Genomic DNA, 56,122 nt, shown 5'->3' with positions numbered 1-56,122 from the left:
ATTAAATGATGTTTCATATAATGAAGTGGTATTGTCCGCCATTTCAAACTTTGTAACAAATTTTAGCGCTTAAGAGCAAAATCCTAGCGTACTGATGCAAATATCTGTGTTTTTTTTGAGCTAAATCGGTATAATTTAGCTCAGTTTTTGCATTTCATCATTATGGCTTCGGTTTGACTTGTTGCGATGATAAACTCTCGCCACAGGTCATGTCTAACGACGACCTGCTCAACACTGACGAGTAAACCCTCAGTCAATTTCGTTCGCCTCATTCGCCTCATTTGTAAGACGCTGGATATATTAGTCATGAACCTGTTTGGATTTTTATCAAATAATATCGCAATCGACCTCGGTACTGCGAACACCCTTATTTTTATTCCTGGTAAAGGCGTGGTGCTCGACGAGCCTACGGTGGTCGCGCTACGAAGTAATCGTACCCAGAACCCTACCGTTGCTGCCGTTGGTATTGATGCCAAGCAAATGCTAGGTCGTACGCCTGCCAATATTACGGCGATTCGCCCGTTAAAAGACGGCGTGATTGCGGATTTTGAAGTGACGCAAAAAATGCTCAAGCATTTTATCACTAAGGTAAGAGCCAAGCGTTTTATGGCACAGCCTAACGTGGTGGTTTGTGTTCCTTGCAAATCAACCCTTGTTGAACGTAAAGCGATTCGCGAAGCGGTCTCATCAGCAGGCGCAAGCAAAGTATTGTTGCTAGAAGAGCCTATGGCGGCAGCAATTGGTGCTGGCATGCCGGTTCATGAAGCCAGTGGTTCGATGGTCGTTGATATCGGTGGTGGTACCACTGAGATTGCTGTTATCGCCTTGTCAGGTTGCGTCTATGCGGAGTCGATTCGTATCGGTGGCGATATGTTTGATGAAGCGATTATCACTCATGTACGCCGTACCCACGGTTGCGTGATTGGTGAAACTACCGCTGAGCGTATCAAACAAGAAGTTGGCTCAGCATTAAATGAAGACAGCCAATTAGAAGTTGAAGTTCGCGGTCGTAGTATGGCAGAAGGCGTACCAAAAACCTTTACGGTCAATTCAGAAGAAGTGCAAAAAGCCCTTAGCGATCCATTAAGCGGTATCGTCAGCGCGGTAAAAACCGCACTTGAGCAAACACCACCTGAGCTGTCATCAGATATCGCAGAACGCGGTATTGTCTTAACGGGCGGCGGTGCGTTATTAAGAGGTTTAGATAAGCTGATTTCAAAAGAAACCGGTCTACCTGTCACTGTTGCTGAAGACCCATTAACTTGCGTCAGCCGTGGCGGTGGTATTTCGCTTGATTTTATTAATAACAAAAGTCTTAATATGATTTTTGTCTAAATCGGTACTGCTTATATAGGTGGTGCTAACTATATAGTTGGTACTGTTTATTTCGTACTGCCTATATAGTTAGTAATCAGGCATGGCTATATTTGCTCTGTTTGATGAACGCTAGCTTGACATTGCGTGGGCGCTTTATCATAAAAACCGTTTTTTCTTATTCGTTTTATTCTATTAAAGGTAGCCAATCAGGTTGCCTTTAATAACATTAATCCATGACAAAACCCATGCCAAAATTCATGCTGAAATTAAATAGCAGCAAGATATTACTTGCTTGGTCATTTTGGTCATTGGTTTTTAGCATTGCTATAGTTAGTTTAAAATAAAAACACTACGTTATAGCTATGTGCGACTGGTATAAATTTTCCTTGCTTGCTGTTATCACAGAGGTTACGAAAAATTCATCCCAGTCGCACGGTATCGATTTTAAAATTGTATCGATTTTAAAGTAGTTCTACTATATCGAGATGCTAAGTACAAAATTTTGATAGGGTCATATTTTATATCTTGATATTTGCTATTGTTATGTCAAGTAGCCGTTATTGCTCACATTAAAACCTCTAGATTAGACCAACTATGATTCCAAGTATTTTTGCTCGCCAACCGCTAGCGCTTCGTAAGACTGCTATTGTATTGATAGTGGCGCTGATATTGATGTGGTTTGATAGCAAAAATCCAGAATGGTTCAATCCCATACGTACGACCACCCATGCCGCCATGCAGCCCATTTATGAGCTGTCGTTATTGCCAAGCTATGCAAAACACTGGTCAAGTGGCAGTCTGCAATCTAAAGAAGCGCTACGCCGCGAAAATATGCAACTAAAGTCGCAACTTATCCATGCTCAAGCTAAGCTGCAGCAGCAAGATTATATCTTGGCGCAAAACGCTCGCCTGCAAGGTATCCTATCGACCACACGTCCCGAACAGTTTGATTTAAATTTGGCCCAAGTGATTGGTACTGATACCAATCTGCTCAGGCAAATCGTGGTGCTCAATAAAGGCGAGCAAGATGGCGTGCAAGTGGGTCAAACGGTCATCGATGAAGACGGTATTTTAGGGCAGATTATTAATGTCTATCCTAATACCAGCCGCTTGTTATTGATTACCGATGAGCAGCAGTCTGTTGCCGTGACCGTCAAGCGTACGGGACAGCGCGCTATTGTCACCGGTGAGGGCATACCAACCTCTTTACGTCTAAACTATGTCTTTAAAACCTCAGATGTGCGCGTCGGTGATGAGCTGGTGTCATCGGGATTGGGCGGGCGTATACCGGCAGGCTATCGGGTTGGGCGCATTGCTCATGTCGAAGATACGCAAGCCGATAACTTTAGAAGTATTGAAGTCACGCCAGCGGCAAACTTTATCGACAATGCTTACGTGCTGGTGCTACAAGATAAGCTGAGCAATAAAGGCAATGCAGGCATCAGTGAAAATTAATAGCTTATTCATAAGAAAGTATAGCTTGTCATAATCCATAGCGTGCATGTATGGATAGATGGATGATATCCAAAGATATTATTAACCATTAACCATTAACCATTAACCATTAACCGTTAACCGCCGTGTTATTCCCCTCAATGCTAGATTAATAGTCAAATAGCAGCCGCTAAACACTCGCTGAAGGTAAGTATTCATGGCATATCCTGATTCTGATAATGCAACTGGGCTGTTGCTTGCTGTGATTGTCCTAAGCTTTATTGTTGCCTCCTCGCTCAGTGTTTATCCGTTAAGCCCGAGCATGGCAACATTGCGCCCGATGGTTATGATGATGGTGCTGATTTTTTGGTTACTGTTTCAACCGCGTTATGTTGGGGTTTTTGCCGCCTTTACCATTGGCATCATCGCTGATTTGTTGATGGACACACACTTAGGTCAGCAAGCCTTTGCTGCCGTGATGGTGGCATTGGTGATAAAAGTCACTAGCATCTATATCAGACAGCTAAATACCATCAGTGCGTGGCTAATTGCTAGCCTAGGGTTGGTTATCTTCCAAGTCACTCTATGGATACTACAGATGTATATCCAAGATACCTTTGTCGCCCAATCTGCCTTATCTTTATTGATGAGTATTACAAGTTGGCCATTGGTGCTATTTATATTACGCAAATTTGCGCGCTGATTTTAGATGCTTATTAGGGCGTGTCCTCATTTTAAAAATGGTGATAAAAATGAGATAAATTGTAGCCAAACAAGGAAAATAGTGCAGTTAATATCGGGATATTACCAAGCTATTTGACGAAGTTTGGCAAGATTTAGCCATTTTTAGACCATTTTTAAAATGAGGACACGCCCTAATCTGCAACAATAAACAGTCATAAATTTATAAATAAGAGAATAGCAATGAAACTCATTTTAGCGTCTGGCTCACCGCGCCGTCATGAGCTGTTAACCAGAGCGCAACTCGACTTCACGGTCATGAGCGTCGATATTGATGAGACGCCTCATATTGATGAAGCGCCCAAAGCGTATATTGAACGTATGGTCGCTACTAAGGCAGAGGCAGCAGTCGAACAATTAAATAGAGCATTGAATAAAGATTTAAACGACAATCAAGCTAATGTAACTGAATCCATTATTATTTTAACCGCTGATACCATTGGTGTCTTAGCAGATGGCAAGACAGTACTGGTTAAACCGGCTCATCGTGAAGACGCTTATCGCATGTGGCAGCAGATGTCTGATAATGTCCATGAAGTCTGGACAGCGGTGCAAGCAACCCATATAGCATTCTCCTCTGAGAATGCGAGCAGCCCAAATCATAAGCCAGTATTGCAAGTCGTGAATCAGCAAAAAATCACTGAGCGTACCGAAGTGACCTTTATACCTTTAACCATAGAGATGATGAGTAATTACTGGGACAGCGGTGAACCTGCTGATAAAGCGGGCGGTTACGGCATTCAAGGTTTGGGTGCAGCATGGGTGAGCCGTATTAATGGCAGCTATACCAATGTGGTTGGTTTGCCGCTGGCACAGACATTGGCACTTATAAACAAGATGCAAGTAAATGACATGCAACTAAAAGAAATGCCAGAGGATAAAGCTAAGGTTGTTAATTCGCTAAAAGTAGATGGCTAACCCTTATGCACATAATGACACGGTAGGGTGATGGGCAAACGCAAGGTGCATTTGGTACACTGTGAGGCTACCAAACTATGAACGCTTCACAAGAAAGCTGAGTGATAAGAGAAAATATTATGTCCGAAGAGCTGCTGATTAATATTAGTCCCATGGAATCTCGGGTCGCCGTGTTGGATAACGGTGTCTTAGGCGAGATTTATATTGAGCGTCATCATAAACTGGGTTTGGTCGGCAATATCTATCTAGGGACGGTGGTACGTGTGCTTCCTGGTATGCAGGCAGCTTTTGTTGATATTGGACAATCGCGCACCGCATTTTTACATGTCAATGATATGCAGCGTGAGCCGCGTCCAGTCGCCGAAAAGAAAAACAAAGCCCAAGACTCGATCAATAACGAACGCACTATTATAGACGCTGCTACTGATGAATTAGCAATCACGCCGCCCGTTCTCAGTGCTCAAAGCACTGAAGTCGTCCCAGTTACAAAAACTCTGATTCAGCATCGTCTACACGAAAGCCAACGTATTTTAGTACAAGTCACCAAAGACCAGCTCGGTAGCAAGGGTGCGCGTCTAACCACCAATATCTCGCTGCCATCACGTTATTTAGTGTACCTGCCATCAAGTGAGCATATCGGTATCTCGCAACGTATCGATGGCGACGAAGAGCGCACACGGCTGAAAACTGAACTTGCTAGCCTGATGCAAACGGTCAACCTAAAAGGCGGTCTCATTGCCCGTACAGCGGCTGAGCGTGTCCCCGTTGATAAGCTTGAAGAAGATATTTACTATCTATTGCAGCTGTGGCGTACTATTTGTGCCCGTCGCCAAGAAATGAAGCCCAATCAAAGCTCCGAGCTTATCTATCAAGAGTTATCGCTACCTTTGCGCTCGATTCGTGACTTGGTACATGCCGATACCGAAAAAGTGGTGATTGATAATGCACAAATTTATGAGCAAGTTAGATACTTTGCCAAAGAATTTGTCCCCTTTGTCTATGACCGCATTGTGCATTATACCGCTGAGCAATCGCTGTTTGATGTGCACCGTGTCGAAGACGACTTACGCGACGCCCTAAAACGGCGGGTCGATTTAAAGTCGGGTGGCTATCTGATTATCGATCAGACTGAAGCCATGACCACGATTGATGTCAATACCGGCTCTTTCGTTGGCGCGCGCTCGTTAGAAGATACCGTTTATAAAACCAATCTTGAAGCCACCCATGCTATTGCACGGCAGCTACGTCTGCGTAATCTAGGCGGCATTATTATTCTAGATTTTATCGACATGCTTGAGCAGCAGCATAAAGACGATATTTTAGAGAGTTTGCAAGCACAGCTGACACAAGATTATGCCAAAACCAAAATCACCCAAGTCAGTGAGCTTGGCTTGGTTGAGATGACGCGCAAACGTACCCGCGAATCGCTCGGTCAGCAGCTTTGTGAGCCGTGCTCAACCTGTCAGGGTCGCGGCTTTGTTAAAACCGCTGAAACCGTCTGCTTTGAGATTTTCCGTGAAATCATGCGCTGTGCTCGCACTTATAACTCACCAAAGAAATTTACCGTGGTCGCCCATGCTGCCGTGATAGATTTATTACTGACCTCAGAATCGGACACCGTGGCAGATTTAGAATACCTATTGGGTCGGGTAATTACCTTTGACGTTGAGAATCTTTATACCCAAGAGCAGTATGATATTGTTCTAGATTAAGCGTTTATTATTAAATACCCAAAGCAAGTAGTTTAGAGATTAGCGACTGCATAAGTTAATCTTTAATGACCAATACTCTTATAAAAAGTGGGGATGTAGTGTACAAATAATGTTTTATATCAATTACTATCTAACATCATTGCAAATAACCTCCTTGCAATGGGTCAAAAATTATGTATAATACACACCACTGAATTATATATGCGCAGCCAATCAAACAGCTGGCGCTATGACAGCTAGAGCATCGTTTCTAGCACTATTTCATTATGCCTTTGCTGACATCCTATAATGGAAGGGTCGGCGGGGCTTTAAACTATTTTGCTTTTAGTACGCTATAAGTTCCGTTAACGAACTCATTCTGGTTTAGAACAGAAGGCCGCTTTAAGTGAATATTTAACCAAACGGCTTTTGCTCATTTACTTGCAAAGCAAGAATGACAAAGGCACATATTAGGAGCTTGCTGGCATGGCTAACCAGAGAATCCGTATCCGTCTTAAGTCTTTTGATCATCGTCTGATTGATCAATCTGCACAAGAGATTGTTGATACTGCAAAGCGCACCGGTGCGCAAGTTTGTGGTCCTGTACCGTTGCCGACTCGCATTGAGCGCTTCAACGTTCTAACTTCACCACACGTAAACAAAGACGCTCGTGATCAGTACGAAATCCGTACTCATAAGCGTATGGTTGACATCGTTCAACCTACCGACAAAACTGTGGATGCGCTAATGAAGCTTGACTTGGCGGCGGGTGTTGACGTTCAAATTGCTTTGGGTTAATGCACATAAACACCCAACCCATTAATATAAGATATAAAGAGGTCTAAAATGGCGATCGGTTTAGTCGGTAAAAAATGCGGCATGACCCGTGTCTTCACTGAAGCAGGCGCATCTATCCCTGTAACAGTGGTTGAGATCAGTGCTAACCGCATTACTCAAGTAAAAAATACTGATGTAGATGGCTATCAAGCCATCCAAGTTACCACAGGTACCCGTCGTGACAGCCGCGTAACAGCAGCTCAAAAAGGTCACTTCGCTAAAGCTGGTGTTGCAGCTGGCCGTGGTGTTTGGGAATTTCGTGCCAATGAAAGCGATCTTGAAGGTCGTGAAATTGGCGGTGAGATCCTAGCTGACCTGTTCGAACAAGGTCAGATGGTTGATGTCACAGGACAGAGTAAAGGTAAAGGCTTTCAAGGCGGCGTGAAGCGTCACAACTTCAGCATGCAAGATGCCACTCATGGTAACTCAGTATCTCACCGTGCCCTTGGTTCAACTGGTCAAAACCAGTCACCAGGTAAAGTCTTCAAAGGCAAAAAAATGCCAGGTCAGATGGGTAACAAACGTGTTACCGTTCAGGGCCTAGAAGTGATATCGGTTGATGTTGAAAAAGGGTTACTTGTCATCAAGGGTGCTATCCCAGGTGCCACCGGTGGCGATGTCATCGTACGTCCGTCAGTCAAAGCCTAAGCAAGGGGATTAACGTGGATTTAAAAACAGTTACAGGGGCGGCAGTTGAGCTTTCTGATACGGCTTTCGGTCGTGAATTCAACGAAGCATTAGTGCATCAAGTCGTCACCGCATATCTTGCTGGTGCTCGTCAAGGTACACGCGCTCAAAAAACCCGTGCCGAAGTTTCTGGCGGTGGCATTAAGCCATGGCGCCAAAAAGGTACTGGTCGCGCTCGTGCAGGTTCTATTCGTAGCCCAATCTGGCGTTCTGGTGGTCGTGCATTCGCTGCAAAACCACAAGATTGGTCACAAAAAGTTAACCGTAAGATGTATCGCGGTGCGATGCAGTGCATCCTAGCCGAATTGATTCGTCAAGATCGTCTAATTTTGGTTGAAGAGCTAAGCGTTTCTGGCCCTAAGACCAAAGAGCTGATTGCAAAGTTAAATGACTTAGGCGCACCTCGTGCACTAATCGTCACCAAAGAAGTTGACGAAAACTTATACTTAGCTGCTCGCAACATTCCACACGTCAATGTACTTGGTACAAACGAAGTGGATCCAGTGAGCTTGATTGCTTTTGATAAAGTAATCATGTCAGTTGAAGCTGCGAAACAATTTGAGGAAGCACTAGCATGAATAACGCAAGACTTTATCAGATCCTAAGAGGACCTGTATTCTCAGAGAAATCTCAAATGCTTGGCGATTCACTTGGTGTGCAGGTATTTAAAATTGACTCTAACGCTACTAAGCTAGAAGTCAAAAAAGCAGTTGAGATGATGTTCGAAGGCGTTGAAGTTTTAAAAGTAAACACTTTGAATGTTAAAGGTAAGACAAAGCGTTTTGGTAAGAATATCGGCCGTCGTAATGACTATAAAAAAGCCTACGTTACCTTAAAAGCTGGTCAAGATGTACAAATGGCTGATGCTGGTGAAGACGTCGCAAAAACGACTGCTTCTACTAGTGAAACAGCGAACAACGAATAAGGATTACACTCATGCCTATCGTAAAAGCAAAGCCAACATCACCAGGCCGTCGTTTTGTTGAAAAAGTGGTGCATCCACACCTTTACAAAGGTCGTCCTTTTGCAGCGCTTCTCGAATCAAAAAGTAAGTCAGGTGGTCGTAACAATAATGGTCGCATCACGACTCGTCACATCGGTGGTGGTCATAAGCAACATTATCGTATTATCGATTTCAAACGTACTAAAGACAATATCCCAGCCACGGTAGAGCGTATTGAATACGATCCTAACCGTACTGCGCACATTGCTTTACTTAAGTACGCTGATGGTGAACGCCGCTATATCATTGCTGCTAAAAAACAAGCAGTTGGTGATACAGTAATGTCAGGAGAGAACTCTCCAATCCGTCCAGGTAACTGTTTACCGCTGAAAAACATCCCATTGGGTACTGTGATTCACAATATCGAACTTAAAATCGGTAAAGGTGCACAGCTAGCTCGTTCTGCGGGTGCCAGCGTTCAATTACTTGGTCGTGACGGTATTTATGCTATTCTACGTCTACGTTCTGGCGAAACACGCCGCGTACATGTGAACTGCCGTGCCGTTATCGGTGAAGTTTCTAACACTGAAAACAACTTGAAATCACTTGGTAAAGCCGGTGCTTCACGTTGGCGTGGTGTTCGTCCTTCTGTTCGTGGTGTTGCTATGAACCCGGTTGATCACCCACATGGTGGTGGTGAAGGTCGTAACAAAGGTCGCCATCCAACCAGCCCTTGGGGTCAGAAGTCTAAAGGACTTAAAACGCGTCATAATAAGCGTACTGACAGTATGATCATCCGCCGCCGCGCCAAGAAGAAATAAAGGAAGAATTTCATGCCTCGTTCATTGAAAAAAGGTCCATTCATAGACGCGCACTTGTTTGCCAAAGTTGAGAATGCATTAGACACCAACTCACGCAAACCAATTAAGACTTGGTCGCGCCGCTCGATGATTTTGCCACAAATGGTTGGCCTAACCTTATCTGTTCACAACGGCCGTACTCATGTACCGGTTATCGTGAGCGAACAGATGGTTGGTCATAAACTAGGTGAATTTGCCCCGACTCGTACGTATCGTGGTCATGGCATTGACAGAAAAGCTAAGAAATAAGGTGCTTACCATGGAAGTAACTGCAAAATTACGCGGTGCCGCCATTTCGGCACAAAAAGTTAGACTCGTTGCTGATGAAGTTCGTGGCAAATCTATCGAGCGTGCTTTGGATATCCTAACGTATAGTAATAAAAAAGGCGCTGTCTTCGTTAAGAAATGTCTTGACTCAGCCATCGCCAATGCCGAACATAACAACGGTTTAGATATTGATACCCTTAAAGTATCAACCATCTACGTTGATGAAGGCATTACGCTAAAACGTATCCTACCACGTGCTAAAGGTCGCGCTGATCGTATCAGTAAGCGTACTTGTCACATCACTATAAAGGTAGGAGAATAAGTTATGGGTCAAAAAGTACATCCAATCGGAATTCGTCTTGGTGTTGTCAAAAAGCATAACGCAAACTGGTATGCTAACCCTAAACAATACTCAGAATACCTGATCAACGACATCCAAGTCCGCGAGTATCTACGCAAAAAACTAGATAATGCTATGATTAGCAATATCATGATTGAGCGTCCTACTGGTGCTGCTAAGATTACCATCGCCACTGCGCGTCCTGGTATTGTTATCGGTAAGAAAGGCGAAGATATCGAAAGACTTCAAAAAGAATTGACCAAAATTATGGGCGTACCTGCTCAGGTCAACATTGAAGAAATCACTTCACCTGATCTTGATGCACGTTTGGTCGCTGATGGTATCGGCAGCCAACTTGAGCGTCGCGTTATGTTCCGTCGTGCGATGAAGCGCGCGGTACAGAACAGCATGCGCTCTGGTGCTAAAGGTATTAAAGTTGAGTTGTCTGGCCGTCTTGGCGGTGCTGAGATCGCTCGTACTGAATGGTACCGTGAAGGTCGTGTGCCATTGCATACACTCCGCGCTGATATTGACTACGCGTCAGTACGTGCAGAGACAACTTACGGCACTATCGGTGTAAAAGTTTGGATTTTCCGTGGCGAAATCCTTGACGGCATGAACAGTGTATACAATCCCGTCAAAGAAGAGCAGACTCGTGCGCCAAAACGCCGTGGTCGTGGAAACGGAAACCGTCGAAACACAGACAGAGGTTAAACTATGTTACAGCCAAAACGTACCAAGTTTCGTAAAATGCACAAAGGTCGTAACACTGGGCTAGCTCATCGTGGAAGCACCGTTGCATTCGGACAAATTGGTCTAAAATCGTTGACTCGTGGTCGTATGACTGCCCGTCAAATTGAAGCAGCACGTCGTACCATCACTCGTAAAATTAAGCGTGGCGGTAAGATTTGGATTCGTGTATTCCCAGACAAACCAATTACTAATAAACCACTAGAAGTACGTATGGGTAAAGGTAAAGGTCCTGTAGAATATTGGGTATGCGAAGTCAAACCTGGTAAAATGCTATATGAAATCGAAGGGGTTTCAGAAGACCTTGCTCGCGAAGCGTTAACGCTTGCTGCAGCAAAACTGCCCTTTAAAACTACCATTGTTAAGCGGACGATAATGTAATGAAGATCAGTGAATTACGTGATAAATCATTAGAAGAACTGACCCAGTTACTTGATGAAAAGCAACTTGATGCTTTCCGTATTCGTATGGCTAAAGCAACTGGTCAGTTGGGGAATACCCATGAAGTGCGTGTCAATCGTCGTGCGATTGCTCAGCTTCAGACTTTGATTAACGAGAAACAACGAGGCGACTCATGAGCGATAACAATCAAACAGCGACCAATGCTAGCGTATTGACAGGACGAGTTGTCAGCGACAAGATGGACAAGTCCATCACAGTTTTGATTGAGCGTCTGGTTCGTCATCCTTTGTATGGCAAACAGCTTCGTCGTTCTACAAAAATCAAGGCTCATGATGAGAATAACGTTTGCCAACAAGGCGACCTTGTCCGCATCAAAGAAACGCGTCCAATCTCAAAAACCAAGTCTTGGACTTTGGTTGAAGTGGTTGAAAAAGTAGAAAAAATCTAAGTAAATTGCATTAAAAGCCAGAAGCTGTTAAAATAGCCGCCTTTTTAAGGATGCTGATTGCGCCGAGCGTATATCACTCACATTAAGAGTAGCAGCGGTTATTATTATTAAAATGCCGACTACTCATACTGTGCTAGCGGCAGCAACTGGTTTTTATTGCTCATACGTGTGGAGTAACGCTATGATTCAGGTTGAATCGATGCTGGAAGTTGCAGATAATAGCGGTGCAAGACGAGTTCAGTGCATTAAAGTACTGGGTGGCTCTCATCGTCGTTATGCATCAGTTGGCGACATTATTAAAGTAACGGTTAAAGAAGCCATTCCGCGTGGTCGTGTTAAAAAAGGCGACGTGATGAATGCTGTAGTTGTACGTACCAAAAAGGGCGTTCGTCGTCCTGATGGTTCTGTTCTGCGTTTTGACGACAATGCTGCGGTATTGTTGAACCAAAACAAAGCACCGATTGCAACTCGTATTTTTGGACCGGTAACTCGTGAACTACGTGGTGATCAGTTTATGAAAATTGTATCACTAGCACCAGAAGTATTGTGAGGTAATCCATGTCAAAATTACGTAAAGGCGATACAGTTATCGTGATTGCTGGGAAAGACAAAGGCAAGCAAGGTACTGTACAAGCTGTAAAAAATGATCGTATTAAAGTTGAAGGCATTAATATTGTCACTAAACATCAGAAGCCAAATCAGGCAACTGGCGTTGAAGGTGGCATTCTTAAGCAAGAAGCTTTTCTGCATATCTCAAATGTCGCAATATTAAATGCGCAAACCCAAAAAGCTGATCGTATTACTTATCAGTTCGGCGAAGACGGCAAGAAACAACGCGTCTATCGTTCGAACGGTGAAGTAGTGGCGACTGCGTAAGACACTAAGGGTGTAATGGTAATGGCAAGATTAAAATCTTTATATAACGAAGAATTAAAGCAGCAAATCAAAGAAGAACTTGGTTTGGCGAACGTGATGCAAGTGCCTAAAATCACTAAAATCACACTAAATATGGGTGTAGGCGGCGCGTCTCAAGACAAGAAATTGCTTGAAGGTGCAGTAGCTGATATGACCGCTATCGCTGGTCAAAAACCTGTAGTCACCAAAGCGCGTAAATCAGTTGCTGGCTTTAAAATTCGTGAAGAATGGCCAATTGGCTGTAAAGTAACGCTACGCGGTGAGCAAATGTACGAATTTTTAGATCGTCTCATTGCCATTGCAATTCCTCGTATTCGTGATTTCCGCGGTTTTTCACCTAAAGCCTTTGACGGACGTGGTAACTACTCATTGGGTATCAAAGAACAAATCGTATTCCCAGAAGTAGACTTTGACAAGATTGATCGTATCCGCGGTATGGATGTGACAATCACCACGTCAGCTGGTACTGATGAAGAAGGTCGAGCGTTGCTTAAAGCATTCGGCTTCCCATTTAAATAAGGTAAAGACGTTATGGCAAAGAAGAGCATGATTAACCGCGAATTAAAGCGCGAAAAAATGGTTGCTAAGTACGCTGACAAGCGTATCAAGCTAAAAGAAACTATCAGTGATATGACTGCAAGTGACGAAACTCGTATGGAAGCGATGTTAGAGCTACAAGCTCTACCACGTAACGCATCACCAGTACGTCTGCGCAATCGTTGTGCTATCACAGGTCGTCCTCACGGTTACTTCCGCAAGTTTGGCTTATCACGCAATATGCTGCGTGAGCGTGTCATGCAAGGCGATGTGCCTGGTGTTCGTAAAGCAAGCTGGTAAGGAGTAACTATATGAGTATGCAAGATACCGTTGGGGATATGCTAACCCGTATTCGTAACGCACAAATGGCCAATAAAGTATCGGTAGCAATGCCGAGCTCTAAACTACGTAAATCAATCGCTGACTTATTGGTTAGTGAAGGTTATGTAGCTAGCGCTGTTGTTACTGAAGAAGACAACAACAAAGCAACTTTATCTATCGAATTGAAATACTTCGAAGGTAAAGCTGTTATCGAAACGATTCAACGTTTTAGCCGTCCTGGTTTACGCCAGCATCGCGGTAAAGACGCTATCCCTACTGTTAAACAAGGTATGGGTGTTGCTATCGTATCAACTAGCCAAGGTATCATGAGCGATCGTGCTGCACGCGCTGCTGGTATCGGTGGTGAAGTCGTTGCATTCGTTGCCTAATTAGCAATTGTTGCTATGGGTAATGAGACGATAAAGTCTACTTGAACCCCTTTGAGCTGATGATAACTCTGTATAGAATTAACGAAGCTCAAAGAACGCTAAGCATTTGATATTGATAAAATTGAATGATGTTTATTGGGAACAATTATGCTAAACTAGCAGGCTTTTTAGCCTGTTAGTTTTTTCGCTAATATAAAGAAGTTAATTTTTTAAGGAATATTCCTATGTCTCGTGTGGCTAAAGCCCCAGTGACGCTGCCAAACGGCGTAAGCGTTACTTTGAACGATCGGCAGGTCGAAGTTAAAGGCAAGAACGGCAATTTGTCTTTACGCCTGCATGATTTGGTCGAGCTGAAACAGGAAGATGATGCAATCATTTTCTCACCTACAGTCGATTCAAAAGAAGCCATGATGCACACTGGCACCATGCGCGCGCTGCTTAACAACTATGTTACAGGCGTTAATGAAGGCTTCGAAAGACGTCTTCAACTAATTGGTGTTGGTTATCGTGCTCAAGCTACTGGTAATAAAGTAACGCTAAACGTTGGTTACTCACATCCAGTAGAATATACGTTACCTGAAGGTGTATCGGCTGAAACACCAACGCAAACTGAAATTGTTTTGAAATCAAACAATAAGCAGCAGCTTGGTCAAGCAGCGGCTAATATCCGCGCTTTCCGCCCACCAGAGCCTTACAAAGGTAAAGGTATTCGTTATAGTGACGAGCATGTGATTCGCAAAGAAGCCAAGAAAAAATAAGGTGAGTTGAAATGTTTGATAAAAAAGCAGCTCGTCTACGTCGAGCTAAGAAAACCCGCGCACATATCCGTTTCTTGGGCGTTCATCGTCTAACGGTTAACCGTACGCCGAAACACATTTATGCCCAGATTATCTCTCCGAACGGTGGTGAAGTGATTGCTCAGGCATCTACCTTAGACAGCAGTTTGCGTTCAGGCGCGACTGGTAACGCTGATGCAGCGACGTCTGTGGGCCAATTGATCGCAGAACGCGCAAAAGCAGCTGGTATCACTAAAGTTGCCTTTGACCGTAGTGGTTTTAAATATCATGGTCGAGTTAAAGCTTTAGCTGAAGCTGCTCGCGAAAACGGATTGGAGTTTTAATCATGGCTAGAAATGATAAAAATGATAAAAATGAACAGACTGACGGTCTAGTAGAACGCTTAGTTACCGTTGATCGCGTTGCAAAAGTTGTTAAAGGTGGTCGTATTTTCTCTTTCACCGCGCTAACTGTAGTTGGTGATGGCAATGGTCGTGTTGGTTTTGGTCGCGGTAAAGCACGTGAAGTGCCAGCTGCTATTCAAAAAGCACTAGAAGCCGCCAAACGTAATATGATTACTGTTGAGCTAAATGATGCAACTTTGTATCATCCAATCAAAGCACGTCATGGTGCTAGTAAAGTTTATATGCAACCTGCATCTGAAGGTACTGGCGTAATCGCTGGTGGCGCAATGCGTGCTGTATTAGAAGTTGCTGGTGTCAAAGATGTTTTGACTAAATGTTATGGTTCTACCAATACCGCTAACGTTGTTCGCGCAACGTTCAATGGTTTACGTGATATGTCAACTCCAGAAAAGATGGCAGCGAAACGTGGTAAATCTGTAGACGAAATCTTGGGTTAACTTAGACTAGGTGAGTTACGATGAAAAAAATGAAAGTCACTCAATTTAAATCGGGTGCCCATCGCCTCAAGAGCCACAAAGCGAGCTTGAAAGGATTGGGTTTACGCCGTATTGGTCATACTGTTGAAGTAGAAGATACTCCTTCAACACGTGGTATGGTCAATCGCGTCAACTACATGGTAAAAGTGGAGGAAGCGTAATGGGACTTAGATTAAATGAATTATCACCAGGTGTTGGCGCAAAGAAAACTGCCCAACGTCGTGGTCGCGGTATCGGTTCAGGTCTTGGTAAGACTGGTGGTCGTGGTGTAAAAGGTCAGAAATCTCGTTCAGGTTCTAGCATTCGCTCAGGATTTGAAGGTGGTCAAATGCCTTTATATCGCCGTCTACCAAAATTTGGTTTTACCAGTAAAATGGCCATGACGACTGCTGAAGTTCGTCTGTCTGAACTGAACAAAATCGAAGGCGATGTGGTTAGCATTGAAACATTAAAAGCTGCTAATCTTATCCGTCATGACATGAAGCGCGCTCGTATTATGTTGTCAGGCGAAGTTACTAAAGCTTATACCTTTAAAGGTATCAAAGTGACTAAAGGCGCCAAGCAAGCAATCGAAGCTGCTGGTGGTAGCATCGAGGAGTAGTAACGTGTCAAAACAATCAATGTCATCGGCTGGTATACCGCTCAATCCATTTGCATTTATACGTAAGTATGATGAATTATGGACGCGTTTATTATTCTTAATCGGCGCATTGATTGTTTATCGTTTAGGGTCACATATTCCAGTGCCGGGTATCAATCCGGTTAACTTGGCTGATCTGTTTTCGCGCAACGAAAATACCATTTTGAGTATGTTTAACATGTTCTCAGGTGGTGCACTAGAGCGTATGTCCATCATGGCGCTTGGCATCATGCCATATATTTCAGCATCGATTATTGTACAGATGATGTCTGCAGTATTGCCATCGCTTGAAGCCCTCAAAAAAGAAGGTGAAGCGGGACGACGTAAGCTAAACAAGTATACCCGTCAGGGCACACTTGCGTTAGCGCTAGTACAGTCATTAGGAATGTGTGCTGGCTTAATCAGTCAAAATCTTACCTTATCTTCTGGTCTGACCTTTTATATTCCAGCGGTTACCTCATTGGTAGCTGGTGCTATGTTCTTAATGTGGCTTGGTGAGCAGATTACAGAGCGCGGCGTAGGTAATGGTATCTCAATGCTCATTTTTGCGAGTATTGTGGCTGGTACGCCAGGTATGATTTCGCAGTCTATCGAACAGGTCAATCAAGGGCAGATGAACTTGATTGTACTCTTTATCTTTGTATTGCTAGGCATCGCGGTGACTGCCGGTATCGTTTATATTGAACGTGCTCAGCGCCGTGTACCAGTGAACTATGCACAGAAGCAACAACAAGGCCGCAAGATATATGCTCAGCAGCAGTCACACTTGCCGTTGAAGCTGAACATGGCAGGGGTTATCCCGGCCATTTTTGCCAGCTCGTTATTGTTGTTTCCTGCAAGTTTAGGGCAGTGGGTTGGTCAATCGGCTGATCCTACCTTGACGCAAAAGATATTACAGAATATGGCATTGGTGTTGTCTCCAGGGCAACCGCTATATTTGGTTCTGTTTGGCGCAATGATTATTTTCTTCTGTTACTTCTATACGGCATTGGTATTTAGTCCGCGTGAAGTTGCTGAGAACCTTAAACGTAGTGGTGCGTATATCCCAGGTATTCGCCCCGGACAACAAACTCAGCGTTACCTCGATCATGTATTAAACCGACTGACCTTTATTGGCGCGATGTATATGACGGTTATTTGTTTAATGCCAATGGTCGTCCAGTCATCGTTTGGTGTACCGTTCCAACTTGGTGGTACGTCGTTACTGATTATGGTGGTTGTGGTGATGGACTTCATCTCGCAAATCCAAGCGCATTTGATGACCCATCAATATCATGATCAGACGTTAATTCAATCGCCCACTCAACCTTAAATGAGCGGTACGATATCTCAAAGGAGTATGCTATGAAAGTTCAAGCATCAGTTAAGAAGATTTGTGGTAGCTGTAAAGTTGTGCGCCGTAAAGGCCGTGTACATATTATTTGTACCGCAGAACCTCGCCACAAGCAACGTCAAGGTTAATATTTAGTACTCTAAAGTGTTAAGCTTTAGTTACTAATTAAATTAATACTTGAAAAATAACGGCGGATGCGATATCATCCGCCACTTGCCGTAGTTTATGCAAAATCTTTTATAACATGGTCAATGAATGGGCTTGGTTACCAAGTCAAAACAGCGATAATAATTATAAAAGCTTTAGTATTGACAGCAACAAATCTGAAAAATAACGCCTTATCTATAGATAAAGCTTATTTTTCTTTAATGGAGAGAAATCAATGGCTCGTATTGCCGGCGTAAACATTCCGGATAATAAGCATGCTGTTATTTCACTAACTTACATATTTGGTGTAGGTCGTACCACTGCTCAGAAAATCTTAGAAGCAGTTGGCATTGCCCCTACTACTAAAGTTAGTCAGTTAGATGATACACAGTTAGATGCTATCCGTGCACAAGTTGCAAATTACATGACTGAAGGTGATCTTCGTCGTGAAGTGTCAATGAATATCAAGCGTTTGGTTGATCTTGGTTGTTACCGTGGCATCCGCCATCGCCGTAACCTACCAGTTAGAGGTCAGAACACCAAGAACAACGCTCGTACTCGTAAGGGTCCGACACGCCCTCTCAAAAGATAATTAACTTAGGAAGCTAAAAGATGGCAAAAGACACTCGCAGTCGCAAAAAGGTGGCTCGTCGTTCAGTATCGGAGGGCATTGCCCATATCCATGCGTCTTTTAATAACACCATTGTTACGATTACCGATCGTCAGGGTAATGCATTGGCTTGGGCCACTTCAGGTGGACAAGGCTTCCGTGGTTCACGTAAATCTACACCATTTGCAGCTCAGGTTGCAGCTGAAGTCGCTGGTAAAGCGGCTCAAGAATATGGTGTTAAGAATATCGACGTTTTGGTCAAAGGACCAGGACCGGGTCGTGAGTCTGCGGTAAGAGCACTAGGTGCATTGGGTTATAAAGTCAACAGCATCTCTGATGTAACCCCAATCCCACACAATGGTTGCCGTGCGCCGAAAAAGCGCCGCGTCTAATATTAAAGACGAAGCTTTTTATCATAAGAGCTTATAGGAGACATAACAATGGCCCGTTATATTGGACCAAAACTCAAATTATCACGTCGTGAAGGTACAGACTTAGGCCTTAAGTCTGGTGTTAAACCATACGACGTAAAAACGAAAAAATCGGCTCGTCCACCTGGTCAACATGGTGTTAGCCGTAATAAAAGTTCAGAATACTCTCTACAGTTACGTGAAAAACAAAAAGTTAAGCGTATCTATGGTGTATTAGAGCGTCAGTTTGCAAACTACTACAAAGAAGCTGCTCGTAAGCGTGGTGCTACTGGTGAAAACTTGTTAGCAATGCTTGAGAGCCGTCTTGATAACGTAGTATATCGCATGGGCTTCGGCTCAACTCGCGCTGAAGCACGTCAGCTAGTTAGCCATCGCACTGTGATGGTAAAAAAAGCTGGCCGTGATGAGTTTGTTCGTGTGAACATTCCATCAATTCAGTTGCAAGATGGTGATGTCATCGCTATCCAAGAGAAGTCTCGCGAACAACTACGTATTAAAAACGCTATCGAACTAGCGACACAACGTGGTATTCCAGAATGGCTAGATGTTGACCACAGCAAACTACAAGGCACGTTTAAGAAAGCGCCTGATCGTATTGATCTACCTGCTGAAATCAACGAAAGCTTGATCGTTGAGCTATACTCTAAGTAAGTAACGTGATGCTCGATGTTATGAAAATAGCATTGAGCAATTGACGTTAATTAAACCAGTTTAATAAATCGAGGTGACATCATGATGCTAAGTGCAACTGAGTTTCTAACGCCGAATGCCATTAACGTGGATACGGTTAATGAAACGATTGCGAAAGTCACGCTCGAACCGTTAGAACGCGGCTTTGGGCATACCTTAGGTAATGCCTTACGTCGCATCTTGTTATCTTCATTACCTGGTGCTGCAGTCATTGAAGCTGAGATTGATGGTGTTGACCATGAATACTCAACGCTTGAAGGACTACAAGAAGACGTGCTTGACTTGCTTTTGAACTTAAAAGGCTTGGCAATTACCCTTCATGACCAAAATGAAGTATTTTTGACCTTGGATAAACAAGGTCCAGGCACTATTACTGCTGCAGACATCACCTTGCCGCATAATGTTGACATTATCAATCCAGAATTGGTATTAGGCACATTAAGCGATCGTGGTCATCTTAAGATGCGTTTGCGCGTAGTAATGGGTCGTGGATATGAGCCAGCAAACCAGCGCCGTGAAGATGGTGACACTAAAGCGATTGGACGCTTAAAGCTTGATGCAAGTTTTAGTCCAGTACTTCGTGTTGCTTATCAGGTTGAGAACGCACGTGTAGAACAACGTACCGATCTTGATCGTCTTATCATTGAGCTTGAAACTAATGGCACTATAGATCCAGAAGAAGCAATTCGTAAAGCAGCCACTATTTTACAACAACAGATTTCTATCTTTGTTGACCTAGAAGCTGAAGAAGCGCCTGAGCCTGTGAAAGAAAAAGAAGAGGTTGATCCGGTGCTATTACGCCCTGTGGACGATCTCGAACTAACGGTTCGCTCAGCCAACTGCTTGAAAGCTGAAAACATTTACTATATCGGTGATTTGGTACAGCGTTCAGAGACTGAACTACTAAAAACCCCAAATCTTGGTAAGAAATCATTAACGGAAATCAAGGACGTATTAGCGTCTAAAGATTTGGAGCTTGGTATGCGCCTAGATAACTGGCCGCCAGCTGACCTTCGTGTTGATGATCGCTTTTCTTATCGTAGCCGTTAAACTTTAAGGATTTTTGACTATGCGCCATCGTAAGAGTGGAGTCAAGCTGGGTCGTACCGGCAGTCATCGTAAGGCAATGTTTCAGAACATGACCAACTCATTATTTGAGCATGAACTGATCAAAACAACTTTACCAAAAGCAAAAGAGTTACGTCGCGTTGCTGAGCCATTAATCACTATGGCTAAAGAAGACAACGTTGCTAACCGTCGTTTGGCATTCAGCCGTATGCGTAGCAAAGCTATGGTAGGCAAACTATTTGGTACTCTTGGTCCTCGTTACCAAGCTCGTCCAGGTGGCTATTTGCGTATCGTAAAATGCGGTTACCGTGATGGTGACAATGCGCCAATGGCTTATGTAGAACTGGTTGATCGTGACTAATTTTACACGCTAATTGTAAGATAAAAAAAGCTCCAATTAATTGGAGCTTTTTTTTATGCGTTTTTTATTGATAAAAGTTTTTATTTATAACAATAGCGAGCTGACATCAGCCGCACCTTGTCTAATAACCTCGGGCTGGCCACTGGTCATATCAACAATAGTAGTTAGCTTAGTGGTTTTAATACCAGCATTTATCAAACCATCTATTTGATTACCCAGTAAGTCTTCGATCTCAAAGGGATCGTCCAATATATCATCGCGATTGGGTAGTATTAAGGAGCTGGTCAGAATAGGTTCGTCCATGGCTTCTAACAGCGCCTGCGCAATAGGGTTGCTCGGCACTCGAATGCCGATGGTTTTTTTCTTAGGATGCGCCAATTTCTTAGGCACATCTTTGGTAGCGTTTAAGATAAATGTAATCGGTGCTGGTGTATGGGCTTTTAGCTGTTTAAATTGCACATTGTCTACGCTTGCATAATTGGCAATTTCACTCAAGTCACGACATAGCAGCGTAAATTGATGCTTATCATCAAGCGCGCGTATTTGCTTGAGTTTTTCTAGCGCATCTTTGGCACCTAGCCGGCAACCAAAGGCATAACTGGTATCGGTAGGGTAGATAAGCAGCTGATCACTGCGTAATAAATCCGCCGCTTGTTCAATAAGTCGCGGCTGTGGATTCTCTGGATGAATGTAGAATACTTGCATAATCGTTCCTTATTTTATAATTATAGATTATTTGATATGGGATTTTTAATATAAAAGATTTAATCCATCATGATTGAATCGAACAATTTTAATATCAGACTTTTTTCTGACTAACTATGCTAATAAATTATTAATTATAGAAAAAATTAAAACTACCTATCCAGTATAGCGCAAAGCAAATATAAGTTTATTGGCACGGCGTTACTATGAGTAGGGAAACGTTAACGCTATAAAATGGATTATTTTTGATAAGTAGCAAATATGAGGTGAGCAGTATTGTGCAACTAAGCAGCAGTACAGATAGTCAATAATGCCTGCAATAACGTTTTGGCATCACGCGGTAGCGTATGAGGCTCAGCAATATAAGCTTTGGCTTGTTGATAGACATCATAAGCAAAGGTGCTAGTGCTGGTATCAAAGTCTGCAAATAGATTGTCCTGTGAGACTTGAAAATTACGCCCGCAAGCCAAGCTAAACAAACACTCCAGTGCCTGTGGTTTAATCTCTACACGCTCAAATGCCTGCTGCTGCGCTGCCGTGCGTCCATCAGGCGCATACCAGTAGCCAAAGTCGCTCAAGCTTCTACGCTCGCTACCAGTGAGGCTCCAGTGACTACATTCATGCAATGCACTTTGAAAGAAACCATGGGCAAATTCAATACGTGCTGGCTGATTGTCTTTGGCAGGAAAATACTCTGGTTCGCCCGCGCCGCGTACTAAGATAACATGCTGCTCCGCAAACAAGGTATTGAATAAACTTATCAGCCAATCAGTCGCTGCTTCTTCATTTTTATCATTAGAGATATTTGCACTTTGTGCATCTATGATTGGCTTGTCAGGAAAGGGTTTTGTATGTTGAGCATAGATAATCTGCTGCCATTGCTCCGCCAGTGATTTTAGCTGCGGTTTTATTTGAATATTATCATTGGGTTTTTGATTGTCCAATGCCCGAAGACGTTTTAGTAAACGTTTGGCGTCAGGCGCAGAAAGTAAGTGAGAAAAATCAGGATCAACCACAGGCGATATCATATTAAAATAGTAACCAAGTAAGAGGTTTATGGCGCTTTATACAGGCACAATAGAGTCACGCCGATAAAACAAAGCAAGGGGCAAACCTTTTGCGAAAATTAGTGTACAACAATTAGCATCAAAACCAGTGCTATAACTATTACTAAAGTTAGTGCCAAAAAATCTTAACATACTAGCGCTAGCGCTAATCAGCGCTTTCCGTTAGTATGGCAGGCAATATTATACACCGTTTTTGATGAATGAGGCCGCGCATGTCAAGCACCCCAACAAACAAGCCCTCAGCGCTTCAGGCTGTTAAAGCATCAGCCCCTACGTCAGCGAATCTGCCAGAACATATCTCCTTAAGTAAATGGGAAGACAGTGGTTTTGAATGGGTAGGGCAAGTCGCACCGCGCTCTTTTGATCGTCTTAATGCCTTACTGACGACTGAGCATCTGCAGTCAGAGCTTGAGATTAAAGCCAATCTTTATCGCCGTAATAATGTTCTGCATCTCTCTTTTACCTTAACCGGTGAGATATGGTTAACTTGCCAGCGTTGTTTGCAACCGATTGCGATTGATTTGACCGATGATTATGATATCGCATTGCTCGATAATGAAAGCCAAGTACGCTTGGTCGGTGAAGAGCAGGATTATTTATTGCTTGATGAAATTATCACTGAGCCGGCTCCTGAGCGTTTATTACCGCTTAAAAAACTGGTCGAAGATGAGATTTTATTGAAAACACCGATGGCACCAAAGCATGATGATTGCGAGATGAGTGTTGAGCAGTTTGGTGAGATACCAGAAGAAGAAGAAAATGAAAATCCTTTTGCGGCGCTAGCTTCGTTAAAAGGTAAGTTGTAGTCGTATAGTTTGCAGTATGGGCAAAATTAATGGCGGCTTTATACCTTTTATCAGCTTTCTGCAGAAGAGTGGAAAGCAGGGCTTTATTAATTCGCGAAACATGCGTATAATGTCCCGTTTATTGCATTCTAGCAACCTGCCGCTGGCAGAGAGAAGCTGACCTTGCAAACGAACTATAGATTTTAGACGTAGTCAGCACTTTAATACGTGTGGCAATCTATTTAACTAATGATGCGTAAGACTTAGGTTGTTGTGATTATATAGCCTCTGTCAGTATCGATTAAAGCTGAATTTCAAGCTTATCCCTTTTAAGTATAGGAGCTATATCATGGCTGTTCAAAAAAGTCGTAAAAGTCGTTCTCGTCGTGACATGCGCCGTTCACATCATCGTATGGAAATCGCTGAGTTAAGCATCGACGCCACCACTGGTGAAAAACATCGCCGTCATCACATGACTAAAGATGGTTTCTATCGTGGTCGCCAGTTGTTTAAAGTTAGTCAAGACGCTTAAGTTATTTGCTAATTGATGGTTGATGCAAAATGATGATAGTTCCGATAACTATCTATGATTTTACACAGTTATTATTGGGCAAGCAGTTTAAGCAAACGAAAGCCAAGTTATTTCGCTATCATATATTATGTAGCTAGATAACTTGGCTTTTTGTTATTCGTTTTTTAACAGTAATTCATTTTAAGTAGTAAATATTATAAATAAACCGTTTTACGCCATTGGCTTGTTGGCAGCTATGCTAATGGCCTGCGTCAGTGTATAGTTTAACCACCGTTAGCTGTCTTAAAGGAATAATGATAGCCATCACTTTATATCATAAATCTTCTAATTATTTTCTAACTCTATAATGCACCCCATTAATTTAGGGGTATTTCCAATTAAATAAGGAATATTGGTTATGGCCTCTGTACCCGATATGATAAAGAAACAACCCACTCGCATCGCAGTCATGTTCCCAGGACAAGGCTCGCAAGTCGTCGGAATGCTGAGTGAGCTTGCTGAAACCTATCCTGAGATTCGTGATACCTTTGCTGAGGCGAGTACGGCGCTTGGTGAAGATTTATGGGAAATTTGTCAGGACGAAGACAAGCTTAATCAAACCCAATACACACAGCCCGCTTTATTGACCGCTAGTATCGCTGTTTGGCGCATTTTACAACAAAAAATAAAAGACAAGCCTTGTTACCTAGCAGGTCATTCTTTAGGGGAATATAGCGCCCTGTGTGCGGCTGGTGTGATAACGCTTGCTGATGCCGTCAAGCTGGTACATAAGCGTGGCCAATTGATGCAAGAGGCGGTGGTTGGTATTGATACCGCAATGGCAGCCGTACTAGGTCTAGAAGACCACCGGGTTGAGAACTTGTGTGAACAAGCTACCGAGCATGTTGATGATGCCATTGTCGGGGCAGCAAACTTTAACAGTCCCGGACAAGTGGTGGTTTCAGGTAATGCCGCAGGCGTCAACGCCGTCATTGATAAAGTTCAAAATACTGGCAAAAAAGCCATTCCATTAAAGGTCAGTGTGCCATCGCATTGTGCCCTTATGGAACCTGCAAGCAGTGCCTTGGCAGAAGAGCTAGCGGCTATTCAGTTTGATCAAGCGACTATTCCTGTGATTCAAAACCGTCATGCACGGGTCGAAACCAGTGCCACGGGCATCAAGCAGGCATTGACCGAGCAGTTAAGTGAACCTGTCCTATGGTCAAAAACCATGCAAGAGCTGTCGGATAAACAAATTAATATTTTAATCGAGTGTGGCAGTGGTAATGTCCTGAGCAATTTGGCCAAGCGTCAAGCGCATCCTGTTGCGAGCTATCCTACCGACAAGCCCGCCCGTCTAGATAAGTTAATGGAGGTATTATCATGAGCCGTACGATTACATTAGTGACCGGTGCTAGCCGCGGTATTGGCAAAGCCGTTGCCAAACGTTTTGCCAAAGAAGGCCATTTTGTCATTGGCACCGCGACCACAGAAAAAGGCGCGGCGCTTATTGATGATTATTTACACGATAGCGGCGGTATTGGTCGAGTATTAGACGTACGTGATACCGCACAGATTGATAAGCTGTTTGAAGAGATTGAAAGCGTCTATGGCGCGGTACAAGTATTGGTCAATAACGCCGGTATTACCCAAGATGGCTTATTGATGCGCATGAAAGATGAAGATTGGGACAATGTGCTTGATACCAATTTAACCTCAGTTTATCGTATGAGCAAACGTGCGGTACGCGGTATGATGAAAGCGCGCCGTGGTCGTATCATCAATATCACCTCTGTCGTCGCCCAAATGGGCAATGCGGGCCAATCTAACTATGCTGCGACCAAAGCTGGTGTAGAAGGTTTTAGCCGTACGCTGGCGCGCGAGATTGGCTCAAGACAAGTGACCATTAACTGTGTCGCTCCGGGTTTGATTGAAACAGACATGACCGATGAGCTTGATGAGCGTTTACTCAATTCAATGCTCGATGCGGTGCCGATTAGCCGCCTTGGTCAGCCAGAAGATATCGCCGCAGCGGTCTCATTCTTAGCAAGTGATGAAGCCAGTTATATCACCGGTGCGATTATTCCAGTTAATGGTGGCATGTATATGTAGCATTAGAATTTATTATTCTAATGAAGCGTTACATACTTATAATAAAAAACTGTGTGAACGAGTGTAAACTATAATAAAGGGTGCTATAATGACGGATACTTTTTTGTCAAAGCCCTGTATGATAGCAAGGCTTTACCAGACATTAGTCAAAACGTATAATTGGTTATAGTGCACTCAGACAGCCATATTAATCTGAACATCCCATTTTATATATAATGCTATAGTGCCCAATACGGGACTATAGCAATTTGTCAAAATAATAGATCAAAAAGGAGAAATCTACATGAGTAATGATACCGAGCTAAGAGTTAAAGCGGCAGTAGCAGAACAATTGGGTATGAATGTTGAAGACATCAACAACGATGCATCATTTATGGAAGACTTAGGCGCTGATTCATTAGACCTAGTTGAATTGGTTATGTCATTTGAAAGCGATTTTGGCATCACTATTCCTGATGAAGATTCAGCAGAACTAACCACAGTTCAAAAAGCAATTGATTACGTGCAAGCGCAGCTATAATTAGCGATTAGCTTAAACCGTTTGATATGACCGTTTATCTTGATAGATAAGCGGTTTTTTTTGCTTATTTTTTCTTGCCTACTTTTTATAGGTATCGTCTATCTATTTATTATTGTCTTTCTTAATTTGGCGTAATAGCTTTTATACATTACTCGTTACCATTAACGATTACATTAACATAAGCTACGCCAAATCAACATTACTCAACATACTATTACTATTCATCGCTGATACCTTTGCTTATACTCATAATGGTAAGCAAAAAAGGATGGTAACCGCTAGGCGTTATCATCGTAAAAATAACCATGCATAATAATTAATAGTATTTTAAGGAGCAGTTATATGGGTATGTTCAGTTTTGCAAAAGATATCGGTGATAAAATCTTTAACCGTGATGATGCCAAGCATGACGCTAAAGCAGAAACCAAAGCGGATGCCAACACCCCAGTACAAAGCAGTGAGCCATCAGCTCAGTCTGTTGCCAATATTTTACTGCGTCGTATTCAGCAACAAAACCTGAATATCAGCGATTTAAAAATCAAATACAACGGCTCAACCGATACTGCTGAAATCAGTGGTAAAGCGAAAACACAGGCAGACCGTGAAAAAGCCATTATTGCTATCGGTAACGTGCAAAACGTTGCTAAAGTCATCGATAATATCGATATCGAAGAAGATGCACCTGAATCTACTATGTATACGGTAAAATCTGGTGATAGCTTATCTAAAATTGCAAAAGACGTTTATGGTTCAGCGAACGATTATATGAAAATTTTCGAAGCCAATAAGCCGATGCTTTCTGAGCCAGATAAGATTTATCCTGGTCAAGTATTACGTATCCCTAAGCCATAAGATGATTTTGAATATTAAAAGATAGACTTTTAAACATAAATATTTAAAGTTACACGCTAATAAAAATGCCTCTTACTAAAATAAGAGGCATTTTTTTTTGGTATATTTGCTATAGAAGTTATGGCTTAGAACTTTCTGATTTTTCCTGCTGCTCTTTGATAGCCCAAGTAATATGCTCATCTAGCATGGCATTATGGATGCCCAGTTTTTGCTGAAGTTGAAAAGTTATTTCTACGCTACCATTCGCATTGCCAAGAGCAATGGCAATATTACGTAAAAAATTCACGTAACCCGTGCGTCTCAGTGGGCTACCTTCGGTCTTCTTCATAAACTCTGCTTCCTGCCATTGCCATAGCTCAAGCAAACTGCTGCTATCAAGATTGTGCCTCGGAGCAAAGTCCTCTACCGATGTCAGGTTGGCGTAGCGATTCCATGGGCAAATAAGCTGACAGTCATCACAGCCAAAGATACGATTACCAATGGCGCGGCGATATTTGGTGTCTATAATGCCATCGTGCTCAATGGTGAGATAAGAGATACAGGCAGAAGCATTAAGCTCGTAGGGTGCGATAATCGCTTGGGTAGGGCAGATGTCGATACAAGCGCTGCAGCTGCCACAATGCTCTTTGACTGGCTCATCATCGGGCAGCTCGAGGCTCATAAACAGCTCGCCTAATACAAAAAATGAGCCAGCTTGCTTGTTGATGAGTAGGGTATGTTTGCCCGTCCAACCAAGACCCGCTGCGTCGGCAATAGGACGCTCAAAGATAGGAGCAGAATCACTAAAAGGTCTAAAAATAAAATCTTGCTCTGAGCCGATATTAAGATGCTGCCATTCAGGAAGCATGGCTTCGATTTTTAATGCCAATTGCTTAAGGCGACTACGCATTGTCTTATGATAATCGCGACCTCGAGCATAACGGGCGATGATACCTTGATTGGGATAAGTATTATCAGTGACCGCTCGCGGTGTGGGAGTTTGGGTTAAATAATCCATGCGTACGCTGATGATGGTTTTCGCGCCTTCTACCAGCTGTTCGGGATGGGCACGCAAATGATGGTTATTATGCATAAACTGCAACTGCCCCTCATAACCTTTAGCTAGCCATTGCTGTAGTCGCTCAGTCTGCTGAACAAATAAAGGATGATGCACCGATAAAAAACCACAGTCAGCAAAGCCTAGAGCTTGGGCTTGGGCTTTAATCCATTGCTTTACCTCAGCTGGCGTTGCAAAGGTCGCTGCGTTACTAACATCAATTTTTGTTTGTCGTACATGATTGGGCGTAGTCGTCTGCGCTGCTAACGCCTGTGTGTCTGGCTGTATTGACTGAGACTGAGTAGGTTGGGATTTGCTATTCATAGTGAGCTATAAATGATAATGTGAATAGCTGTATGATAAGCCAGTGAGCTAAGAGCGCAAGTAGCAAAATAAATAAATCTGGATTTATACTGATATCTAATCGAACCTAACATTTGAATAAGCTCATAGGGATGATACGTCGTCCTATTATTAAAATAATAAAGCTATTAAATAGAAATAAGCGAGAATCAGCCATGCCAGTACCAGTCAATTTATTAGTAAATAGCACTATGCCTATTGCGTTATATAACAGTGAACAACTCTATGCTATGGAGCAGGCATGGTTTGCCGACGGTCATGATGGTTTTGGACTGATGAAACAAGCGGCATGGCAAATGGCACAGTATATTGCAGCGCTGTATGAGCAAAAATCCATCAATATTTATGAATCAGATAATATTAATTTTTACAATCGTCCTGCTTATTCGCATCGAGTCAGCATTTGGGTAGGCAAGGGGAATAACGGTGGCGACGGTTGGATGATTGCTTATTATTTGCAGCAAATGGGCTGGCAAGTAGAGGTCATAGCCGTTGGTTTTGATAGTCATGAGTTTGAGATAGCTAATACAACGCAATATCTTAATAAGGAAAGTGCGCTATCGGATGCAGAAAAGGCGCTACAGATAGCGTTGTCTACTAACTGTTCTTATCAGTGCTTTGCAGACAGTAATTATAATGACAGTAACAATAACAATAAGAAAGTAAATAAGCAGTGGCAAGCGGATGTTTATATCGATGCGCTATTCGGTATTGGTTTAGATCGTGCGCCTACAGGTATTTATAAGCAGGCAATTTGCGCTTTTAATGCTGCTATTCAGGATGATAGTGCTTTGGCGATTGCGGTTGATATTCCCAGCGGATTGGTTGCTTCTACGGGTCAAGTATTCGACCAAATAGCGGTGCAAGCTGATGCGACGCTATGCTTAATTGCGCGTAAATTTGGTTTGCATACTAAAGATGGTATGGATTATAGCGGAGAAGTGATGGATATACCGCTGATACCGTATCAAATGGGTAGTGAGGGATCTAAGCCAGTTGCCAAATTAATGACGACTGCGCATGCTTTAAATCCTCGTCGGCAAAACAGTTATAAAGGTAGCTATGGACATGTATTAATCATTGGTGGTAATCGTATTGATGGCTCCCAAGGGATGGGCGGCGCCGCTATCCTTTCGGCCTCGAGTGCGATGGCAACAGGGGCTGGTAAAATTACTGTCGCCTGTCACGAGGCATTTCATGGGGCGCTATTAACCTCACTGCCAGATGCAATGACGATGAATTTACATGATACCGATGGGGTAAAGAACCTTATCAAGGAAGCCAGTGTGGTTGCTATCGGTATGGGACTGGGCCGTGATCAAAAAGCAAAAGCAGTGTTTATCACTTATATTGAAGCTGCGATAAGAGAAGGTAAGCCGATAATCATTGATGCTGATGGTCTTTATCATTTGGCAGCATTACATCTCGATGAGCATCAATTAATCACACAGCTAAAAGAGCATAGCGCTAAGCATCAGGTTTGTTTCACCCCGCATAGTGGTGAAGCGGCTAAGTTATTAAATAAAAAGATTAGTGAGGTAGAAGCTGATAGGTTAGCAGCGATAAAGCAGTGTGCCGAAACGTATGGAGGAGATTGGGTGTTAAAAGGCGCCGGGTCGTTAATTTTGGAACAAGGTAAAGCGGAACATCATGTTTATGTTTGCGGCGTCGGTAATGCTGGCATGGCAAGCGCTGGCATGGGCGATGTGCTATCAGGTGTGATTGCAGGTCTACTAGCTCAAGAAGATTTAAACGAAGCAGCGAGTAGTTTGCACCAAGCGGTGCTTCTTCATGGATTGGCAGGAGACTGCTTAGTCAAACAAATGGGGAAATTAAACAGTATGACCAATAATGATAGGTCATTATTGGTCGGTCAACGAGGCTTACAAGCGCAAGATATGCCCGCTGCTATTCGTCATGTTATGCAATTGCTGACTGAATAATTAATAACTCAGTCATTATTGATAAGCGTTAAATAGAGCGTCATTAAAATTCTTGAAAAAATAATTAAAACTAGGTTTTAGCACCATTACAATATTGATTGATCGCTTGCTGTACACGCTCACGCTTTAGCTCAATTTCACGGCCATCTAAATATTGACGCTTACCATTGGCATCCATCTCATAAATACGTCCGCCAACATTGAGGTTGGTCAAATTGTTACGTAATGACTGGCAACGCTGGGCATTGGCCTGCGCCTCTTGCTCTTTGATACGCGCCTCTAACTGCGCAACCCGCTGTTCTTCTGCGCTTTGCGGTGCCGCTTGGTTGGCTTCAGTTTTACCGGCTAATTGCCCAGCGTTACTTTGTCTACCATCACTACGAAATTCAATAACTTCGATATTTCTACCATCTTGCGGAGCATGTTGGCTATATTTCACCTCACCATGCGCGCCGATAGACTTATAAACCTGAATGGCATGACTGGCATTGATTGGTAGCATGAGCATACACGCCGTGCTGATACTCATAAGCAGTTTGGCAGCGGTATTTATCGTAGACGCATATGCCATGGTAACAATCCTCTTAATAGGTAAAAAACGGATATATTTATCAGTTAAGGATAATATTTAAACGTCTTAATAACAATATAAATACATTAGCGTTTGATTCTAGCAAATAATACTTATAAATGTACATTATTTAATAACTAATAGTTAGGGTTAGGGTTTAGAAGTTTTTCTTGACAATGGTGCCCAAACCACCGAATATAATAGCAGTTGATTGGTCAGTGAGCGGCTTTTATGATATTGCCGTGGCACTTGAAAATAAGGACTAGCGGTTGCTTATCAGTAGCTCGCTTAGCTGTATTTTCTTTGTGACAAGAATATAAAATAGATGGTCATTATCGCAATGGTTATCAGATGCTATATTTATTGTCTCCGGACTTATCCGTCTACAATGACTAAGATAAACTTATTATTAGTGTGTTTGCTAAGATTTGGCTGTGGTAAAAATAGGGCATAATGTGTGGTTATAACAATTACTCATCAAACAGGTTATATGATTTAGCGATCCTATAACGTGTCACCATTTTGAGATTTGTTTTTTCATGCGCTATCGATTTATTTATTACTAGCGTAAGCTCGTATTCATCACAAATAATAAGCTTCTTTTATAGATGCATTCGCATCTTGTCACTTGTCTATCGATAAACTCCTGTCACAATACTGACCTTACATATATTGCTGTGTTTGAGTGGCTTGCTGTCTTATAAAACAGCGTTACTTAGATATGGTGGGCACACATTCTTGATATGGACAAGGATTCGTATTTATTTTAAGAGCCAGACAACCTTATGTAAATATCGTGGTTTTCTCTTATAAATGAACGCTAATACTTGCCACAAAAAAAGGTGATGACAGTGACGCAAACCACGCAAAGTCCAAATATGACTGGACATACCCAAACGGGTAATGCCGCCAAAAATTTTGAAGAGAAGCAACAACGCCTTGCTGAAGGTAGCGATCAGCCTGTGATGCTATCTGGCGCTGAGATGTTGGTACAATCACTCACCGATGAAGGGGTCAAATATATTTTTGGCTACCCAGGCGGTGCTGTTCTGCATATTTATGACGCCTTGTTTCAACAAGAGAATATCGAGCATATTTTAGTACGTCATGAGCAAGCAGCCGGTCATATGGCAGATGCTTATTCGCGAGTAACAGGGCAGACAGGAGTAGTCTTAGCGACTTCAGGTCCGGGCGCTACCAACACGGTGACGGCTATTGCCACCGCCTTTATGGATTCTGTGCCGATGGTGGTCATCGCAGGTCAGGTACCTAGTAGCCTAATCGGTGAAGATGCCTTCCAAGAAACCGATATGGTTGGTGTATCGCGTCCTATCGTGAAGCATAGCTTTCAAGTGCGCCATGCTAGCGAAATCCCTATGATTGTCAAAAAAGCCTTTTATATTGCCCAGTCTGGTCGCCCCGGTCCTGTGGTCATCGATGTGCCAAAAGACATGACCGCGCCTAGCGAGAAATTTGCTTATGAATATCCGAAAGAGGTATTTATACGCTCATATCAGCCGTCATTAAAAGGTCATAGTGGTCAGATTAAAAAAGCGGTTGAAACGCTGCTTGCTGCTAAGCGCCCGATCATTTACTCTGGTGGCGGGGTAGTTTTAGGTAATGCACATAAAGAGCTGACTCATCTTGCGCATCGCTTGAATTTACCAGTAACCAATACCCTAATGGGCTTGGGTGCCTTTCCTGGCTCTGATAGTCAGTTCTTAGGAATGCTTGGTATGCATGGCACGTACGAAGCCAATATGACCATGCATCATGCTGACGTCATTTTGGCAATTGGGGCGCGTTTTGATGATCGCGTAACCAATAATGTCAAAAAATTCTGTCCGAATGCGACGATTATTCATATTGATATTGATCCTACGTCTATTTCAAAAACGATTAATGCGCATATTCCGATCGTGGGCGATGTCAAATCTGTCCTTACCGATATCATAGAGATTGTCGGTGATGATAAAGAGCTAGAGCAACATGCACTGTTAGATTGGTGGTCACAAATTAACGAGTGGCGTAAGCGTCATGGCCTGCGTTATGACACCAGTACTGACAATGGCATTAAGCCACAAGCGGTCGTGCAAGCTTTAGATAAAGTGACTAATAGTAACGCGATTATCACCAGTGACGTCGGTCAGCATCAGATGTTTGCGGCGCTTTACTATACCTACAATGAGCCGCGTCAATGGCTAAACTCAGGTGGTCTTGGTACCATGGGCGTTGGCCTGCCATACGCAATGGCGGCGAAGCTTGCTAACCCTGAGCGCGACGTGGTTTGTATTACCGGTGAAGGCTCTATTCAGATGAATATCCAAGAGCTCTCAACCTGCCTACAGTATAATTTGCCAGTTAAAATCTTAAACCTAAATAACGCCCAGTTAGGTATGGTAAAACAGTGGCAAGACATGCTGTATGAAGGTCGTCACGCACAGTCTTATATGAATTCATTACCGGATTTTGTCAAATTGGCCGAAAGCTATGGTCACGTCGGTATTAAAATTACTGATCCTGCGACTATGGAAGCACAGTTGGCGGAAGCCATGGCCATGACAGATAAATTGGTATTTATCGACGTTTATGTCGATCGTAACGAGCATGTATATCCGATGCAAATCGCTGGGCAAGCGATGCGTGATATGTGGTTAACAAAAGGGGAGCGTACCTAATGCAACAACAACATCTGATTTCGGTATTGATGGAAAACGAAGCGGGTTCGTTGTCGCGAGTGGTTGGTTTGTTCTCTCAACGTGGCTACAACATCGAAACTTTGAACGTTGCGCCAACAGACGATCCGAGTATTTCTCGCTTAACGTTAACAACGATTACCTCACCTGAAAAAATTGAACAAATCACCAAGCAATTGCATAAATTGATTGAAGTGGTTAAAGTGCTTAATCTATCAGATAATGTACACGTTGAACGCGAGCTTATGCTAATCAAAGTACGAGCGACAGGCGGTGTACGTGAAGAGATTAAACGCAGTGCCGATATTTTCCGCGCACAAATCGTTGATGTAAATTCAAACCTTTATACCATTCAAATCGTCGGTGATAAAGCCAAGCTTGACGGCTTTATCGATGTGATTGGCCGCGAACGTATCATGGAAGTCGTGCGTTCGGGTGTGATTGGTATTGCACGCGGCGAAAAACGCTAAGCTTATAATCAGCGTTTATTGCAAAATATACGGTTTTAAGCTTGGTATTTTAAACTTATTTATTCAACACTTAACATAGCGCTTATATAGCAAATCACTTTACGACAGTGACTGTAATCTAGGCGTTTATTTATCCATGGCCCGCCATGATTGAGGAAAAGGACTCTACTTATGAACGTTTATTATGACAAAGACTGTGATCTATCGATTATTCAAGGCAAAAAAGTTGCTATTATCGGTTACGGTTCACAAGGCCATGCACACGCACTTAACCTACAAGATTCAGACGTCGATGTGACCGTTGGTCTACGTGCCAACTCTGGCTCATGGAAAAAAGCGGAAAACGCTGGTCTAAAAGTTGCGGAAGTAGAAGAAGCGGTAAAAGCTGCTGACGTCATCATGATTTTGACACCTGATGAGTTCCAAAAAGAGCTCTATCAAAATGAGATTGAACCAAATATCAAAGAAGGTGCAACATTGGCTTTCGCTCATGGTTTTGCGATTCATTACAACCAAGTCGTTCCACGTAGCGATCTTGACGTTATTATGGTTGCGCCTAAAGCACCAGGCCATACTGTACGCTCAGAATTTACCAAAGGCGGCGGTATTCCAGATTTGATCGCTATCTACCAAGATGCATCAGGTCAAGCTAAGCAACTAGCCTTGTCTTATGCTGCTGGTGTTGGTGGTGGTCGTTCAGGTATCATCGAAACCACGTTTAAAGATGAAACTGAAACTGACTTATTTGGTGAGCAAGCGGTTCTTTGTGGCGGCGCTGTTGAGCTAGTTAAAATGGGCTTTGAAACCCTAACAGAAGCAGGCTACGCACCAGAAATGGCTTACTTTGAGTGCTTACATGAGCTTAAGCTTATCGTAGACCTCATGTATGAAGGCGGTATCGCTGACATGAACTACTCAATCAGTAACAACGCTGAATACGGCGAATATGTGACTGGTCCTGAAGTCATCAATGAGCAATCACGTGAAGCCATGCGTAATGCGCTAAAACGCATCCAATCTGGCGAATACGCAAAAATGTTCATCAGTGAAGGCGCAACCAACTATCCATCAATGACGGCACGTCGTCGTAACAACGCTGAGCATCAAATTGAAGTGACTGGTGCTAAATTGCGCGGCATGATGCCTTGGATTGGCGGCAACAAAATCATCGATAAAGACAAAAACTAATTGGCTAGTGAGCGATTAGGTAATTAATCGCTCATCTAGAATTTAAAACCCGTGCTATCACTTGATGGCACGGGTTTTTTAATGGCTATTATTTCAATAAGCTAAGTAAGGTTTTCATGTCAATTGCTTTAATATTGGTTGAAAACGCAGCATCTCTGCCTCATATAGACAGCCTTCATCATTTTTATCAATGACTTTGTCTTATTTAAAGCGTTATTTCATATCGCTTCTTATTCTTATTTTTTCTTGATTACAGGTTGTCTGTTGTGCAAATACCAAATCCTAACTGGCTAACGCCGCAATTCGCATATATTACTCTGAGCGCTATCGTGGCTGTTTTGATATGGATAGAAGGGGAGATGCTCAAAAGCAATCAGGGTAAGTTGCCAAAGTCCAAATTTTTCCAAATCAGCTCCTTGATTGATACCGCTTGGTTTTTTGTCTCGACAGTCGCCTTATATGTCATCGATCTAGCGCCATTAGCGCTCGCAGTTCCGGTTGCTTATAGTATGTATACCATCTATGGCTGGATATACGGCACACGGCTACTCAAACGTAAAGGCATACCCGATTCACCGAAAGACTTGGTGGTTCCAGCTAAGTACATCGCTTATAGCCAATCGTTTTCCTTGATATTTTTTGCCCTGTGTCTACTGGTATTATCGTCACCATGGCTACCGTTACCGCAGTAGATATCGAGTTAAATAGTTAATTTATTAATTTTATCATTAAGAAAAACGTGATGAGTGTTCGTTATAGTTTGCTAAATAACGACAAATAGTTATAAAAATCAATAGCTTAGATATATTAACGTCATCCTAACCATTCCCTTTACATAAGAAGTGAATTATTTACAAAAAAAAGTAATTTAACCTGTTGCAGTTGAGAAAAGCTGTTATAATCAGCTTGTACTCAGAGGATTTGAGGCAAGAACAGATAGTATATCTTCTAGATATATCAAGGGTTTAAGCCGACGCATTCAGCAGAAAATACTTGAGTATATATCAATTAATCGGTGATGACACACGTCTCGCCAACAGTTAAAGAGTTAGGAAAATTTATGTCAGATAAAGTTGAAGGCACTGTAAAGTGGTTTAATGAAGCTAAAGGTTTTGGTTTTATCGCTCAAGACAATGGCGGACAAGACGTATTCGCTCACTACAGCGCTATCCAAGGTAACGGTTTCAAAACTCTAGCCGAAGGCCAAAAAGTGTCTTTCATCTTAGGTGATGGCAAAAAAGGCCCACAAGCTGAGCAAATCGAAGCTATCTAATCTTACTGATTATTGAGTCATACTGATTTATCAGTTTACTTAATAGCAAAAGATTATTAATAAGCATTGATTCCTTTGTTTGTTAAAACAATAAAAATACTGTTTAGACTTTAAAAAAAAGCAACCTCTCATCAGGTTGCTTTTTTTATGCAATTTTTTTAAGAAAATAGACTAAATATTTAATATCACTAAGCTTGTTCTCATTGATTTTAAATAGAATATAGGCGATCCGCTGTAAAATGAACACAGAGCTACTGGTATTAAGTTTGCGCAGCCTCTGTCTGCGTAGGCACAGCAAGCGAGGAAAATGAATACCAGTAGCGCATTATAATACTTGTACTTATTTTATTTAGGACTGACTATAGTAGGTTTTAAATGTAATAGAAGCTTAAATCAAGAGATAATTATCCAGTTAAGTGATTCGTAAAGCATAGAAAGCATAATAAATATTGTACTGCTAACGGTTTTTAATAAGATAAATGGTTCATTTATGCGCTTATAGACGCTTTTTGCAACAGTGGTGACAAATTTATGACGCATTATTCACGGCGTTGTCTTGACCTTAGCACTGTGCTCACGCAAGATAGATGGGTCTGATAATTACGGTTGGCTTAGCTTTAACAGGTTTTAATATTTTACTTTTAAATTTTGATTATTGGTAAAAAGCAAGTATTATGCCAATACACTTTTGGTGATTGGCTTATGAGTGTTTAGTTAAAATTTCTGTTACTGTAGTAATAACCTTTAGTGATATTTTGAACGACGATTTGAACAACAGTTTGAAAAAGATGAACCTCTGGTTCTTAACTGGCAATTTTTAATTCATAACATTAATAAACGAGGAACGTATGAAAGCATTAGTAGCGGTCAAGCGTGTCATTGATTACAACGTAAAAGTTCGTGTAAAAGCTGATAATTCTGGCGTAGATTTATCTAACACTAAAATGTCAATCAACCCTTTTGATGAAATTGCTGTTGAAGAAGCGGTTCGTTTAAAAGAAGCGGGCGTGATTGATGAAATTATTGTGGCATCAATTGGTCCAAAAGAGTCACAAGAGCAGATCCGTGCAGCTTTAGCATTGGGTGCTGACCGTGGTGTCTTGGTAGTGACTGACGCAAAACCTTATCCACTACAAATCGCTAAAATCCTAAAAAGTATCGCAGAGGCTGAATCTACCGATATTATCCTGTTGGGTAAACAAGCTATTGATGATGACAATAACCAAACCGGTCAGATGCTAGCGGCATTGATGGGTATCGGTCAGGGTACGTTTGCGTCAGAAGTGAAAGTTGACGGCGGTAAAGTAAATGTCACTCGTGAAATCGACGGTGGTTTACAGACTCTAGCGCTTGACCTACCAGCGGTTATTACCACTGACTTACGTTTGAATGAGCCACGTTATGCTAAATTGCCTAACATCATGAAAGCGAAGAAAAAGCCACTTGATGAGAAAACGCCTGCTGATTTTGGTGTTGATATGGCATCTAAGCAAGAAATTATCAAAGTCGTGCCACCTGCTGAGCGTAAAGCTGGTATCAAAGTGGGTTCAGTTGACGAGTTGGTCGATAAGCTAAGAAATGAAGCAAAAGTTATTTAATTGTTAATACTTTGCTACGGCATATCCTGTGCAACGTTATGAGGTCTGAGCAGTTTAATATTTAAGCTATTTAATATTTAAGCTAAATGGATAAATAACGCTGTACACAAACAACCGCATGAATAGATGATACGAATAAATAAAGGACAAAAACAATGGCAATTTTGGTATATGCAGAACATGACAATGCCAGTCTAAAAAAGGCAACTTTAAACACGATCGCTGCTGCTAAACAAATGGGCGATGATGTCCATGTATTGGTCGCGGGTAGTGGCGCACAAGCGGCAGCTGATGAAGCGGCTAAAGCAGATGGCGTGACTAAAGTATTATTAGCAGACAATGCCGCTTATGAGCATCAGTTGGCTGGTAACGTTGCGCTATTGGTTGCTGATATTGCTGGTGATTATAGCCATATCCTTGCACCTGCTACCACCACTGGTAAGAACTTTATGCCACGTGTGGCAGCTTTACTTGACGTGAGTATGTTGTCAGAAATCTCTGCTGTAGTAGACGCGCAAACGTTTGAGCGTCCTATCTATGCAGGTAATGCCACGGCAACGGTTAAAACCACAGAAGATAAAGTCGTTATGACAGTACGTACCACAGCGTTTGACCCAGTAGCAAGTGAAGGTGGTTCAGCGACTGTTGAAACTATCGACAACGTGCAAGAGACCGGTAAAGCAAGCTTTGTTAATGAAGAGATGGCCAAATCTGACCGTCCTGAATTAACTTCAGCAGGCATCGTTGTTTCTGGTGGTCGTGCCTTAGCAAATGGTGAAAACTTCACTAAATACATTGAGCCATTAGCTGACAAGCTTGGCGCTGCTGTTGGTGCATCACGTGCTGCTGTTGACGCAGGCTATGTACCAAACGATATGCAGGTTGGTCAAACGGGTAAAATCGTGGCACCGCAGCTTTATATCGCGGCTGGTATCTCAGGCGCTATTCAGCATTTGGCTGGTATGAAAGATTCTAAAGTCATCGTTGCTATTAACAATGACCCAGAAGCGCCTATCGCTAGCGTTGCTGATTACTTCTTAGAAGCTGATTTGTTTGAAGCGTTACCTGAGCTGACTAGCAAGATTTAGTTCTTAACGGTTTAGTGCTTTATATCGCTTAATCTATGATAGTTTTGAAGGCCTCCGGTTCAATGAATCGGAGGCTTTTTTTATGTAAAAATTCAAATCCTCATAACGGTCTATACTTCGAAAGTTAATTTTGATTTTATTAGCCTATCCACTATGATAGACTAAAATTTAGTCTATTAATTTAGCAGAATTTTGGATAAATAGCTTTATCATAGCGCCCGCGGGCTAAGTGATAGTCAGGTGATTGTTATGAATATATTCTCGTGAGAGGCTACTCATAACTGGATGCTATAGACCAATGAATTAGTACATAAGGGATTAGGAGATACTAATGAGTGCAGGATTAAACGCGGCAGTACGCTTACCTCAAGAATGGCATGAGTGGGTCGCGACGAATATAATACGCGGTGTCCAAACAGAGACAATCATTGAGACATTAAAGAACAATCGCTTTTCAGATGCTCAGATCAAAGCCGCTCTCAATGATGAGTTAGAGCCAGTGGCGAATGACAGCAAGCAACCCATTCGTAGGCTGCCGAATAATTGGAAAGAATGGGTCGCTACTAATCTACTTGAGGGAACGAGTAAAAGCAGTATCGCGAACGTATTGGTGCAGCAGGGATTTAGTGAGGCAGAGATTGCCCTAGAGGTACAGACGGCTTTAAAAAGTCCCTATTTGCGCGCGGGTATAAAGGCTGCCAAAACGCTAAAAAAGCGAGAATGGCTACTTGAAACCTGTGATCACTTGGCTAGATTGGATGCAGGTTACAACCAACAGCTTGATGTCATTGATACGCCAGCGTTTGAAACCTTTATTAGAGATTATTATAGTAAGCACAAGCCTGTAGTACTTAAAAAAGGCATTGATCATTGGCCTGCTCTTAAAAAGTGGAGTCCACAATACTTTGCTGAGGTTTTAGGGGATGCAGAAATTGAGGTGCAGTTCGATCGCGAGAATGATGCGCTTTTTGAGCGGCATTCTGATAAGTATCGCAAATCGATGCTGATGTCTGAATTTGTCAATATGATAGAAAATGACGGTGAAAGTAATAACTATTATATGACTGCCAATAACACGCAACAAAACGTTGAAACCATCAGACCAGCACTTGATGATATAGGGGATTTTGGTGAAGGCTACCGCCAGCTTTTAGACAGTGATGCAGCTTTTAGTACGTATTTTTGGATGGGACCCAAAGGTACTTTTACGCCGCTACATCATGACTTGACTAACAATATGTTGGTTCAAGTGTATGGCTCTAAGAAGGTTACTTTGATTCCAGCTTGGCAAGTGCCTTGGCTCTATAATGATTTGCACGTGTATAGTGAAGTAGATTTTCCCAATTTTGATTTGAAAAAACATCCATTGATGCAGCATGTGACCCCAGTTGAAGTTACTATTGATGCAGGCGATGCGTTATTTATTCCTATTGGGTGGTGGCATTGCGTAGAAGGGTTGGATAAATCTATTAGTATCAGCTTCACCAACTTTAATGCACCAAATAACTATGCTGAAAGCTTTAAAAAAGCACAGAGTTGAGAGGCAGGATTAAAAAACCGAGCTTACTCTTAAACTAATAATGACTGATAAGGCAATAGTGCTATCAGTCATTTTTTAATAAGTGCTTATCGATACATCCAACATTAATGCTAAGTATATTTTCTCTGGCGCAGCGTCTCATATAAGCATAATGAGCCAGCAATGGCGACATTAAGACTTTCTTGCCCATTAGGCTGCGGTAGAGCGATAGGGGTGGCGCACTGCATCAGCTCATCACATACGCCTTGGCCTTCATGTCCCATAATCCAAGCAATAGGTTGCTTTAAGTCGTGTTGATAAATGACGGTATCAGTATGTGAGCTGGTCGCAAATAGCGGCGTTTGCACATAATCCAAAATATCTTGCACACTGAGATCTTCATAAATGGTTAGGGCAAACTGTGCGCCCATACCTGCTCTGAGCGTCTTTGGTGACCATGCTTGCGCGGTACCACTGGTACATAGGATATTGCGTATGCCAACTGCGGCAGCAGTGCGCAACAGCGTGCCCACATTACCGTTATCTTGTAAATCATTAAGAATAAGACAATCGTCACTAATGGCCGCTAAGCTGGGCGTTGGTATAGTAATCAGCGCCATAATGTCGATGCCCGTACCTAAGCTACGAATACTCTCATACAGGGCATCTGACAAAGTCAAAATAGGCGTGTAGGTTGGCAGTCGCGTTAAAATCTGCTGAACCTCAGGATGCTGATGCGCTGAGTCTGCAAGCAGTATTTGCACGAACGGATAATCGCTACGCAGCGCCGCATCGATTAGATGCACACCCTCAATGACGGTTTGACCTTGCTTTTTGCGTTGGCGCGCTTGCGTTAATAACCCTTTGACAAGCTTGACGGTCGTATTTTTATCTGAGGTAATAAGCTCGGTGGGATTTGCTACCATAATGGATCGCTTAGAAAAAATAAAAAGTTTAAACCGTCATTATAAGGACTATCAATATAAGGTATATCAATTATAAGACTTTATAATGACGGTTAGCAGATTGGCGCGGATGACTTATTTATCAGTATAATTTACATGTAGATTCTTAACATACTCGACTTCGTTTTTGCTACCAAGTACCACAGGAACACGTTGGTGAATATCGGTTGGCGCTATATCCAAGATACGATTGACTGCGTCAGTGGCAGCGCCGCCAGCACGCTCAATCAACAAGCTCATCGGGTTGGCTTCATACATAAGGCGTAACTTGCCCGCTTTATTGGCATCTTTAGTATCAAAAGGATAAGTGAAAAGCCCGCCGCGACATAAAATACGATGCACATCACCGACCATCGCCGCTACCCAACGGGTATTGAAATCGCGACCACGAACACCAGTTTTGCCAGCGATGAGTTCGTCGATATATTGTTGCATCGGCGCGCGCCAATAACGATAGTTTGAAGCATTGATAGCGTATTCGCTGGTATCAGCATCGATGGTGACATTTTCTTCTATCAGCACATAGTCATTGGTATCAGGGTCTAAGCTAAACATCACAACATTATCAGTAATAGTCAGCGCCAATACTGTAGAGGTACCATATAGCAAATAACCGGCAGCTAACTGTTGATTGCCTGCTTGTAAGAAGTCGCTATTTTCACTGGTTTGACCTTGGCGTTGGTACGGTAGGATAGAGAAGATAGTACCGACGGCCATATTAATGTCGATATTTGATGAACCATCAAGCGGGTCGAACAATACCAATAAACTGCCATCGGCATTGGCAGGGGCGGCATCGTCGAGCTCTTCTGAAGCGACGCCCGCACAATGGCTGTTTTTTGCCAAAGCGTCTAATAAATCATTAGCCAATACGTCGAGTTTTTTCTGCTCTTCACCTTGGACGTTTTGATTGCCCGCTTCACCTAAGATATCTGCAAGCGCCCCTTTTCTCAATAATTGCGAGATGGTCTTACCGACATCAGTCACGGTAGTAATCACGTCATTGAGTGCAGGGTTGCTTGCATGAGCGTTTAGATAGTTTGCTAAGGTTGTCATAATGCTTCCTGATAAAGGCTATTGAAATGAATATTATTTAAAATAAAGGCTGGTGAATTTAAAGGAAAAATGAGCGTTTGAGAAATATTTTAGCTCGCACTTAATGCCCTTAAATCTGGTAAATTTTTAAATACCCCACACGGCATCTTTGTCCTGACCACAAAATCAGCTACACTAGCGCTATTATTATTTATTTATCGTTTGGATAAGCGGATTTTAATGATGGTTATGACAGGTCTATGGCTATTACCCAAGAAGATGACAAATGCTGTTTTTTGCGGCGTTATGTCTATCACTGCCACTGGGGTAAATTGTAGCAAATAAGTGCCAAAATGTCCTTGTCTCTGTGCTTATCGACCATAAATCGCCAAAAAATGCATCAATGATGCTTAGCAAATCATATAAACTAACAATAAAGACCTGCCATTATGTCAAATTCTATCGATAGTCGCTCAACCCAGACCGTCTCGCCAACGGATTACGCTAAATTCGACCCCGATACCATTCATCAAAAGCTTAATAGCTCGTTAAGTCTTCCGCAGCTTAATAACGATGGCAGTATTCGTCATTTCTTAGGGGTAGAAGGTCTTAATAAGGCGCAGTTGCAGGCAATTATTGCCAAAGCTGAGACGTTCTTTGATGAAAATGGGCAGCTTATTAACCGTCCTGAGCTTGAAGGCTATACGGTGATGAATTTATTTTTTGAACCGTCAACGCGTACCCGTACAACCTTTGAAGTCGCTGAAAAGCGTCTTGGTGCCAATGTGCTAAACATCGATATCGAGCGCTCTAGTACCAAAAAAGGCGAAAGCTTGCGCGATACGCTGTGGAATCTGCAAGCGATGACGGCAGATATCTTTGTGGTACGGCATTCAGCGTCAGGCGCGGCCCATTTTATGGCAACCGAAGTGACGCCGGATATCGCCATTATCAATGGCGGTGATGGCTGGCATGCGCATCCGACCCAAGGGATGCTCGATATGCTGACCATTCACCGTGAAGCGCCGCGCCCATTTGAAGAATTGTCAGTAGCTATCGTCGGTGATATTAAGCATTCACGGGTCGCACGCTCTGATATCAGTGCGCTACAAACGTTAGGCGTGAAAGACATTCGCGTCTGCGCGCCGCGTACCTTGTTACCTAAAGGTATTGAGCGTTTTGGCGTACAAGTGTATGAAAATATGAATGACTGTGTCACGGACTGTGATGTCATTATGGGATTAAGAATACAAAATGAGCGTATCGGCTCGCCGCTATTAGCGTCGTCGAGTGAATATTATAAACACTATGGTATTACACCAGAGCGGCTGGCATTGGCTAAACCTGACGCCTTGGTGATGCACCCAGGGCCGATGAACCGCGGTGTTGAGATTGCCTCAAGCGTCGCCGATGGAGCGCAGTCTGTGATTTTAAAGCAGGTAAATAACGGTATCGCTATTCGTATGGCGGTCTTGTCACTGGCAATGGAAGGTCAGCGCGCCCATCAAGCTGCGAGTCAATAATCCTCTGCTGCCCTATTTTATATTTATCAAAAAGCGCCGTAAAACCATCTCCCTTCTAGGGCGTGGATATCAGGCGTCAGCTATTGTCGCTCAGCCTTAAAACAGACTTGTCAACCAAACTCATTAAGACCATAATCACTCTATGAAAACGCTCAAGTTACGCATCAAAGACAAACACGCCAATCAGCTAAATACCTTAGCGGGCGCAGTTAATTTTGTGTGGAACTATGTGAATGACTTGAGTTTTAAGCATCTTCAACGCACCAATCATTTCTTTTCAGCTTATGATATTGCAACTTATGTAAAAGGCAGTGGTGAGTTTTTGAATTTGCACAGTCAAACCTTGCAAGCTGTTACTGAAACCCATGCTAAATCTCGAAAGCAATTCAAAAAAGCCAAACTAAACTGGCGAACCAATAACCCAAAATCTAAGCGCAAATCACTTGGTTGGATTCCCTTTAAAAAAACAGCAATCAAATACTTAGGTGTCAAAAAAGCAGGAAAGAAAAGCCTCAAATCCACCATTCAATTTAGCCTATCAAAAGGCAAAAAGCTGACCATCGACGTGTGGGATAGCTACAATTTAGCACTCTACACCATCAACACTTGTGAGCTTGTACAGGACAGTCGTGGTCTTTGGTATGCCTGCATCACCGTTAAAGAGTACCCAAAAATTGAGTGCGGTACAGGCGAAACTGGTATTGATTTAGGCTGTAAAGACTCAGCAATGACAAGTAATGGTGAGGTACTAAAAACCAAAGTCACCCAGCAATACGCTAAAAAACTAGGCATTGCTCAGCGGGCTAAAAACAAACAAAGAGTTAAGGCGATTTACGCCAAGATTAAAAATACACGCCAAGACTTGATTCATAAATTTACCACCAACCTTGCCAAGACTAATAAAATAATCATCATTGGCAAACTTCAATCAAAATCATTCACTAGGGGCAAGCTAGCCAAGTCCGTCTATGACGCAGGTTGGTTTGAGATTAAGCGGCAACTGACCTATAAGTGCGAGAACGCAGGTTGCTACTATGACGAGGTAAATGAAAGTTACACCACCCAAACTTGTTCGTGTTGTGGCTCACGCCAAAACAGTCCGAAAGGTAGGACGGGTCTTGGAATAAGAGAATGGCTTTGTGAGTGCGGTGTCACTCATGACCGCGATATTAATGCGGCAAAAAACATTCTCGCGCTCGGGCTTGAGCGTCTAGCGGTAGGAATCCCCTCACTTTAGGGAGGGGAGGAAGTCAATTATCCCATTTTATTGATACGGTAATAACGCTCATGGTTCACATTACGAATTCAGATATTCATATGCACGACTTACTTCCAAAAGCATTTAAAGACGTGCTACCAAGCACAGTAACCAATAAACTGGCTTCTCTTGAGTCAGAGCGCGAAATGTGGCTACTACCTCCTTTGGTTGATTTGTGCGCGCGCCTACGTGAACCGGGTCAACAACAACACGGTACGTTAGAGTCAGAAGGGCGCGCTGCTCGTGGCAATGGCTTTTTGCATGTGGTGATTCCGCCTGATACCAATCCTATTTTAGAAAACGGCTCGCTGTTAAAAGGCTTGCGTGAGCGCGCGCTTGGTGATGGCGGTATTTATTTGCATATTTTAGGTGCGTTGACCGCAGGCTTAGAAGGCGAGCGCCCATCAAATATCGCTGGGCTTAAAAAGGGCGGCTGTATCGCGGTATCTAATGCGCGTCGACCTTTTCGCAATGACTTAGTATTACTGCGTACCTTGGAATATGCGGCTACTTTTAATATGAAAGTGTTCTTTTATCCTGATGAGCCAAGTTTGTCTGGTGATGGCGTGGCACATGAAGGTTATATCGCCTCATATCATGGTCTGCAAGGGATTCCTTGGATTGCTGAAACCGTCGCTTTATCGACGCAGCTGTTAATGGTAGAAGAAACGGGTATTGCAGCACATTTTAGCCAGTTATCTTGTAAGTCTTCGATTGAGCTGATGCGCTGGGCAAAAGACAAAGGTCTGCCGGTGACTTGTGATGTGGCGATGCATCAGCTGTACTTAACCGATGATAATCTAAAAGGCTTTAATGCCCAAGCCTATGTGCTACCACCGCTGCGTAGTAATACCGATCAGCAAGCCATTCGCCGCGGGCTAAAAGATGGCACCATTGATGCGATTTGCAGCCATCATGAGCCATTAAATAGTACCGCTAAAAAAGCACCGTTTGCTGAGAGTACGCCCGGTATCTCAAACTTTGATACGTTTATGGCGCTGGCATGTCAGTTGGTACGTGATGAAGTATTAACTTTAGAACAGCTGGTCGATAAAATCTGTCTTAATCCAGCAAAAATTGCTGGTATTAATGATCAGTATGAAAGTATCGGCGGCGCAGTATTGGTCGACCCCAATCTCGAGTGGCAAGTGACCACAGAATCCATGCTGTCAAATGGTAAAAATACGCCATTCTTTAATCAGCAATTGCAAGGCCGCGTTGTGGAGACTTTCTTTGGCTAACTTGCCCCGACAGGATGATAATCTGCAACCATCCTCGAAGAATAACGACCGAAATTTAACCAGCCAGCAGCATAAACCGCGCAGTCGTGCTAGTACCTCTAGCGAATCTATTAAAGCAGTCGCAATATATGAGGTGGTCAAAGGCGTCGGTGCGCTATTAGGGGCGGGGGCTTTATGGTCATGGCATAGTGACCTTGAGCATTGGCTTACGACCGCGACCGCTTCTTGGCAACAGAGCTTCGGACAGCTACTGGCACCGCAAGTTGATAGTGCGGTACGCATTGCTCAGCAGGCAAGCAAAAATTGGCCAGTATTTTTATTGTTGATTTTTGCTTATGCCAGTTTGCGCTTCCTAGAAGCTTATGGTTTGTGGCAAGACAGAACGTGGGCGTATTGGTTTGGGGTATTAGGCTATGGGATATTTATTCCTATTGAGATTTACTATCTGTTTGCAAGCCCATTTGATTGGTTTAAGCTTGCTATCTTGGTATCGAATATTATTATTGTGATCGTGGTTTATCGCAATATGAAGCGCAAGGGTTTGATATAACTAGGCTGCTATAAAAACGAATAAACGCGTTCAATAGACCTAAAAAAGCCAGTATAAGCGATGATACTTATACTGGCTTTTATTTTACTGAAACGACTAAATCAATACTCTTTAAAGCCTATATTTCTGCTACTGGCTCATCAGTGCGAATACTTTTGGCGACTTTACCGACGCTCAAACCTTGCACCAAGATAGAGAATATCACCACCGCATAAGTCAGCGCCAATAAAATATCACGCTCGCTGCCTGCCGGCAGCTGCAAGACCAGAGCAACCGAAATGCCGCCACGTAATCCGCCCCATGTCAGCACTTTCCACGCGCCTGTCGGTAAATCAAGCTGACGGTGAAAGGTTTTGGTGGTCATACCTACCACGATAAAGCGCGCAAGTAGAGCAATAACAATGGTCAAACCAGCGGCGATAAACAAATTGCCCGAATAAGCTATCATCACCACCTCTAAACCAATTAACACAAATAAAATAGCATTGAGAATCTCATCAATTAATTCCCAAAATAGGTCGATATAATGGCGCGTTTTATCGCTCATTGCCAGTGCCCGTCCGCGATTACCAACCATTAACCCCATCATTACCATCGCAAGTGGACCTGATAAATGCCAATGGCTGGCGAGTGCATAACCACCTATTACGCCTGCCAGCGTCAATAATACTTCCTCTTGATAACTATCGATGCTTTTTATTAAATAATATAATATGCCGCCGAGTATCAAACCAAAGACAATACCGCCACCGGCTTCAACGGCTAAGGTATGGGCGACATAATTGGCCGTTGGGATATCGCCGCTCGATAAAATACCGAGCAGCAGCACGAAAATAACCACGCCGATACCATCATTAAATAATGACTCACCAGCAATGACGGTTTCAATACTTTTTGGCGCGCCTGCCGATGCCAAAATACCCATGACGGCGATAGGATCGGTCGGTGATATCAAAGCACCAAATAGTAAGCACCACAAAAACGGCAGCCCAAAACCAAATAGCGGCAGCATAAAGTATAGCGCAGCGGCAATTAATAGCGCCGATACGATCGTGCCAATACAAGCAAGGATACCAATGGGCAATTTATAACGTTTTAAATCGCCAATATTGACGTGTAGCGCTCCGGCAAATAACAACATAGACAGCATGCCGTCTAATAAGACTTCGGTAAAATCAAGCTGCTCCAATAAACTCACTTCGTAATCAATCAGCTCATCAAAACCTAAAAAGCCCAAAAATATCGCACCGATAGATAGTAAAATGGAGATAACCATCACGCCAATAGTCGTTGGCAGACCGATAAATCGATGATTTACGTAAGTCAGTAAGGCGGTAATCGATAAAAAAATAGCGCTGATTTCTAGTATGGTCAAGCTGCTGGTAGGAGCCATAAAAAAGGTCTCAAATAATGATAAAAAATCGTCCTAAGATTAGAACTTATAAAGATTGACTGGGTTTTTATTTTAGTTATTTTCGCGCTTGCATGCTAGTTGTGAATAGCAAACTTATTTTTAGTAGTGCAACTTGTTTTAGTAGTGCAACTTGTTTTAGGGATTACCTTGATTGCGCTTGTAGCACTTTACGAATATGAGCATCAAACTTAGGGACATAAGCAAAGTATTGATGCTGGGCATCATCATCGAGAATAAATTGCTTAGCTTGTTGGCACATGGCGCTTAAGTCGTCGACCAATTCTTGATAGCTGAGATTGTCTTGTCCCGCACGTTCAATCAATGTCAGCTCATGTAGTAGCGTTTGCTGCTGGGCGTTATTAACTTTAGCATAATTGAGATCTACCAATGCCTGACAAAGCGCCTTTAATACCATCAAGTCTGCGGTCGCGTAACGGCGTATCTCGCCAAGCGATGCATCGATAAAGTCGGATATTTTAGGAGTATGAGTTACGACGGCCAATATAGCGACGCGTGGTTTATTGTTTATGCTTTCAATATTGCTGTTGTCTGAGTTTGTTTTATCTGGCGCAGGTTGATTTGATGTTGATTGATTTGACGTTAATTGCTTTGAGGTCGAATTATCTGGGCTTGATGTATAGAAGTGATAGGGGCTCGGTGGCTGACGCCGCATCATAATGCTTAAACAAGCGGTCAAAGACTGCACACAGTTGACCGCTGTTTTTGGATCATTAATCCCTGGTGATAGGGCGCGTACCGCGATTTCAGTCATTTGTCCTAAGCTATAAGCGATATCGTTGGGGTGGCTCAAGCGTTGCTCAATACGTATACAGCCAGCAAAGCGTTGCCAGAACAGCCCATCAGGCGCACGCGGGACGATAGCCAGATTTGGCGTGTTGGTTTGATGGCGATTGTCTGAGTGGTCGGCTGGACGCTGATAAAAATAGCCAATAATATTTCTATCAGTGACAAAATCACCAAGATTGGTGTTCATGTGCACCACGCCGCCATAATCTTGGGTCAAGGTGATCAGTGACTCTAGATAAATTTGCTGCAAATAGCCTGAGCACGGTGGATAAATCGGCGTGGCAGGCCAAGTATGAAATTGTTTAACGTCATGATGTTTAACGTCACGTTGATGCTCAATATCGCAGCGGTCTTTATACCAGTAGTGAATGTTTTTAATCGCCTCATTACTGGCGCCTTGAATCACATGTGATGCCTGAATCGCATGCACCATATGCTGCACGAAATACACTAATAATAACGCGCAAATAATCGCCATGATAATGGCAAAGGTCACCGCCAATTGCGGCACCCCAAAACCAACATCATATTTATGAATGGCTTTTAACACCAATAAACTATAGCTAAAAGTGCCAATAAACGCACCTAAGACAAACTGATTAGGCGTATCGGTCAAAAAATTACGTAACAATCTGGGGCCAAATTGCGAAGATGCCATCGATAAGACGGCAATCGTAATCGAAAAAGTGGTCCCAGCGACACCGAGTACGGCACCGGCAATGGTGGTCATAATAGCGCGGGCGGCATCATCATCACCTGTAAAGGCAAAGGTGATTTCTCTGACTGTCTCGCGGTCGAAATGTTCATCAATGGTGACCAATACAGGCGCCAGTAAAATACCTACCACCACACAAGCAGTTGGAATAAACCAATAAGAGCCAATAAGTTGCTGCCATATATTTCTTAGGCGATCAGGGAAATCGGTCAGCGTCTGTAGCGACCAGAGCTGGGTAAATTGCTTTAATCTATGCATGAGTGTAAGCCATGCAAATTTAAGCCAGCCATTCTCAGGGTGTTTATCCAATGTTATGTGCTCCACAAATGACCTAAAAACTAACCTAAGAAATAATCCCATTTTTATTAACAATTAAGGATTCTATTTGGCTGATAAAATCTCTTAAAAGTAAATTACCTTACCATATAAGCCATAAAGATTAAAAATTTAGTAAAAAATAAGCCCCTATATGTAGGGGCTTATTTATGTCTCATCATAGTTATAAATAAAGTTATATTGAGCTAATTTGCTGTAGGATTATCTGCCTCAGTAATGATATCTCCTCTATTGGTAGCGTGCCTGCTGTCAGCATTCACTTTGTCACTATCAATATCAACATCTTTAGGAAGGATAATTTCATTATTATGCTCGTCATACTCTATGTCGCTGTCTTTATCATAAGCGACCGGCTCAAAACGTGGCGTGACGTCATCACTATCTTTATCTTCCTTAATTAAGTGATTAGGAGTCGCAGCGTCAGATTTTCTAAAGAGTTTAGAGCGCTCTTTTTTAGCTAAATCGGCTTCATTTTCTGCTGATTTTTTTCGCGGTTCACTATGAGCAAAAATAGTATTTAACGGCATATTCAATTGCTGCTTGGCATAGGCTTCTGTATTTTCAAAGCGATTGACCAACAAGCTTAGCCACGGTTTTTGGTCTTCTGGACTCATCTCATCAAGCTCATCTTTGATAGGCAAGGGATAAGGTAGGGTGCGATAAAAGTCCCACAAAGTCATTTTGCTCAAATCTTTTTTCAGCACATAATCCTCTTCTTCCGTCATGGTAATCAAGTTGCTGTCTTGCAGATAATTAAGATAGGTATACCATTTTGGCAGCTCTTTACGCCCCAAGACATTGCGTAATGCTTGTTCGCTCACCGCTTCGCCTTTTAAATGATGGGTATAAACAAGGTTTAGCATATCGAGCAAGCTTAAGAGCGGGTGGCGCGGATACACTTCTTCGGTTTCAAAAATAGTCAAGGTATAGCTAATCTCAACGCCCAATAAAATCAAATTCCACGACAGATATATCCATAATAAGAAAATTGGCAGCGCCGCAAACGCACCATAAATGACTTCGTAGCTGGTAAAGTTTGCCATTACGGTACCAAAAAGATTCTTCATTAGCTCAAAGATAATCGCGACAAACACACCAGCAATGGCAGCATTTTTTGCAGGGACACGTGCTTTTGGAATGAACCAGTACATACTGATAAAACCAGCTACCGTGATGGTAAAGGAAACGACTTGTACCCAAAATGACCAGTCGATACCATAACCAGCAATTTGTCTATTTAAAAAACTTAGGCTTTGTACCGCGCTTGAGGCAAGGAATGCTGTGCCTAATACTAACGGTCCTAACGTGACGATGGTCCAATAGCGCAGCATGCTTTTCATACCACCAGAGCGGTTTTCTACCCGCCAGATTTGATTAAAAGCGCGCTCAATAGTGGTCAAGGTCATGATGGTGGTAAAGAATAAAACCATCGCGCCGATAATGGTTAGATTTGACGATTGCTCAGCAAAGGTATTGATATATTTACTGACCTGTAAGCTCGATTGTGGCAGCAAATTGCTATAAATAACCTCATAAATCTGCGCTCTGACGGATGCCAAGGCTGGAACAGAGGATAAAATCATCAAGAGTACCGTTAGGATAGGTACAATGGATAATAAGGTCGTATAGGTCAGCGACGCGGCTTTTTGTTGGCAGTTGTCTTCAAAGAAATGCCGCGTCAAAAAACGCAGAAATTGAAACCAGCTTTGGTGTAAAAAAGGGATTTTTTTTAATAAGTTTTCCATGACGACCATTTAACGCGGATAAGAGTGCGAATAGTGTAGCAAAAATGGGCATTGAGAATCTGCCGCTTAATTGTGTCTAAATGCATTTAAGCGACTTTCATATCATTCTATAGTGAATTAAATATAAAAACGATGCAGTAGAACAGGGATGAATTTTTTGCAGCCTCTGTCTGCGTAGGCACAGCAAGCTAGAAAAATTCATCCCTGTTCTGCGTTATAACCATAATCGATTCAATTAGTATGGATTATATATAACAGCACTTAAACTAGAGTGTTAAGTGCGCTTTGTTTGCATGTCAGTGAATGACTCGGGCATAATGTGCACATCTATTTATAATGGTTGTTGTCTGCCATATATAGTTGAAATAACACATAGCGCAAATAACAACGTCAATGATTTTAGAAGGAAGTTTTGCTAATGAGTCAGACCGCCCCTTATGTTTTGGTGCTTTATTATTCAAATTATGGTACGACTAAGACATTAGCATATGCCATCGCCCAAGGTATTGAAGACGCTGGCATGACGGCGCGTATTCGTACGGTGCCGACAGTCGCGCCTGAAACCACGGCAAGTAAGCCTGCCATTCCTGATGAAGGCGACCTTTATTGCACCATGGATGATTTAAAAGATTGTAGCGGTCTGGCGCTTGGTAGTCCGACGCACTTTGGTAATATGGCCGCACCCATGAAGTATTTTTGGGACAATACCGTCACGCTTTGGCTAGCAGGCAATCTACAAAACAAACCAGCCGCCGTCTTTACCGCCACCGGTTCGATGCATGGCGGGCAAGAGACGACCTTGCTGACCATGATGATGCCGCTATTGCACCATGGCATGATGATTGTGGGCGTCCCTTATGCTGAGCCTGCCCTAAATCGTACCCGTGGTGGTGGCTCACCTTATGGCGCAAGCCATGTCAGCGGCGCCTTACATGATCAGCCTGTATCGGCAGATGAGCGGGAACTGGCTATTGCCCAAGGGCGTCGTTTGGCGATTACGGCGTCTGCTTTAGCCCAAGCCAATTGGAATCGTTAATTGCTGTCTAGTTAATTGACCTCTAACTATTGCTGCTTGCTGCTATCAATTAGGAAATAAATATCTCTCATGGCTACTAACCGCTCCAATCAGGACAATAACATTCAAACGCCAACTGAAAAATCAACTCAGACTAGCAATGCTACTAAGGCGCAAAAACCGATAACGCCTATTCGTCAGCGTTTGATGATGACGTGGTTGGTATGGCTGGTTTTTAGATTATTGGCGCTGCCGATTTTAATCAGTGTCTTTAATCCCAGTAATCCAGATATTATCGGCGGTATTGCTTGGCAAGCGCTATGGTTGGTGCCGGCGTTTGTCTTGACGCCATCGATATTACGTGGACGTTCGCCGTATGCGCTATTGATAGGCAGTATGTTTACCTTGGTTTATCTTGGGGCGAGCGGTGTGGTGCTGTTTACGCGCATCTATGGCAGTAGTTGGGCTGAGATAGTGGTATATTTGCTTGATTTTGTGCTATTGCTGGCAATCAACGTTTGGTTGTTTATCCTACTAAAACGCCTACCGTCAATGAATAATGTCGTTAAGCAGCCACGTTCTCGCTAGATGAATCTTGGTATCCTGTGTTGTTGTAACCTATATTGATAGCAAGATTGATAGCAAAAAAGCGGCGCTCTAAAGTAGAGCGCCGCTTTTTTAGGTTAGTCATTTATGCAGAAATAATGGCTTAATTAACCTTGGTTAATTCTAAATCCATCTTTTTACCGTCGTTAATCTGACTGACTTTAACCGGTAGATAATCTAAGCTTGGCGCCAACCAAAAACTGGTCGAGCGGCTGTTGTCATCATGGACACGGTCGACACGTACGGTATCAAAGGTACCCGCTGGCACGGTAATCTTAGTATTACCTGATTTTTTAAACGGCGTTTTTTCTACTTTGTCTTTTTTCGCCATGTAGTAGTTGCCAGAGAATTTACCGTTTAGCAAGTCTTGGCGAATTTGCACCTCAAGGCTCAAATCATCAAAGGCTTGCTGCGCCATATTCATGGTGGTCGACTTGCCGCGATAGTTACTTACCACCTTTTTACTGCTTGGATTAAAGTCCAGTTTATGGGTACGACCAACGCCTAATAGCTTGTAAGTGGTGCTAGCTTGGGTTGGCACGACATTATTACCGTTAATGCTAAAGGTACTGTTTTGCGCGGCACTTGCGACACCGGCCACCCGCGCATTGACGTTATATTTCCACGTATTACCGGCTTTATTTAACGTACGCGTAGCTGTCCCTTTGTATTTGTCTTCAACGGTAAAGCTATAATTGGCGCTTGATGGTTCAATGTTTTTGGCGCTGGCAAGGGTAGGTGCTGTCATACTTAAAGCTCCAATCGCAGCAATGCTCGCCCCAGTGGTTAAGGCGGTTAAAAATTTAGATGGGCTGCGTTTCGGGTTATTAGAATCGGTTGCTAGGGATTGTTTATTGTTTAATAAAAAACTCATGGATATTCCTTAATTTGGTTTCAGGCTGTGTTATCAGCTTTTATTTATAAATATTGTCTTTTGTTTGACTGTTAGCTTTTATTTATAGGTCTTGTTATGTGCTCAGTCTTATATATGGTCATACTCTGTTACATTTTCAAGGGCAGCGACAGAGTCAAGCGTTTGGCTAATGTAGTTAATGTTGCTGGTTTTGCTAAATAAAGCAGGCGCAGTAACTTGCTGTAATCTTAGTAAGACGGCGTAAATGAAATAGATAGCAATAACCAAAATGCACTCAGGTCTTACCGCTTGCATTTACAGCCACTATTCGATAGTAAATCTGTTGTTTTTGAGCAATGCTAAGGCCTTTAATAGCATGCAATTCAATCAAATGATTTTTTTAAAACATCATTACTGACTGAATAAGCGACAATGTGCAAAATTCTTGTAAATTTTTGGTCTTTACACTTGAACCGAACTCACCTTGCCCCCACTTTTTGATACAAGCTCAAAGCTTATCTTAAAGATGCTGTTTTTAAGCAGTCATTCTGCTAGATCTTGGTATTGAGACCATTAATTCAAATAAACCCTTACTTTTAATAACCAACTTTTGGAGTCATATCGATGAACATTCGTCCTTTACATGACCGTATTGTCGTCCGCCGTATAGAAGAAGAAACAAAAACTGCGGGTGGTATCTTACTTCCTGGTTCTGCTCAAGAAAAACCTTCACAAGGTGAAGTGCTAGCAACCGGTAACGGTCAGATTCGTGACAACGGTGAAACTCGCGCGTTAGATGTAAAAGCTGGCGATAAAGTCTTGTTCGGTCAATATGCTGGTCAAACGGTAAAAGTTGACGGCGAAGAGCTATTGATTATGAAAGAATCTGATGTATTGGGTGTGCTTGAAGGCTAATTGTCCACGAGGCAATGTTAGCTAATTATTGTTAGCTAACACCATTTATACCTCAAGAGCATTTATAAAAAATTTCTTTGAAACATTTAATTG

General features: G+C 42.7%; 64 protein-coding genes and 1 pseudogene. 55 read left to right on the top strand and 10 right to left on the bottom strand.

Annotation, left to right across the window (positions count from 1 at the left end; translation table 11 throughout):
• Positions 1 to 306: 306 nt before the first annotated feature.
• From JMX94_RS01810 to rplQ, 33 genes and pseudogenes are all read left to right on the top strand, one after another.
• Positions 307 to 1,335, top strand: coding sequence for a rod shape-determining protein (locus JMX94_RS01810; RefSeq protein WP_227670493.1), 1,029 nt, complete (start codon positions 307 to 309; stop codon positions 1,333 to 1,335).
• A gap of 576 nt (positions 1,336 to 1,911) precedes the next feature.
• Complete coding sequence (gene mreC, locus JMX94_RS01805) at positions 1,912 to 2,772, top strand: rod shape-determining protein MreC (protein ID WP_201562661.1); 861 nt, start codon at positions 1,912 to 1,914, stop codon at positions 2,770 to 2,772.
• 196 nt (positions 2,773 to 2,968) lie between these two features.
• A complete protein-coding gene (mreD, locus tag JMX94_RS01800; RefSeq protein WP_201562659.1) occupies positions 2,969 to 3,454 on the top strand; it encodes a rod shape-determining protein MreD in 486 nt (161 codons plus the stop codon).
• Between the two features lie 221 nt (positions 3,455 to 3,675).
• Positions 3,676 to 4,410: a nucleoside triphosphate pyrophosphatase gene (locus JMX94_RS01795; RefSeq protein ID WP_201562657.1), complete on the top strand. Its 735-nt coding sequence runs from the start codon at positions 3,676 to 3,678 to the stop codon at positions 4,408 to 4,410.
• Positions 4,411 to 4,529: 119 nt separating this feature from the next.
• Positions 4,530 to 6,122, top strand: coding sequence for an Rne/Rng family ribonuclease (locus JMX94_RS01790; protein ID WP_201562655.1), 1,593 nt, complete (start codon positions 4,530 to 4,532; stop codon positions 6,120 to 6,122).
• A 465-nt stretch (positions 6,123 to 6,587) separates the two neighbouring features.
• Positions 6,588 to 6,899 (top strand): 30S ribosomal protein S10, encoded by a 312-nt coding sequence (gene rpsJ / locus JMX94_RS01785; protein ID WP_010196670.1) that lies wholly within the window; start codon positions 6,588 to 6,590, stop codon positions 6,897 to 6,899.
• 48 nt (positions 6,900 to 6,947) lie between these two features.
• Complete coding sequence (rplC, locus tag JMX94_RS01780) at positions 6,948 to 7,586, top strand: 50S ribosomal protein L3 (RefSeq protein WP_201562653.1); 639 nt, start codon at positions 6,948 to 6,950, stop codon at positions 7,584 to 7,586.
• A gap of 14 nt (positions 7,587 to 7,600) precedes the next feature.
• Complete coding sequence (gene rplD, locus JMX94_RS01775; protein ID WP_149490930.1) at positions 7,601 to 8,203, top strand: 50S ribosomal protein L4; 603 nt, start codon at positions 7,601 to 7,603, stop codon at positions 8,201 to 8,203.
• A complete protein-coding gene (rplW, locus tag JMX94_RS01770) occupies positions 8,200 to 8,550 on the top strand; it encodes a 50S ribosomal protein L23 (RefSeq protein WP_183621135.1) in 351 nt (116 codons plus the stop codon). Before rplD ends, rplW begins: the two co-directional genes overlap by 4 nt.
• An 11-nt stretch (positions 8,551 to 8,561) precedes the next feature.
• Positions 8,562 to 9,389: a 50S ribosomal protein L2 gene (gene rplB / locus JMX94_RS01765; protein WP_149490928.1), complete on the top strand. Its 828-nt coding sequence runs from the start codon at positions 8,562 to 8,564 to the stop codon at positions 9,387 to 9,389.
• A gap of 12 nt (positions 9,390 to 9,401) precedes the next feature.
• Entirely contained in the window at positions 9,402 to 9,677 is a 276-nt protein-coding gene (gene rpsS / locus JMX94_RS01760; RefSeq protein WP_021813372.1) for a 30S ribosomal protein S19, read from the top strand.
• Between the two features lie 10 nt (positions 9,678 to 9,687).
• Complete coding sequence (rplV, locus tag JMX94_RS01755; protein ID WP_068408473.1) at positions 9,688 to 10,017, top strand: 50S ribosomal protein L22; 330 nt, start codon at positions 9,688 to 9,690, stop codon at positions 10,015 to 10,017.
• Between the two features lie 3 nt (positions 10,018 to 10,020).
• Positions 10,021 to 10,813: pseudogene (gene rpsC, locus JMX94_RS01750) on the top strand (30S ribosomal protein S3).
• Positions 10,753 to 11,166, top strand: a complete 414-nt coding sequence (gene rplP, locus JMX94_RS01745) for a 50S ribosomal protein L16 (RefSeq protein ID WP_183621137.1) — start codon at positions 10,753 to 10,755, stop codon at positions 11,164 to 11,166. The pseudogene rpsC and the gene rplP overlap by 61 nt, the downstream one beginning before the upstream one ends.
• On the top strand, positions 11,166 to 11,363 hold the full coding sequence (gene rpmC / locus JMX94_RS01740; RefSeq protein ID WP_011279794.1) for a 50S ribosomal protein L29: 198 nt from the start codon (positions 11,166 to 11,168) through the stop codon (positions 11,361 to 11,363). Before rplP ends, rpmC begins: the two co-directional genes overlap by 1 nt.
• A complete protein-coding gene (gene rpsQ, locus JMX94_RS01735; protein WP_201562651.1) occupies positions 11,360 to 11,635 on the top strand; it encodes a 30S ribosomal protein S17 in 276 nt (91 codons plus the stop codon). The genes rpmC and rpsQ overlap by 4 nt, the downstream gene beginning before the upstream one ends.
• A 181-nt stretch (positions 11,636 to 11,816) precedes the next feature.
• On the top strand, positions 11,817 to 12,185 hold the full coding sequence (gene rplN / locus JMX94_RS01730) for a 50S ribosomal protein L14 (protein WP_010196702.1): 369 nt from the start codon (positions 11,817 to 11,819) through the stop codon (positions 12,183 to 12,185).
• 8 nt (positions 12,186 to 12,193) lie between these two features.
• A complete protein-coding gene (gene rplX / locus JMX94_RS01725; RefSeq protein ID WP_011279796.1) occupies positions 12,194 to 12,511 on the top strand; it encodes a 50S ribosomal protein L24 in 318 nt (105 codons plus the stop codon).
• A 21-nt stretch (positions 12,512 to 12,532) separates the two neighbouring features.
• Positions 12,533 to 13,069 (top strand): 50S ribosomal protein L5, encoded by a 537-nt coding sequence (gene rplE, locus JMX94_RS01720; RefSeq protein WP_102077550.1) that lies wholly within the window; start codon positions 12,533 to 12,535, stop codon positions 13,067 to 13,069.
• Between the two features lie 12 nt (positions 13,070 to 13,081).
• A complete protein-coding gene (rpsN, locus tag JMX94_RS01715) occupies positions 13,082 to 13,387 on the top strand; it encodes a 30S ribosomal protein S14 (RefSeq protein WP_011279798.1) in 306 nt (101 codons plus the stop codon).
• 11 nt (positions 13,388 to 13,398) lie between these two features.
• Positions 13,399 to 13,797 (top strand): 30S ribosomal protein S8, encoded by a 399-nt coding sequence (gene rpsH / locus JMX94_RS01710; RefSeq protein ID WP_201562649.1) that lies wholly within the window; start codon positions 13,399 to 13,401, stop codon positions 13,795 to 13,797.
• Positions 13,798 to 14,021: 224 nt separating this feature from the next.
• A complete protein-coding gene (gene rplF, locus JMX94_RS01705; RefSeq protein WP_183621140.1) occupies positions 14,022 to 14,555 on the top strand; it encodes a 50S ribosomal protein L6 in 534 nt (177 codons plus the stop codon).
• 11 nt (positions 14,556 to 14,566) lie between these two features.
• Positions 14,567 to 14,917: a 50S ribosomal protein L18 gene (gene rplR, locus JMX94_RS01700; RefSeq protein ID WP_149490924.1), complete on the top strand. Its 351-nt coding sequence runs from the start codon at positions 14,567 to 14,569 to the stop codon at positions 14,915 to 14,917.
• A gap of 2 nt (positions 14,918 to 14,919) precedes the next feature.
• Complete coding sequence (gene rpsE, locus JMX94_RS01695) at positions 14,920 to 15,435, top strand: 30S ribosomal protein S5 (RefSeq protein ID WP_010196711.1); 516 nt, start codon at positions 14,920 to 14,922, stop codon at positions 15,433 to 15,435.
• A 20-nt stretch (positions 15,436 to 15,455) separates the two neighbouring features.
• Complete coding sequence (gene rpmD, locus JMX94_RS01690) at positions 15,456 to 15,635, top strand: 50S ribosomal protein L30 (protein ID WP_068408453.1); 180 nt, start codon at positions 15,456 to 15,458, stop codon at positions 15,633 to 15,635.
• Positions 15,635 to 16,075 (top strand): 50S ribosomal protein L15, encoded by a 441-nt coding sequence (rplO, locus tag JMX94_RS01685; RefSeq protein ID WP_068034621.1) that lies wholly within the window; start codon positions 15,635 to 15,637, stop codon positions 16,073 to 16,075. Before rpmD ends, rplO begins: the two co-directional genes overlap by 1 nt.
• 19 nt (positions 16,076 to 16,094) lie before the next feature.
• A complete protein-coding gene (gene secY / locus JMX94_RS01680; protein ID WP_183621185.1) occupies positions 16,095 to 17,426 on the top strand; it encodes a preprotein translocase subunit SecY in 1,332 nt (443 codons plus the stop codon).
• Positions 17,427 to 17,458: 32 nt separating this feature from the next.
• Entirely contained in the window at positions 17,459 to 17,575 is a 117-nt protein-coding gene (gene rpmJ / locus JMX94_RS01675; RefSeq protein WP_010196721.1) for a 50S ribosomal protein L36, read from the top strand.
• 254 nt (positions 17,576 to 17,829) lie between these two features.
• Complete coding sequence (rpsM, locus tag JMX94_RS01670; protein ID WP_021813384.1) at positions 17,830 to 18,186, top strand: 30S ribosomal protein S13; 357 nt, start codon at positions 17,830 to 17,832, stop codon at positions 18,184 to 18,186.
• Positions 18,187 to 18,206: 20 nt separating this feature from the next.
• Positions 18,207 to 18,596 (top strand): 30S ribosomal protein S11, encoded by a 390-nt coding sequence (gene rpsK / locus JMX94_RS01665; protein ID WP_010196728.1) that lies wholly within the window; start codon positions 18,207 to 18,209, stop codon positions 18,594 to 18,596.
• A gap of 48 nt (positions 18,597 to 18,644) precedes the next feature.
• Positions 18,645 to 19,286: a 30S ribosomal protein S4 gene (rpsD, locus tag JMX94_RS01660; RefSeq protein ID WP_011279807.1), complete on the top strand. Its 642-nt coding sequence runs from the start codon at positions 18,645 to 18,647 to the stop codon at positions 19,284 to 19,286.
• Positions 19,287 to 19,367: 81 nt separating this feature from the next.
• Entirely contained in the window at positions 19,368 to 20,375 is a 1,008-nt protein-coding gene (locus tag JMX94_RS01655; RefSeq protein WP_068408445.1) for a DNA-directed RNA polymerase subunit alpha, read from the top strand.
• Between the two features lie 19 nt (positions 20,376 to 20,394).
• On the top strand, positions 20,395 to 20,754 hold the full coding sequence (rplQ, locus tag JMX94_RS01650; protein WP_183621142.1) for a 50S ribosomal protein L17: 360 nt from the start codon (positions 20,395 to 20,397) through the stop codon (positions 20,752 to 20,754).
• 84 nt (positions 20,755 to 20,838) lie between these two features.
• Here the strand turns inward: rplQ and JMX94_RS01645 are convergent, their stop codons facing one another.
• Entirely contained in the window at positions 20,839 to 21,459 is a 621-nt protein-coding gene (locus JMX94_RS01645; protein WP_201562647.1) for an L-threonylcarbamoyladenylate synthase, read from the bottom strand.
• A 284-nt stretch (positions 21,460 to 21,743) separates the two neighbouring features.
• A complete protein-coding gene (locus JMX94_RS01640; protein ID WP_201562646.1) occupies positions 21,744 to 22,487 on the bottom strand; it encodes an elongation factor P hydroxylase in 744 nt (247 codons plus the stop codon).
• Between the two features lie 251 nt (positions 22,488 to 22,738).
• Here JMX94_RS01640 and JMX94_RS01635 point away from each other — a divergent pair, with 251 nt between their 5' ends.
• The 6 genes from JMX94_RS01635 (at position 22,739) to lysM (ending at position 27,306) form a co-directional block, all read left to right on the top strand.
• The gene (locus JMX94_RS01635) at positions 22,739 to 23,332 is read left to right on the top strand and encodes a DUF177 domain-containing protein (RefSeq protein WP_201562644.1); all 594 of its coding nucleotides are present in this window, start codon (positions 22,739 to 22,741) and stop codon (positions 23,330 to 23,332) included.
• Positions 23,333 to 23,660: 328 nt separating this feature from the next.
• Complete coding sequence (gene rpmF, locus JMX94_RS01630; RefSeq protein ID WP_079691010.1) at positions 23,661 to 23,843, top strand: 50S ribosomal protein L32; 183 nt, start codon at positions 23,661 to 23,663, stop codon at positions 23,841 to 23,843.
• A gap of 397 nt (positions 23,844 to 24,240) precedes the next feature.
• Positions 24,241 to 25,209, top strand: coding sequence for an ACP S-malonyltransferase (gene fabD / locus JMX94_RS01625; RefSeq protein ID WP_201562642.1), 969 nt, complete (start codon positions 24,241 to 24,243; stop codon positions 25,207 to 25,209).
• Positions 25,200 to 25,934 carry a 3-oxoacyl-ACP reductase FabG gene (gene fabG / locus JMX94_RS01620; protein ID WP_265088596.1) on the top strand — a complete coding sequence of 245 codons (735 nt, stop codon included), beginning with the start codon at positions 25,200 to 25,202 and terminating at the stop codon, positions 25,932 to 25,934. The genes fabD and fabG overlap by 10 nt, the downstream gene beginning before the upstream one ends.
• A gap of 283 nt (positions 25,935 to 26,217) precedes the next feature.
• On the top strand, positions 26,218 to 26,454 hold the full coding sequence (acpP, locus tag JMX94_RS01615) for an acyl carrier protein (RefSeq protein ID WP_025652201.1): 237 nt from the start codon (positions 26,218 to 26,220) through the stop codon (positions 26,452 to 26,454).
• Positions 26,455 to 26,796: 342 nt separating this feature from the next.
• Positions 26,797 to 27,306, top strand: coding sequence for a peptidoglycan-binding protein LysM (lysM, locus tag JMX94_RS01610; RefSeq protein WP_201562638.1), 510 nt, complete (start codon positions 26,797 to 26,799; stop codon positions 27,304 to 27,306).
• A gap of 118 nt (positions 27,307 to 27,424) precedes the next feature.
• On the opposite strand, the gene queG is transcribed toward lysM, so the two are convergent.
• Positions 27,425 to 28,666 carry a tRNA epoxyqueuosine(34) reductase QueG gene (gene queG / locus JMX94_RS01605; RefSeq protein ID WP_201562636.1) on the bottom strand — a complete coding sequence of 414 codons (1,242 nt, stop codon included), beginning with the start codon at positions 28,664 to 28,666 and terminating at the stop codon, positions 27,425 to 27,427.
• Between the two features lie 194 nt (positions 28,667 to 28,860).
• Between queG and JMX94_RS01600 the strand changes: the two genes are divergently transcribed.
• Complete coding sequence (locus tag JMX94_RS01600) at positions 28,861 to 30,648, top strand: NAD(P)H-hydrate dehydratase (RefSeq protein WP_201562634.1); 1,788 nt, start codon at positions 28,861 to 28,863, stop codon at positions 30,646 to 30,648.
• A 70-nt stretch (positions 30,649 to 30,718) separates the two neighbouring features.
• Here the strand turns inward: JMX94_RS01600 and JMX94_RS01595 are convergent, their stop codons facing one another.
• Positions 30,719 to 31,219: a DUF4124 domain-containing protein gene (locus JMX94_RS01595; RefSeq protein WP_201562632.1), complete on the bottom strand. Its 501-nt coding sequence runs from the start codon at positions 31,217 to 31,219 to the stop codon at positions 30,719 to 30,721.
• Between the two features lie 845 nt (positions 31,220 to 32,064).
• On the opposite strand from JMX94_RS01595, the gene JMX94_RS01590 reads away from it, so the two are divergent.
• The 8 genes from JMX94_RS01590 to JMX94_RS01555 all read left to right on the top strand — a co-directional run bounded on the left by JMX94_RS01590 (position 32,065) and on the right by JMX94_RS01555 (position 41,072).
• A complete protein-coding gene (locus JMX94_RS01590) occupies positions 32,065 to 33,897 on the top strand; it encodes an acetolactate synthase 3 large subunit (protein WP_201562782.1) in 1,833 nt (610 codons plus the stop codon).
• Entirely contained in the window at positions 33,897 to 34,385 is a 489-nt protein-coding gene (ilvN, locus tag JMX94_RS01585) for an acetolactate synthase small subunit (RefSeq protein ID WP_201562630.1), read from the top strand. The genes JMX94_RS01590 and ilvN overlap by 1 nt, the downstream gene beginning before the upstream one ends.
• Before the next feature lie 171 nt (positions 34,386 to 34,556).
• Positions 34,557 to 35,573, top strand: coding sequence for a ketol-acid reductoisomerase (gene ilvC / locus JMX94_RS01580; RefSeq protein WP_201562628.1), 1,017 nt, complete (start codon positions 34,557 to 34,559; stop codon positions 35,571 to 35,573).
• Between the two features lie 266 nt (positions 35,574 to 35,839).
• Positions 35,840 to 36,265: a hypothetical protein gene (locus tag JMX94_RS01575; RefSeq protein ID WP_201562626.1), complete on the top strand. Its 426-nt coding sequence runs from the start codon at positions 35,840 to 35,842 to the stop codon at positions 36,263 to 36,265.
• 368 nt (positions 36,266 to 36,633) lie between these two features.
• Positions 36,634 to 36,846, top strand: a complete 213-nt coding sequence (locus JMX94_RS01570) for a cold-shock protein (RefSeq protein WP_057758834.1) — start codon at positions 36,634 to 36,636, stop codon at positions 36,844 to 36,846.
• Between the two features lie 848 nt (positions 36,847 to 37,694).
• Positions 37,695 to 38,444, top strand: a complete 750-nt coding sequence (locus JMX94_RS01565; RefSeq protein WP_201562624.1) for an electron transfer flavoprotein subunit beta/FixA family protein — start codon at positions 37,695 to 37,697, stop codon at positions 38,442 to 38,444.
• Between the two features lie 155 nt (positions 38,445 to 38,599).
• On the top strand, positions 38,600 to 39,532 hold the full coding sequence (locus tag JMX94_RS01560) for an electron transfer flavoprotein subunit alpha/FixB family protein (RefSeq protein WP_201562622.1): 933 nt from the start codon (positions 38,600 to 38,602) through the stop codon (positions 39,530 to 39,532).
• A gap of 331 nt (positions 39,533 to 39,863) precedes the next feature.
• Positions 39,864 to 41,072, top strand: coding sequence for a cupin-like domain-containing protein (locus tag JMX94_RS01555; RefSeq protein WP_201562619.1), 1,209 nt, complete (start codon positions 39,864 to 39,866; stop codon positions 41,070 to 41,072).
• Between the two features lie 110 nt (positions 41,073 to 41,182).
• Here JMX94_RS01555 and JMX94_RS01550 read toward each other — a convergent pair whose 3' ends face one another.
• Both JMX94_RS01550 and JMX94_RS01545 read right to left on the bottom strand, forming a co-directional pair.
• Positions 41,183 to 41,977, bottom strand: coding sequence for an RNA methyltransferase (locus tag JMX94_RS01550; RefSeq protein WP_201562618.1), 795 nt, complete (start codon positions 41,975 to 41,977; stop codon positions 41,183 to 41,185).
• A 114-nt stretch (positions 41,978 to 42,091) separates the two neighbouring features.
• Positions 42,092 to 43,072 carry a class 1 fructose-bisphosphatase gene (locus JMX94_RS01545; RefSeq protein WP_201562616.1) on the bottom strand — a complete coding sequence of 327 codons (981 nt, stop codon included), beginning with the start codon at positions 43,070 to 43,072 and terminating at the stop codon, positions 42,092 to 42,094.
• 428 nt (positions 43,073 to 43,500) lie between these two features.
• Between JMX94_RS01545 and JMX94_RS01540 the strand changes: the two genes are divergently transcribed.
• The 4 genes from JMX94_RS01540 (at position 43,501) to JMX94_RS01525 (ending at position 47,623) form a co-directional block, all read left to right on the top strand.
• The gene (locus JMX94_RS01540) at positions 43,501 to 44,574 is read left to right on the top strand and encodes an aspartate carbamoyltransferase catalytic subunit (protein WP_201562614.1); all 1,074 of its coding nucleotides are present in this window, start codon (positions 43,501 to 43,503) and stop codon (positions 44,572 to 44,574) included.
• A 142-nt stretch (positions 44,575 to 44,716) separates the two neighbouring features.
• On the top strand, positions 44,717 to 45,811 hold the full coding sequence (locus tag JMX94_RS01535) for an RNA-guided endonuclease TnpB family protein (protein ID WP_201562612.1): 1,095 nt from the start codon (positions 44,717 to 44,719) through the stop codon (positions 45,809 to 45,811).
• An 80-nt stretch (positions 45,812 to 45,891) separates the two neighbouring features.
• Complete coding sequence (locus JMX94_RS01530) at positions 45,892 to 47,073, top strand: dihydroorotase (RefSeq protein WP_201562780.1); 1,182 nt, start codon at positions 45,892 to 45,894, stop codon at positions 47,071 to 47,073.
• Positions 47,066 to 47,623: a DUF2127 domain-containing protein gene (locus JMX94_RS01525; protein ID WP_227673467.1), complete on the top strand. Its 558-nt coding sequence runs from the start codon at positions 47,066 to 47,068 to the stop codon at positions 47,621 to 47,623. Before JMX94_RS01530 ends, JMX94_RS01525 begins: the two co-directional genes overlap by 8 nt.
• 118 nt (positions 47,624 to 47,741) lie before the next feature.
• On the opposite strand, the gene JMX94_RS01520 is transcribed toward JMX94_RS01525, so the two are convergent.
• From JMX94_RS01520 to JMX94_RS01510, 3 genes are all read right to left on the bottom strand, one after another.
• A complete protein-coding gene (locus tag JMX94_RS01520; protein WP_201562608.1) occupies positions 47,742 to 49,016 on the bottom strand; it encodes a sodium:proton antiporter in 1,275 nt (424 codons plus the stop codon).
• Between the two features lie 163 nt (positions 49,017 to 49,179).
• A complete protein-coding gene (locus JMX94_RS01515; protein ID WP_227673466.1) occupies positions 49,180 to 50,817 on the bottom strand; it encodes a DUF2254 domain-containing protein in 1,638 nt (545 codons plus the stop codon).
• A gap of 263 nt (positions 50,818 to 51,080) precedes the next feature.
• Positions 51,081 to 52,640: a YihY/virulence factor BrkB family protein gene (locus JMX94_RS01510; protein ID WP_201562604.1), complete on the bottom strand. Its 1,560-nt coding sequence runs from the start codon at positions 52,638 to 52,640 to the stop codon at positions 51,081 to 51,083.
• 418 nt (positions 52,641 to 53,058) lie between these two features.
• On the opposite strand from JMX94_RS01510, the gene wrbA reads away from it, so the two are divergent.
• Both wrbA and JMX94_RS01500 read left to right on the top strand, forming a co-directional pair.
• Entirely contained in the window at positions 53,059 to 53,676 is a 618-nt protein-coding gene (gene wrbA, locus JMX94_RS01505; protein WP_201562602.1) for an NAD(P)H:quinone oxidoreductase, read from the top strand.
• A 69-nt stretch (positions 53,677 to 53,745) separates the two neighbouring features.
• Positions 53,746 to 54,243 carry a hypothetical protein gene (locus JMX94_RS01500; protein WP_201562600.1) on the top strand — a complete coding sequence of 166 codons (498 nt, stop codon included), beginning with the start codon at positions 53,746 to 53,748 and terminating at the stop codon, positions 54,241 to 54,243.
• A 121-nt stretch (positions 54,244 to 54,364) separates the two neighbouring features.
• Here JMX94_RS01500 and JMX94_RS01495 read toward each other — a convergent pair whose 3' ends face one another.
• Positions 54,365 to 55,135, bottom strand: a complete 771-nt coding sequence (locus tag JMX94_RS01495) for a DUF3108 domain-containing protein (RefSeq protein WP_201562598.1) — start codon at positions 55,133 to 55,135, stop codon at positions 54,365 to 54,367.
• Positions 55,136 to 55,738: 603 nt separating this feature from the next.
• Here JMX94_RS01495 and JMX94_RS01490 point away from each other — a divergent pair.
• Positions 55,739 to 56,029, top strand: coding sequence for a co-chaperone GroES (locus tag JMX94_RS01490; RefSeq protein ID WP_010196840.1), 291 nt, complete (start codon positions 55,739 to 55,741; stop codon positions 56,027 to 56,029).
• The last annotated feature ends 93 nt before the right edge of the window (positions 56,030 to 56,122 follow it).

It is taken from the genome of Psychrobacter sp. CMS30 (assembly GCF_904846565.1).
Taxonomy (GTDB): Bacteria; Pseudomonadota; Gammaproteobacteria; order Pseudomonadales; family Moraxellaceae; genus Psychrobacter; species Psychrobacter maritimus.
The sequence above is the reverse complement of the archived record's forward strand: the minus strand, read 5'-3'. Positions and strand labels throughout refer to the sequence as shown.

What these genes read in the sequence shown, in the direction of transcription:
- mreC (WP_201562661.1), top strand. Translation starts at nt 1,912, where the DNA reads ATGATTCCAAGTATTTTTGCTCGCCAACCGCTAGCGCTTCGTAAGACT.
- rpsQ (WP_201562651.1), top strand. Translation starts at nt 11,360, where the DNA reads ATGAGCGATAACAATCAAACAGCGACCAATGCTAGCGTATTGACAGGA.
- rplR (WP_149490924.1), top strand. Translation starts at nt 14,567, where the DNA reads ATGTTTGATAAAAAAGCAGCTCGTCTACGTCGAGCTAAGAAAACCCGC.
- JMX94_RS01510 (WP_201562604.1), bottom strand. Translation starts at nt 52,640, where the DNA reads ATGGAAAACTTATTAAAAAAAATCCCTTTTTTACACCAAAGCTGGTTT.
- JMX94_RS01655 (WP_068408445.1), top strand. Translation starts at nt 19,368, where the DNA reads ATGATGCTAAGTGCAACTGAGTTTCTAACGCCGAATGCCATTAACGTG.
- rpmD (WP_068408453.1), top strand. Translation starts at nt 15,456, where the DNA reads ATGAAAAAAATGAAAGTCACTCAATTTAAATCGGGTGCCCATCGCCTC.
- rplQ (WP_183621142.1), top strand. Translation starts at nt 20,395, where the DNA reads ATGCGCCATCGTAAGAGTGGAGTCAAGCTGGGTCGTACCGGCAGTCAT.
- lysM (WP_201562638.1), top strand. Translation starts at nt 26,797, where the DNA reads ATGGGTATGTTCAGTTTTGCAAAAGATATCGGTGATAAAATCTTTAAC.
- JMX94_RS01635 (WP_201562644.1), top strand. Translation starts at nt 22,739, where the DNA reads ATGTCAAGCACCCCAACAAACAAGCCCTCAGCGCTTCAGGCTGTTAAA.
- rpsJ (WP_010196670.1), top strand. Translation starts at nt 6,588, where the DNA reads ATGGCTAACCAGAGAATCCGTATCCGTCTTAAGTCTTTTGATCATCGT.
- JMX94_RS01500 (WP_201562600.1), top strand. Translation starts at nt 53,746, where the DNA reads ATGGCTACTAACCGCTCCAATCAGGACAATAACATTCAAACGCCAACT.
- rpsH (WP_201562649.1), top strand. Translation starts at nt 13,399, where the DNA reads ATGAGTATGCAAGATACCGTTGGGGATATGCTAACCCGTATTCGTAAC.
- wrbA (WP_201562602.1), top strand. Translation starts at nt 53,059, where the DNA reads ATGAGTCAGACCGCCCCTTATGTTTTGGTGCTTTATTATTCAAATTAT.
- JMX94_RS01590 (WP_201562782.1), top strand. Translation starts at nt 32,065, where the DNA reads ATGACAGTGACGCAAACCACGCAAAGTCCAAATATGACTGGACATACC.
- rplP (WP_183621137.1), top strand. Translation starts at nt 10,753, where the DNA reads ATGTTACAGCCAAAACGTACCAAGTTTCGTAAAATGCACAAAGGTCGT.
- rpmF (WP_079691010.1), top strand. Translation starts at nt 23,661, where the DNA reads ATGGCTGTTCAAAAAAGTCGTAAAAGTCGTTCTCGTCGTGACATGCGC.
- JMX94_RS01535 (WP_201562612.1), top strand. Translation starts at nt 44,717, where the DNA reads ATGAAAACGCTCAAGTTACGCATCAAAGACAAACACGCCAATCAGCTA.
- rpmC (WP_011279794.1), top strand. Translation starts at nt 11,166, where the DNA reads ATGAAGATCAGTGAATTACGTGATAAATCATTAGAAGAACTGACCCAG.
- JMX94_RS01645 (WP_201562647.1), bottom strand. Translation starts at nt 21,459, where the DNA reads ATGCAAGTATTCTACATTCATCCAGAGAATCCACAGCCGCGACTTATT.
- mreD (WP_201562659.1), top strand. Translation starts at nt 2,969, where the DNA reads ATGGCATATCCTGATTCTGATAATGCAACTGGGCTGTTGCTTGCTGTG.
- rplN (WP_010196702.1), top strand. Translation starts at nt 11,817, where the DNA reads ATGATTCAGGTTGAATCGATGCTGGAAGTTGCAGATAATAGCGGTGCA.
- rplO (WP_068034621.1), top strand. Translation starts at nt 15,635, where the DNA reads ATGGGACTTAGATTAAATGAATTATCACCAGGTGTTGGCGCAAAGAAA.
- acpP (WP_025652201.1), top strand. Translation starts at nt 26,218, where the DNA reads ATGAGTAATGATACCGAGCTAAGAGTTAAAGCGGCAGTAGCAGAACAA.
- JMX94_RS01560 (WP_201562622.1), top strand. Translation starts at nt 38,600, where the DNA reads ATGGCAATTTTGGTATATGCAGAACATGACAATGCCAGTCTAAAAAAG.
- rpsD (WP_011279807.1), top strand. Translation starts at nt 18,645, where the DNA reads ATGGCCCGTTATATTGGACCAAAACTCAAATTATCACGTCGTGAAGGT.
- rplV (WP_068408473.1), top strand. Translation starts at nt 9,688, where the DNA reads ATGGAAGTAACTGCAAAATTACGCGGTGCCGCCATTTCGGCACAAAAA.
- JMX94_RS01640 (WP_201562646.1), bottom strand. Translation starts at nt 22,487, where the DNA reads ATGATATCGCCTGTGGTTGATCCTGATTTTTCTCACTTACTTTCTGCG.
- fabD (WP_201562642.1), top strand. Translation starts at nt 24,241, where the DNA reads ATGGCCTCTGTACCCGATATGATAAAGAAACAACCCACTCGCATCGCA.
- JMX94_RS01595 (WP_201562632.1), bottom strand. Translation starts at nt 31,219, where the DNA reads ATGGCATATGCGTCTACGATAAATACCGCTGCCAAACTGCTTATGAGT.
- rplE (WP_102077550.1), top strand. Translation starts at nt 12,533, where the DNA reads ATGGCAAGATTAAAATCTTTATATAACGAAGAATTAAAGCAGCAAATC.
- rpsK (WP_010196728.1), top strand. Translation starts at nt 18,207, where the DNA reads ATGGCAAAAGACACTCGCAGTCGCAAAAAGGTGGCTCGTCGTTCAGTA.
- rplX (WP_011279796.1), top strand. Translation starts at nt 12,194, where the DNA reads ATGTCAAAATTACGTAAAGGCGATACAGTTATCGTGATTGCTGGGAAA.
- JMX94_RS01570 (WP_057758834.1), top strand. Translation starts at nt 36,634, where the DNA reads ATGTCAGATAAAGTTGAAGGCACTGTAAAGTGGTTTAATGAAGCTAAA.
- JMX94_RS01540 (WP_201562614.1), top strand. Translation starts at nt 43,501, where the DNA reads ATGTCAAATTCTATCGATAGTCGCTCAACCCAGACCGTCTCGCCAACG.
- JMX94_RS01490 (WP_010196840.1), top strand. Translation starts at nt 55,739, where the DNA reads ATGAACATTCGTCCTTTACATGACCGTATTGTCGTCCGCCGTATAGAA.
- rpsN (WP_011279798.1), top strand. Translation starts at nt 13,082, where the DNA reads ATGGCAAAGAAGAGCATGATTAACCGCGAATTAAAGCGCGAAAAAATG.
- JMX94_RS01545 (WP_201562616.1), bottom strand. Translation starts at nt 43,072, where the DNA reads ATGACAACCTTAGCAAACTATCTAAACGCTCATGCAAGCAACCCTGCA.
- secY (WP_183621185.1), top strand. Translation starts at nt 16,095, where the DNA reads ATGTCATCGGCTGGTATACCGCTCAATCCATTTGCATTTATACGTAAG.
- rpmJ (WP_010196721.1), top strand. Translation starts at nt 17,459, where the DNA reads ATGAAAGTTCAAGCATCAGTTAAGAAGATTTGTGGTAGCTGTAAAGTT.
- JMX94_RS01520 (WP_201562608.1), bottom strand. Translation starts at nt 49,016, where the DNA reads ATGGCTCCTACCAGCAGCTTGACCATACTAGAAATCAGCGCTATTTTT.
- JMX94_RS01790 (WP_201562655.1), top strand. Translation starts at nt 4,530, where the DNA reads ATGTCCGAAGAGCTGCTGATTAATATTAGTCCCATGGAATCTCGGGTC.
- ilvN (WP_201562630.1), top strand. Translation starts at nt 33,897, where the DNA reads ATGCAACAACAACATCTGATTTCGGTATTGATGGAAAACGAAGCGGGT.
- rpsM (WP_021813384.1), top strand. Translation starts at nt 17,830, where the DNA reads ATGGCTCGTATTGCCGGCGTAAACATTCCGGATAATAAGCATGCTGTT.
- rplB (WP_149490928.1), top strand. Translation starts at nt 8,562, where the DNA reads ATGCCTATCGTAAAAGCAAAGCCAACATCACCAGGCCGTCGTTTTGTT.
- JMX94_RS01495 (WP_201562598.1), bottom strand. Translation starts at nt 55,135, where the DNA reads ATGAGTTTTTTATTAAACAATAAACAATCCCTAGCAACCGATTCTAAT.
- JMX94_RS01555 (WP_201562619.1), top strand. Translation starts at nt 39,864, where the DNA reads ATGAGTGCAGGATTAAACGCGGCAGTACGCTTACCTCAAGAATGGCAT.
- JMX94_RS01550 (WP_201562618.1), bottom strand. Translation starts at nt 41,977, where the DNA reads ATGGTAGCAAATCCCACCGAGCTTATTACCTCAGATAAAAATACGACC.
- rpsE (WP_010196711.1), top strand. Translation starts at nt 14,920, where the DNA reads ATGGCTAGAAATGATAAAAATGATAAAAATGAACAGACTGACGGTCTA.
- rplW (WP_183621135.1), top strand. Translation starts at nt 8,200, where the DNA reads ATGAATAACGCAAGACTTTATCAGATCCTAAGAGGACCTGTATTCTCA.
- rpsS (WP_021813372.1), top strand. Translation starts at nt 9,402, where the DNA reads ATGCCTCGTTCATTGAAAAAAGGTCCATTCATAGACGCGCACTTGTTT.
- JMX94_RS01530 (WP_201562780.1), top strand. Translation starts at nt 45,892, where the DNA reads ATGCACGACTTACTTCCAAAAGCATTTAAAGACGTGCTACCAAGCACA.
- JMX94_RS01600 (WP_201562634.1), top strand. Translation starts at nt 28,861, where the DNA reads ATGCCAGTACCAGTCAATTTATTAGTAAATAGCACTATGCCTATTGCG.
- JMX94_RS01515 (WP_227673466.1), bottom strand. Translation starts at nt 50,817, where the DNA reads ATGCATAGATTAAAGCAATTTACCCAGCTCTGGTCGCTACAGACGCTG.
- ilvC (WP_201562628.1), top strand. Translation starts at nt 34,557, where the DNA reads ATGAACGTTTATTATGACAAAGACTGTGATCTATCGATTATTCAAGGC.
- JMX94_RS01795 (WP_201562657.1), top strand. Translation starts at nt 3,676, where the DNA reads ATGAAACTCATTTTAGCGTCTGGCTCACCGCGCCGTCATGAGCTGTTA.
- JMX94_RS01565 (WP_201562624.1), top strand. Translation starts at nt 37,695, where the DNA reads ATGAAAGCATTAGTAGCGGTCAAGCGTGTCATTGATTACAACGTAAAA.
- queG (WP_201562636.1), bottom strand. Translation starts at nt 28,666, where the DNA reads ATGAATAGCAAATCCCAACCTACTCAGTCTCAGTCAATACAGCCAGAC.
- rplF (WP_183621140.1), top strand. Translation starts at nt 14,022, where the DNA reads ATGTCTCGTGTGGCTAAAGCCCCAGTGACGCTGCCAAACGGCGTAAGC.
- JMX94_RS01810 (WP_227670493.1), top strand. Translation starts at nt 307, where the DNA reads ATGAACCTGTTTGGATTTTTATCAAATAATATCGCAATCGACCTCGGT.
- rplC (WP_201562653.1), top strand. Translation starts at nt 6,948, where the DNA reads ATGGCGATCGGTTTAGTCGGTAAAAAATGCGGCATGACCCGTGTCTTC.